The sequence below is a fragment of the Mycetocola sp. TRD_SC_2 genome (genome assembly GCF_055361225.1).
In genome coordinates this window covers 2,787,617-2,842,721 of record NZ_CM143954.1, presented here as the reverse complement: position 1 = coordinate 2,842,721, position 55,105 = coordinate 2,787,617, and the positions used below count along the sequence as shown (strand labels likewise).

At 65.4% G+C, this 55,105-nt stretch carries 59 protein-coding genes and 1 pseudogene (2 of these 60 cut by a window edge); 42 read left to right on the top strand and 18 right to left on the bottom strand.

Features of this window, described 5'->3' with window-relative positions; translation table 11 throughout:
* On the top strand, window positions 1–542 hold the 3' portion of the coding sequence (locus tag ACWA1Q_RS13640) for a dihydrofolate reductase family protein (protein WP_463758105.1). Its footprint begins 10 nt before the window's first position; only the last 542 of its 552 coding nucleotides appear in the window; its start codon lies off the left edge, out of view; its stop codon occupies window positions 540–542.
* Window positions 543–620: 78 nt separating this feature from the next.
* Here ACWA1Q_RS13640 and ACWA1Q_RS13635 read toward each other — a convergent pair whose 3' ends face one another.
* From ACWA1Q_RS13635 to ACWA1Q_RS13625, 3 genes are all read right to left on the bottom strand, one after another.
* Window positions 621–2,135 (bottom strand): DHA2 family efflux MFS transporter permease subunit, encoded by a 1,515-nt coding sequence (locus ACWA1Q_RS13635; RefSeq protein WP_463758103.1) that lies wholly within the window; start codon window positions 2,133–2,135, stop codon window positions 621–623.
* Window positions 2,136–2,380: 245 nt separating this feature from the next.
* Window positions 2,381–3,250, bottom strand: coding sequence for an NAD(P)H-hydrate dehydratase (locus tag ACWA1Q_RS13630; RefSeq protein WP_463758101.1), 870 nt, complete (start codon window positions 3,248–3,250; stop codon window positions 2,381–2,383).
* On the bottom strand, window positions 3,234–3,974 hold the full coding sequence (locus ACWA1Q_RS13625; protein ID WP_463758100.1) for a histidine phosphatase family protein: 741 nt from the start codon (window positions 3,972–3,974) through the stop codon (window positions 3,234–3,236). The genes ACWA1Q_RS13630 and ACWA1Q_RS13625 overlap by 17 nt, the downstream gene beginning before the upstream one ends.
* A 124-nt stretch (window positions 3,975–4,098) precedes the next feature.
* On the opposite strand from ACWA1Q_RS13625, the gene ACWA1Q_RS13620 reads away from it, so the two are divergent.
* From ACWA1Q_RS13620 to ACWA1Q_RS13610, 3 genes are all read left to right on the top strand, one after another.
* Window positions 4,099–5,328 (top strand): exonuclease SbcCD subunit D, encoded by a 1,230-nt coding sequence (locus tag ACWA1Q_RS13620; RefSeq protein ID WP_463758098.1) that lies wholly within the window; start codon window positions 4,099–4,101, stop codon window positions 5,326–5,328.
* Entirely contained in the window at window positions 5,325–8,315 is a 2,991-nt protein-coding gene (locus ACWA1Q_RS13615; protein WP_463758096.1) for an AAA family ATPase, read from the top strand. Before ACWA1Q_RS13620 ends, ACWA1Q_RS13615 begins: the two co-directional genes overlap by 4 nt.
* Window positions 8,316–8,383: 68 nt before the next feature.
* Window positions 8,384–8,566: a PspC domain-containing protein gene (locus ACWA1Q_RS13610; protein ID WP_463758095.1), complete on the top strand. Its 183-nt coding sequence runs from the start codon at window positions 8,384–8,386 to the stop codon at window positions 8,564–8,566.
* Between the two features lie 67 nt (window positions 8,567–8,633).
* Here the strand turns inward: ACWA1Q_RS13610 and ACWA1Q_RS13605 are convergent, their stop codons facing one another.
* Entirely contained in the window at window positions 8,634–9,113 is a 480-nt protein-coding gene (locus tag ACWA1Q_RS13605) for a hypothetical protein (protein WP_463758094.1), read from the bottom strand.
* Window positions 9,114–9,497: 384 nt separating this feature from the next.
* Between ACWA1Q_RS13605 and ACWA1Q_RS13600 the strand changes: the two genes are divergently transcribed.
* Window positions 9,498–9,974 carry a hypothetical protein gene (locus ACWA1Q_RS13600; RefSeq protein ID WP_463758092.1) on the top strand — a complete coding sequence of 159 codons (477 nt, stop codon included), beginning with the start codon at window positions 9,498–9,500 and terminating at the stop codon, window positions 9,972–9,974.
* 4 nt (window positions 9,975–9,978) lie between these two features.
* Here ACWA1Q_RS13600 and ACWA1Q_RS13595 read toward each other — a convergent pair whose 3' ends face one another.
* Together ACWA1Q_RS13595 and ACWA1Q_RS13590 are read right to left on the bottom strand one after the other, a co-directional pair.
* Window positions 9,979–10,263 (bottom strand): acylphosphatase, encoded by a 285-nt coding sequence (locus ACWA1Q_RS13595; RefSeq protein ID WP_463758090.1) that lies wholly within the window; start codon window positions 10,261–10,263, stop codon window positions 9,979–9,981.
* Window positions 10,264–10,266: 3 nt separating this feature from the next.
* Entirely contained in the window at window positions 10,267–10,557 is a 291-nt protein-coding gene (locus ACWA1Q_RS13590; protein WP_463758088.1) for a hypothetical protein, read from the bottom strand.
* Window positions 10,558–10,695: 138 nt separating this feature from the next.
* On the opposite strand from ACWA1Q_RS13590, the gene ACWA1Q_RS13585 reads away from it, so the two are divergent.
* Entirely contained in the window at window positions 10,696–11,175 is a 480-nt protein-coding gene (locus ACWA1Q_RS13585) for a Pvc16 family protein (RefSeq protein WP_463758086.1), read from the top strand.
* Window positions 11,176–11,182: 7 nt separating this feature from the next.
* Here ACWA1Q_RS13585 and ACWA1Q_RS13580 read toward each other — a convergent pair whose 3' ends face one another.
* Complete coding sequence (locus ACWA1Q_RS13580) at window positions 11,183–12,688, bottom strand: SulP family inorganic anion transporter (RefSeq protein WP_463758085.1); 1,506 nt, start codon at window positions 12,686–12,688, stop codon at window positions 11,183–11,185.
* A gap of 53 nt (window positions 12,689–12,741) precedes the next feature.
* On the opposite strand from ACWA1Q_RS13580, the gene ACWA1Q_RS13575 reads away from it, so the two are divergent.
* The 15 genes and pseudogenes from ACWA1Q_RS13575 (at window position 12,742) to ACWA1Q_RS13505 (ending at window position 26,822) form a co-directional block, all read left to right on the top strand.
* Window positions 12,742–13,071 (top strand): hypothetical protein, encoded by a 330-nt coding sequence (locus ACWA1Q_RS13575; protein WP_463758083.1) that lies wholly within the window; start codon window positions 12,742–12,744, stop codon window positions 13,069–13,071.
* A 77-nt stretch (window positions 13,072–13,148) separates the two neighbouring features.
* Window positions 13,149–15,626 (top strand): helix-turn-helix transcriptional regulator, encoded by a 2,478-nt coding sequence (locus ACWA1Q_RS13570; protein ID WP_463758082.1) that lies wholly within the window; start codon window positions 13,149–13,151, stop codon window positions 15,624–15,626.
* 237 nt (window positions 15,627–15,863) lie between these two features.
* A complete protein-coding gene (locus ACWA1Q_RS13565; RefSeq protein ID WP_463758080.1) occupies window positions 15,864–17,312 on the top strand; it encodes a CCA tRNA nucleotidyltransferase in 1,449 nt (482 codons plus the stop codon).
* Window positions 17,309–18,373: a hypothetical protein gene (locus ACWA1Q_RS13560; protein ID WP_463758079.1), complete on the top strand. Its 1,065-nt coding sequence runs from the start codon at window positions 17,309–17,311 to the stop codon at window positions 18,371–18,373. The genes ACWA1Q_RS13565 and ACWA1Q_RS13560 overlap by 4 nt, the downstream gene beginning before the upstream one ends.
* A gap of 9 nt (window positions 18,374–18,382) precedes the next feature.
* Window positions 18,383–19,606, top strand: coding sequence for a trans-sulfuration enzyme family protein (locus tag ACWA1Q_RS13555; protein ID WP_463758077.1), 1,224 nt, complete (start codon window positions 18,383–18,385; stop codon window positions 19,604–19,606).
* 146 nt (window positions 19,607–19,752) lie between these two features.
* Entirely contained in the window at window positions 19,753–20,070 is a 318-nt protein-coding gene (locus tag ACWA1Q_RS13550; protein WP_463758076.1) for a hypothetical protein, read from the top strand.
* A 140-nt stretch (window positions 20,071–20,210) separates the two neighbouring features.
* The gene (locus tag ACWA1Q_RS13545; protein ID WP_463758074.1) at window positions 20,211–20,546 is read left to right on the top strand and encodes a hypothetical protein; all 336 of its coding nucleotides are present in this window, start codon (window positions 20,211–20,213) and stop codon (window positions 20,544–20,546) included.
* 98 nt (window positions 20,547–20,644) lie between these two features.
* Window positions 20,645–21,967: an ABC transporter substrate-binding protein gene (locus tag ACWA1Q_RS13540; protein ID WP_463758073.1), complete on the top strand. Its 1,323-nt coding sequence runs from the start codon at window positions 20,645–20,647 to the stop codon at window positions 21,965–21,967.
* 212 nt (window positions 21,968–22,179) lie between these two features.
* Window positions 22,180–22,521: pseudogene (rpsF, locus tag ACWA1Q_RS13535) on the top strand (30S ribosomal protein S6); the annotation flags it as partial.
* A gap of 101 nt (window positions 22,522–22,622) precedes the next feature.
* Window positions 22,623–23,147 carry a single-stranded DNA-binding protein gene (locus ACWA1Q_RS13530; RefSeq protein WP_121671937.1) on the top strand — a complete coding sequence of 175 codons (525 nt, stop codon included), beginning with the start codon at window positions 22,623–22,625 and terminating at the stop codon, window positions 23,145–23,147.
* A gap of 62 nt (window positions 23,148–23,209) precedes the next feature.
* Window positions 23,210–23,473: a 30S ribosomal protein S18 gene (gene rpsR, locus ACWA1Q_RS13525; RefSeq protein WP_090711605.1), complete on the top strand. Its 264-nt coding sequence runs from the start codon at window positions 23,210–23,212 to the stop codon at window positions 23,471–23,473.
* 11 nt (window positions 23,474–23,484) lie between these two features.
* A complete protein-coding gene (gene rplI / locus ACWA1Q_RS13520; RefSeq protein ID WP_463758071.1) occupies window positions 23,485–23,937 on the top strand; it encodes a 50S ribosomal protein L9 in 453 nt (150 codons plus the stop codon).
* 500 nt (window positions 23,938–24,437) lie between these two features.
* A complete protein-coding gene (gene dnaB / locus ACWA1Q_RS13515; protein WP_463758070.1) occupies window positions 24,438–25,820 on the top strand; it encodes a replicative DNA helicase in 1,383 nt (460 codons plus the stop codon).
* Window positions 25,821–25,920: 100 nt separating this feature from the next.
* Entirely contained in the window at window positions 25,921–26,580 is a 660-nt protein-coding gene (locus ACWA1Q_RS13510) for a hypothetical protein (protein WP_463758068.1), read from the top strand.
* Window positions 26,577–26,822, top strand: coding sequence for a hypothetical protein (locus ACWA1Q_RS13505; RefSeq protein ID WP_463758066.1), 246 nt, complete (start codon window positions 26,577–26,579; stop codon window positions 26,820–26,822). Before ACWA1Q_RS13510 ends, ACWA1Q_RS13505 begins: the two co-directional genes overlap by 4 nt.
* A gap of 12 nt (window positions 26,823–26,834) precedes the next feature.
* Here the strand turns inward: ACWA1Q_RS13505 and ACWA1Q_RS13500 are convergent, their stop codons facing one another.
* From ACWA1Q_RS13500 to ACWA1Q_RS13490, 3 genes are all read right to left on the bottom strand, one after another.
* Window positions 26,835–27,029 carry a DUF1918 domain-containing protein gene (locus ACWA1Q_RS13500; RefSeq protein WP_463758065.1) on the bottom strand — a complete coding sequence of 65 codons (195 nt, stop codon included), beginning with the start codon at window positions 27,027–27,029 and terminating at the stop codon, window positions 26,835–26,837.
* 82 nt (window positions 27,030–27,111) lie between these two features.
* Window positions 27,112–28,494 carry an adenylosuccinate lyase gene (purB, locus tag ACWA1Q_RS13495; RefSeq protein ID WP_463758063.1) on the bottom strand — a complete coding sequence of 461 codons (1,383 nt, stop codon included), beginning with the start codon at window positions 28,492–28,494 and terminating at the stop codon, window positions 27,112–27,114.
* Window positions 28,491–28,937 carry a low molecular weight protein-tyrosine-phosphatase gene (locus tag ACWA1Q_RS13490; protein WP_463758062.1) on the bottom strand — a complete coding sequence of 149 codons (447 nt, stop codon included), beginning with the start codon at window positions 28,935–28,937 and terminating at the stop codon, window positions 28,491–28,493. The genes purB and ACWA1Q_RS13490 overlap by 4 nt, the downstream gene beginning before the upstream one ends.
* Window positions 28,938–29,208: 271 nt before the next feature.
* On the opposite strand from ACWA1Q_RS13490, the gene ACWA1Q_RS13485 reads away from it, so the two are divergent.
* Complete coding sequence (locus ACWA1Q_RS13485; protein WP_463758060.1) at window positions 29,209–29,580, top strand: hypothetical protein; 372 nt, start codon at window positions 29,209–29,211, stop codon at window positions 29,578–29,580.
* Window positions 29,570–30,979: a hypothetical protein gene (locus ACWA1Q_RS13480; RefSeq protein ID WP_463758058.1), complete on the top strand. Its 1,410-nt coding sequence runs from the start codon at window positions 29,570–29,572 to the stop codon at window positions 30,977–30,979. The genes ACWA1Q_RS13485 and ACWA1Q_RS13480 overlap by 11 nt, the downstream gene beginning before the upstream one ends.
* Window positions 30,980–30,985: 6 nt before the next feature.
* On the opposite strand, the gene ACWA1Q_RS13475 is transcribed toward ACWA1Q_RS13480, so the two are convergent.
* The gene (locus tag ACWA1Q_RS13475) at window positions 30,986–31,393 is read right to left on the bottom strand and encodes a phage holin family protein (RefSeq protein ID WP_463758057.1); all 408 of its coding nucleotides are present in this window, start codon (window positions 31,391–31,393) and stop codon (window positions 30,986–30,988) included.
* A gap of 118 nt (window positions 31,394–31,511) precedes the next feature.
* On the opposite strand from ACWA1Q_RS13475, the gene ACWA1Q_RS13470 reads away from it, so the two are divergent.
* From ACWA1Q_RS13470 to ACWA1Q_RS13455, 4 genes are read left to right on the top strand one after another with little or no spacing between them, the layout of a single operon-like run.
* Window positions 31,512–32,642, top strand: a complete 1,131-nt coding sequence (locus ACWA1Q_RS13470; protein ID WP_463758055.1) for a histidinol-phosphate transaminase — start codon at window positions 31,512–31,514, stop codon at window positions 32,640–32,642.
* A 4-nt stretch (window positions 32,643–32,646) separates the two neighbouring features.
* The gene (locus ACWA1Q_RS13465; RefSeq protein WP_463758054.1) at window positions 32,647–33,786 is read left to right on the top strand and encodes a thiamine pyrophosphate-dependent dehydrogenase E1 component subunit alpha; all 1,140 of its coding nucleotides are present in this window, start codon (window positions 32,647–32,649) and stop codon (window positions 33,784–33,786) included.
* A 29-nt stretch (window positions 33,787–33,815) separates the two neighbouring features.
* Complete coding sequence (locus tag ACWA1Q_RS13460) at window positions 33,816–34,781, top strand: alpha-ketoacid dehydrogenase subunit beta (RefSeq protein WP_463760872.1); 966 nt, start codon at window positions 33,816–33,818, stop codon at window positions 34,779–34,781.
* A 27-nt stretch (window positions 34,782–34,808) separates the two neighbouring features.
* The gene (locus ACWA1Q_RS13455; protein ID WP_463758052.1) at window positions 34,809–36,140 is read left to right on the top strand and encodes a dihydrolipoamide acetyltransferase family protein; all 1,332 of its coding nucleotides are present in this window, start codon (window positions 34,809–34,811) and stop codon (window positions 36,138–36,140) included.
* 24 nt (window positions 36,141–36,164) lie between these two features.
* Here the strand turns inward: ACWA1Q_RS13455 and ACWA1Q_RS13450 are convergent, their stop codons facing one another.
* Window positions 36,165–36,758 carry a hypothetical protein gene (locus ACWA1Q_RS13450; protein WP_463758051.1) on the bottom strand — a complete coding sequence of 198 codons (594 nt, stop codon included), beginning with the start codon at window positions 36,756–36,758 and terminating at the stop codon, window positions 36,165–36,167.
* A 419-nt stretch (window positions 36,759–37,177) separates the two neighbouring features.
* On the opposite strand from ACWA1Q_RS13450, the gene ACWA1Q_RS13445 reads away from it, so the two are divergent.
* The 12 genes from ACWA1Q_RS13445 to ACWA1Q_RS13390 all read left to right on the top strand — a co-directional run bounded on the left by ACWA1Q_RS13445 (window position 37,178) and on the right by ACWA1Q_RS13390 (window position 47,316).
* A complete protein-coding gene (locus tag ACWA1Q_RS13445) occupies window positions 37,178–38,521 on the top strand; it encodes a quaternary amine ABC transporter ATP-binding protein (RefSeq protein WP_463758050.1) in 1,344 nt (447 codons plus the stop codon).
* Complete coding sequence (locus ACWA1Q_RS13440; RefSeq protein ID WP_463758048.1) at window positions 38,521–39,435, top strand: ABC transporter permease; 915 nt, start codon at window positions 38,521–38,523, stop codon at window positions 39,433–39,435. Before ACWA1Q_RS13445 ends, ACWA1Q_RS13440 begins: the two co-directional genes overlap by 1 nt.
* 78 nt (window positions 39,436–39,513) lie before the next feature.
* Window positions 39,514–40,410 carry a glycine betaine ABC transporter substrate-binding protein gene (locus tag ACWA1Q_RS13435; protein ID WP_463758047.1) on the top strand — a complete coding sequence of 299 codons (897 nt, stop codon included), beginning with the start codon at window positions 39,514–39,516 and terminating at the stop codon, window positions 40,408–40,410.
* A gap of 169 nt (window positions 40,411–40,579) precedes the next feature.
* Window positions 40,580–41,623, top strand: a complete 1,044-nt coding sequence (locus ACWA1Q_RS13430; RefSeq protein ID WP_463758045.1) for a metal ABC transporter solute-binding protein, Zn/Mn family — start codon at window positions 40,580–40,582, stop codon at window positions 41,621–41,623.
* Window positions 41,620–42,456: a metal ABC transporter ATP-binding protein gene (locus ACWA1Q_RS13425; RefSeq protein WP_463758043.1), complete on the top strand. Its 837-nt coding sequence runs from the start codon at window positions 41,620–41,622 to the stop codon at window positions 42,454–42,456. Before ACWA1Q_RS13430 ends, ACWA1Q_RS13425 begins: the two co-directional genes overlap by 4 nt.
* Window positions 42,456–43,337, top strand: coding sequence for a metal ABC transporter permease (locus ACWA1Q_RS13420; protein WP_463758041.1), 882 nt, complete (start codon window positions 42,456–42,458; stop codon window positions 43,335–43,337). Before ACWA1Q_RS13425 ends, ACWA1Q_RS13420 begins: the two co-directional genes overlap by 1 nt.
* Before the next feature lie 21 nt (window positions 43,338–43,358).
* A complete protein-coding gene (locus tag ACWA1Q_RS13415; protein WP_463758039.1) occupies window positions 43,359–43,757 on the top strand; it encodes a Fur family transcriptional regulator in 399 nt (132 codons plus the stop codon).
* A gap of 170 nt (window positions 43,758–43,927) precedes the next feature.
* Entirely contained in the window at window positions 43,928–44,164 is a 237-nt protein-coding gene (rpmB, locus tag ACWA1Q_RS13410; RefSeq protein ID WP_108392276.1) for a 50S ribosomal protein L28, read from the top strand.
* The gene (gene rpmG / locus ACWA1Q_RS13405) at window positions 44,164–44,331 is read left to right on the top strand and encodes a 50S ribosomal protein L33 (protein WP_091182394.1); all 168 of its coding nucleotides are present in this window, start codon (window positions 44,164–44,166) and stop codon (window positions 44,329–44,331) included. Before rpmB ends, rpmG begins: the two co-directional genes overlap by 1 nt.
* A gap of 3 nt (window positions 44,332–44,334) precedes the next feature.
* On the top strand, window positions 44,335–44,640 hold the full coding sequence (gene rpsN, locus ACWA1Q_RS13400) for a 30S ribosomal protein S14 (RefSeq protein WP_463758038.1): 306 nt from the start codon (window positions 44,335–44,337) through the stop codon (window positions 44,638–44,640).
* Window positions 44,641–44,947: 307 nt separating this feature from the next.
* Entirely contained in the window at window positions 44,948–45,235 is a 288-nt protein-coding gene (locus tag ACWA1Q_RS13395) for an HU family DNA-binding protein (RefSeq protein WP_121671915.1), read from the top strand.
* Window positions 45,236–45,351: 116 nt separating this feature from the next.
* Window positions 45,352–47,316: a bifunctional copper resistance protein CopD/cytochrome c oxidase assembly protein gene (locus ACWA1Q_RS13390; RefSeq protein ID WP_463758036.1), complete on the top strand. Its 1,965-nt coding sequence runs from the start codon at window positions 45,352–45,354 to the stop codon at window positions 47,314–47,316.
* On the opposite strand, the gene ACWA1Q_RS13385 is transcribed toward ACWA1Q_RS13390, so the two are convergent.
* The gene (locus ACWA1Q_RS13385; protein WP_463758035.1) at window positions 47,313–48,446 is read right to left on the bottom strand and encodes a hypothetical protein; all 1,134 of its coding nucleotides are present in this window, start codon (window positions 48,444–48,446) and stop codon (window positions 47,313–47,315) included. The genes ACWA1Q_RS13390 and ACWA1Q_RS13385 overlap by 4 nt on opposite strands.
* 135 nt (window positions 48,447–48,581) lie before the next feature.
* Between ACWA1Q_RS13385 and ACWA1Q_RS13380 the strand changes: the two genes are divergently transcribed.
* The gene (locus tag ACWA1Q_RS13380) at window positions 48,582–49,898 is read left to right on the top strand and encodes an ATP-dependent DNA helicase (protein WP_463758033.1); all 1,317 of its coding nucleotides are present in this window, start codon (window positions 48,582–48,584) and stop codon (window positions 49,896–49,898) included.
* Window positions 49,899–49,965: 67 nt separating this feature from the next.
* Here the strand turns inward: ACWA1Q_RS13380 and ACWA1Q_RS13375 are convergent, their stop codons facing one another.
* The 5 genes from ACWA1Q_RS13375 to ACWA1Q_RS13355 form a co-directional block, all read right to left on the bottom strand.
* Window positions 49,966–51,657: a long-chain-fatty-acid--CoA ligase gene (locus tag ACWA1Q_RS13375; RefSeq protein WP_463758032.1), complete on the bottom strand. Its 1,692-nt coding sequence runs from the start codon at window positions 51,655–51,657 to the stop codon at window positions 49,966–49,968.
* A gap of 59 nt (window positions 51,658–51,716) precedes the next feature.
* Window positions 51,717–52,370 carry a biliverdin-producing heme oxygenase gene (locus ACWA1Q_RS13370; RefSeq protein ID WP_463758030.1) on the bottom strand — a complete coding sequence of 218 codons (654 nt, stop codon included), beginning with the start codon at window positions 52,368–52,370 and terminating at the stop codon, window positions 51,717–51,719.
* A 58-nt stretch (window positions 52,371–52,428) separates the two neighbouring features.
* A complete protein-coding gene (locus tag ACWA1Q_RS13365; protein WP_463758028.1) occupies window positions 52,429–52,974 on the bottom strand; it encodes a hypothetical protein in 546 nt (181 codons plus the stop codon).
* 36 nt (window positions 52,975–53,010) lie between these two features.
* The gene (locus ACWA1Q_RS13360; RefSeq protein WP_463758026.1) at window positions 53,011–53,424 is read right to left on the bottom strand and encodes a DUF4383 domain-containing protein; all 414 of its coding nucleotides are present in this window, start codon (window positions 53,422–53,424) and stop codon (window positions 53,011–53,013) included.
* A gap of 94 nt (window positions 53,425–53,518) precedes the next feature.
* Entirely contained in the window at window positions 53,519–53,824 is a 306-nt protein-coding gene (locus tag ACWA1Q_RS13355) for a DUF2470 domain-containing protein (protein WP_463758024.1), read from the bottom strand.
* Window positions 53,825–53,948: 124 nt separating this feature from the next.
* On the opposite strand from ACWA1Q_RS13355, the gene ACWA1Q_RS13350 reads away from it, so the two are divergent.
* On the top strand, window positions 53,949–54,926 hold the full coding sequence (locus tag ACWA1Q_RS13350; RefSeq protein ID WP_463758023.1) for a TIGR03885 family FMN-dependent LLM class oxidoreductase: 978 nt from the start codon (window positions 53,949–53,951) through the stop codon (window positions 54,924–54,926).
* Window positions 54,923–55,105, top strand: partial view of an alpha-amylase family protein gene (locus ACWA1Q_RS13345; protein ID WP_463758022.1) — the start only. Its footprint extends 1,488 nt past the window's final position; the window shows 183 of its 1,671 coding nt (coding positions 1–183); it begins with the start codon at window positions 54,923–54,925; its stop codon lies off the right edge, out of view. The genes ACWA1Q_RS13350 and ACWA1Q_RS13345 overlap by 4 nt, the downstream gene beginning before the upstream one ends.

Genomic DNA, 55,105 nt, shown 5'->3' with positions numbered 1-55,105 from the left:
AATCCGCTCTGCCCCGGCTCCGGGCATCCGCTTTCCTCGCGATGAGCCTCGACGGGTTCATCGCCCGCTCCGACGGTGGCCTCGACTGGCTGCTCAACGCCGGCTCCGGCCTCGGCGACACCGGGTACGACGACTTCTTCGCCTCTGTGGACTCGATGCTGCTCGGCCGGCGCACCTACGACATCGTCGCTGGCTTCGATGAGTATCCGTACGGTGGCAAACGGGTGCTCGTGCTGAGCAGCGCACTCGAATCCACCGACTGGCCAGATGCTTCCGTGCACGCGTCGCTCGACGAAGCTCTCGACACCCTCCGCGCCGAAAAGCGCCAGCACGTCTACGTCGACGGAGGCACGGTTGTGCAGCAGTTCCTCCGCGCGGGGCTCCTCGACTCGCTCACGGTGAGCATCGCGCCGGTGCTCATCGGCTCGGGTGTCCCACTGTTCGGCGACGTCGACCGTGACATCCGGCTCGAGCTCACCGGAACCCGCGACCTCGGTTCCGGGTTCACCCAGGCGACGTACCGGCCGCTGCCAGCGACCTGACACGAGAAAAACGGATGCCGCCTGCGCGAACTCGCGCAAGCGGCATCCGTTCTGGCTATCTCAGCCGTTCGGCCCACATCAGTGAGCGGCGGGCATTCCCTCGGGCGTATCGGCCGGCTTCTTCACGAAGATCGACCCGGCGACGGCCAGCAGCGAGATGATCGCGCCGGCGAGGAACGCCGACTGCACGCCACCGGCGGCAGCAGCGGTGTCAGAAGCACCCTCGCTCGCGAGCACGACACTCGTCGACGACATGATCGTGATGAACAGGGCGGTGCCGGCGGCGCCGGCGACCTGCTGCACGGTTCCGACCGTCGCTGACGCGTGGGCGTACAGGGGAGGGCTCACGGAGCCCAGCGCCGAGGTGAAGAGCGGGGTGAACAGGAATGCCAGGCCGAGGCTCAGCAGAAGGTGTGCACCGAGCAGGTAGGTCGACGTCGTCGATTCGTTGATCATGGTGAGCGCCCAGAGGGCGGAGCTGACGACCATGGATCCCGGAATGAGGAGCGGCTTCGGGCCGAACCGGTCGTAGAGGCGGCCGACGAACGGCGCCAGCAGACCCATCAGAAGACCACCGGGCAGAAGCAAAAGTCCGGTTTCGAGCGGCTCGAAGCCGAGCACCTGCTGCATGTAGATCGGCAACAGAATGATCGTGCCGAACAGCGCGGCCATGCTGACCACCATGACGACGATCGACACGGTGAAATTGGCGGAGCGGAAGGTGCGCAGGTCGAGCAGCGCGAGACCACGGCGCTGCAGTCGCAGCTGACGCCAGACGAAGCTGCCGAGACCGATCACGCCGACGCCGAGGGCGATCCACATCGGCATGGTGGCTGCGGCCTGCTCGGCGGCGCTCGCGCCCTCTGCTCCGCTCTCACCGATGCGGCTGAGCCCGTAGATGAGCCCGCCGAACCCGAAAGCCGAGAGGATCACCGAGGTGACGTCGAGCGGCACGCGCTTCGGCTCGGTCACGTTCTCGACCTTGCGGAAGCCGATGAACAGCATCACGAGGGCGATCGGCAGCACGAGCCAGAACATCCAGCGCCAGCTCAGCGCGTTGAGGATGAGGCCGGAGACGGTCGGGCCGATCGCAGGGGCGACCGAGATGACGATGGAGACGTTGCCCATGGTGCGGCCGCGCTGCGCGACCGGGATGAGCGTCATGATCGTGGTCATCAGGAGCGGAACCATGATCGCGGTACCCGACGCCTGAATGACCCGGGCGACCAGCAGCACCTCGAAGATCGGCGAGAGCGCCGCGAGAAGCGTTCCAGCCGAGAACAGGCTCATCGCCGTGAGGAAGATTGGCCGGGTATGGAATCGCTGCAGCAGGAACCCGGTGATCGGGATGACGATCGCCATCGTGAGCAGGAACGCGGTCGTCAGCCACTGTGCGGCACGGGCGTCGATGTTGAGGTCGAGCATGAGTTCGCGGATCGCGACGCTCATGATCGTTTCGTTGAGGATGACGACGAAGGTCGCGGAGAGAAGCAGCCAGATCACCCGGCGGTTGCGCGCCGTGTGGTCGGGTGCGGCCGGGCGGGACGCGGTCACGCGCTCCGAGAGGTCGAGGTCAGCGGCGGAGTCGTTCACACAGGTTCCAATGGTCGGGGCCGAACAGAAAATCAGGACGTACTCGCCCAGCGGATGCCGAGGGCGGCTCACGTGGCGCAGTCGCGTCGCACGGTGCGGTTTCACCAACACGGCACGAGAAACACCCGCTGCGAAGGAGCGCAACGAGCGGCGTGGAGTCGCTATTCCACGTCGGCGGAGAAAAGTACGAGAAGAGTGAGCTTACGGCAGCGAACCTGACCGTGGCTGACCGAAGAAGCCTGAGCTCAGGCGCCGATCTCGACGAGCACCCGCGGCAGCTCATCGAGCAGCTCGCTCGCGAGGAACCCGAGCGGACCCACCGGAACCGCGAGCCGGTCACCGGCGGCAGCATGGGCATGGGTGGCCCAGACCGCAGCCTGCTCAGGTGAGGCACCTCGGGCGCACAACCCGGTGATTGCGCCGGCGAGCACGTCGCCGCTGCCGGATGTCGCCAGCCCGCCCCCGCCCGTACCAGTGCGCCAGATCCGGCCGTCGGGGTGGGCGATGACGTCGTAACACGTCACGACTGCCGAATAGCGTTCGGCGATTTCGGCGATCCCTTCCACGAGATCGTCGAGGTCGCGCTCAAGCAATCGCGCTGCCTCCTCCTTGTTTGGGGTGAGCACGAGACGCCCACCGAAGGCATCGACGAGTTCGGGCAGTTTCGGCAGTACTCCGAGCGCGAAGGCGTCGAGGACGATGACCGTTTCCGTGCCGATCAGCCCGATGGCGACCGACAGCATCCGTTCCAGTTCATCCGGGTCGTCGAGGCCGGGGCCGATGAGCACGGCATCCGAGCGGGAGAGATCGCGTTCCACGGCGTCGATGCCCGAACCGCTTACCGCACCGTCGGTAGTCTCATCGAGTGGCACGACACCACACTCCGGAACCGCGACGGCGACAGCTGTCGCCACGGAGGCGGCGACGGCGAGAGTGAGCCGGCCGGCGCCGACCCGGAGCGCTGCAAGACCTGACAGCATCACCGCTCCCGGTGAGCGCTGAGCGCCGCCGACGACGAGGACCTGTCCGCGGCCGTACTTCGAATCCCCGGCTTCGGGCAGCGGCCAGTCACGCAGGAAATTCGGGGTGACCTGATGTTCAGTTGGGGCGGACATCGGTGTCTCCTCCGTGCTCGGTGACTGGAGCACCGACCGCCTGGAGGTGGTCATCGTGAGAGAACACCTCGAGCGTCCAGAAACGGTCGCCCGGTTTGCGGGTGAGCCGGGTGACGGATGCATTGAGTACCGTGTTGCCCGAAGCGAAAGCGAGCAGTTCCTGCTCCGACCACCCGAGGCACAGGTAGAGGAACACGAGCACGACGGCATCGTGCGCAGCGACGAGAACGGGACCGGAAGCATCCCGGGAGTCAACGTCGCGGAGGAAGGAGCGGATGCGAAGCGCAACGTCCGTCCACGCTTCCCCGCCCGGCGGACGGTAATAGAACTTGCCGAGCCAGCGTCGGCGAGATGCTTCGTCCGGGTATCGCCGGTCGACTCCGGTCGACGTCAGAGTGTCGAGGACGCCGAGTTCGCGGTCACGGAGCCGTTCGTCGACGAGAAACGCCCGGTCCAGTCCGCTGTTTTCCAGCGCGACGGCGATCGTCTGCTGGGCTCGAAGATAGGGGGAACTCCAGATCGCCGCAGGAACGGTGCCCCCGGCGTTCGCGGCGAGCCAGGCGCCGAGGGCCTCGGCCTGCCGGATTCCCGTCGGCGACAGGGGCACGTCGGCGTCGCGCGCTTCGACGGCGATGACATCGAGTCCTGCCCTCTGCGCTTTCGTTGCGGCGACATTCGCCGTGGACTCTCCATGCCTCACCAGCCACAGTTCCGTTGATGTCATGGGCCAAGGCTAAACGAGCCCTCCCGCCGAGAACTGGTTCCGGGCGGGGGCTTGATTTTCTCGCTCCCGCGACACGTCGGACGCCGGGCACGGGGATGTCGGTGGGCCGGGTTAGCGTGAAGACATGAGAATCCTGCACACCTCCGACTGGCACATCGGTCGCACGTTCCACGGTCATTCGACCCTGTCGAACCTGCGCACCGTGCTTGCTGCGCTCGCCGCCGAGGTGCGGCAGCGTTCGGTCGACGTCGTGGTTGTTGCCGGCGATATCTTCGACTCCGCCACCCCGGCCGCTGAGGCGTACACCGTGCTCGAAGAAGCGGTCGTCGCGATTCGCGAGGCGGGGGCATCGGTTGTTCTCACGAGCGGTAACCACGACTCCGCGACCCGGCTTGGCTTCATGTCACAGTTCTCGGGTCTTGCCGGCGTGCACATCGTCACGCGGCAAGAGCTCCACGACCAGCCGATCGTCCTCACCGACGAGTCAGGCCCAGTGCATTTCTACGGCATCCCCTACCTCGAGCCGTCGATGCTTCGTCACCACTACCCCGAGGCCACGCTGCGCAGCCACGAACAGGTGCTCGCATTCGTGATGGAACGGGTCCGTGCCGACATCGCACGTCGCGGCGGCCGGTCGGTCGTTCTCTCCCATTGCTTCGCGGTGAACATTGCTGCTGCCGGTGTCGACGCGACCGAGCTCGGCGCGAGCGACGTCGAGCGCGACATCACAGCGGGCGGCATTGACTACGTGCCGCTCTCCGTCTTCGACGGTCCCGACTATGTCGCTCTCGGCCACATCCACGGCCGCTCCGCGCTCAGCGAACGGGTGCGGTACTCGGGCGCTCCAGTGCACTATTCATTCTCCGAGGCGTCGAAACCGCGCGGTGCCTGGCTCGTCGAGCTCGACGCGACCGGCCTCGCCTCGGTCGACTGGGTCGACCTCCCGATTCCGCGCGCTCTTAAGATGGTCACCGGTTCGCTCGACGATCTGCTGGCGGATGTGACGCTTGCCCCGTTCGAGAACCACTGGCTCTCCGCGGTGCTGACCGACACCGTTCGCCCTCTCGACGGCATGCGCCGGCTCCAGGCTCGCTTTCCGTACTGCGTCACCCTCGAACACCGCCCTGCCGTCACAGCCGAGTCTTCCGCGCACCGCTATGCCGACCGGGTTCGGGGGCAGAGCGACGCGGAGATCGTCGCTGGGTTCCTCTCCCACGTGCGCAACGGCGTCGGGCCGACCGAGGCCGAACAGGCGATCCTCGCCGATGTCCTCAGCACGGTGGAACGCGCCGACAACGATGAGCCGGTCGACGAAGCAGCGCCGGTCTCAGACCGCGACAAGGTCGACGCATGAAGATCCAGCGGCTAAAAGTCGCCGGCTTCGGGCCGTACAAAGACGAGCAGGTCATCGACTTCGAGCGTTTCGACGACGACGGCATCTTCCTCATCACAGGCAAGACCGGTGCGGGCAAATCGAGCCTGCTCGACGCGATCTGTTTCGCCCTCTACGGCAGCGCGCCCCGATACGACGGCACCCAGCCAAAACTCCGCAGCGACTATTGCGAACCCGCCGACCCGACGTTCGTCGAGCTCGAGTTCACCGTTCACGGCGTCGCATACCGGGTCCACCGAACTCCGGAGTACCAGAGGCCCAAGAAGAACGGATCCGGCCTCACGCCCGAGAAGGCGCGAGCCGAACTGTTCCGCAACAGCGATGGTGAGTGGGAGGGCATCGCTGCCCGGCCAGTCGACGTCGCTCGCGAACTCGACGGCATCCTGGGCCTCACGAAAGACCAGTTTTTGCAGGTGATCCTGCTGGCTCAGAACCGCTTCCAGGAGTTCCTGCTCGCGAAGAACGACGAACGGCAGGCCGTACTTCGCACCCTGTTCGGCACGTCACGGTTCGAGCAGGTGGAACTCACATTGACCGAGCGCCGTAAAGCGCTCGGCGCTTCACTCGAGTCAACGGCGGGGAGCATGCGGGCCTCAGCGGAGCATGCCGCAGGCCTCGCCCAGTGTGAGGTTCCGGCCGAACCGAGTCTCGGATGGTTCGAACAGATTCTCGCGGAACTGCGTGAAGCCCAGGCCGCGGCCGACCAGGGCGCCACCGTCGCCGACGCCGAACACACCGCAGCCGATGCTGAGCATCGCGCGCTGCAGCGGACGCGAACGAACCAGCTCCGCCGCGACAGCGCTCGCGACATCCTCCAGACGTTCGAGGCGCACGCCGACGCGATCGATACCGATCGGCGAACACTGGAGCGCGCACAGAAAGCGGCGTCCGTTTGGGCTCACGTTGCAGCTGTCAGGGGCGCCCAGCAGGCCCGAACCCGGGCCGTAGAACTGGAAGAGGAGCGACGGGCCGCCTTCGCGGCCGCCGTCGACAACGCTGTCGACGTTGCTGCCGAACTCCCGGTCGCGAGCGACCCGGACGCTGAAGCCCTGGAACGGATCATCGACGACCTCGCTCGCCGGCTCGGTTCCCTCGACGACGTCCTCCGCGACGAGAAGACACTGTCAGACCTCGCCGCCCGGGTCCGTTCGAGCGAGAAACACCGCGGTGCCTGCGCGACCGCCGTCGACGATGCCGGCGCACTGGTGGCCGCACTGCCGCAACAACTCGACGAACTGGCCGACACTCTTACCGCCGCCCGGGTGACCGCTGCAGGTGCAGCCTCGGCCAAAGATCGTGTCGCGCGGCTTGACGCTTCACGGGTGGCAGCCAGGCGTGCCGTCACCCTTGAGCGGCGGCTCCTCGAAGCACGATTCGCCGAGAAGGACGCCAGCGCGATCTTCACCGAAGCCACGCGTGCACAGGATGAGCTTTTCGCCCGGCGCCTCGACGGCTACGCGGCCGAACTGGCCCGCGACCTCACCGACGGCGCTCCGTGCGCGGTCTGCGGTTCGGTCGACCATCCGAGAGCTGCTGTGAGTGATGGCGAGCCGGTCTCCGAAGCCGACATCGAGACGGCGAGGGAGAACGTGGCTGCCCGGAGGGCCGACCTCGATGCCGCTACCTCCGCCGCTTCCGCTCTCTTCGCCCAGCTGGCCGAGGCGACTGCCGCAGCCGGCAACCGGTCGATCGACGAGATCGAGAGCGAACTCCTCGACGCGACGACCGCACTGGTCGAAGCAGAAGCGGCAGTCGCCGTTGTCGCCGATGGCGAGACCAAACAGGCACGGTTGCGCGTGTCTCTCACCGACGCCACGACGCACCTTGATCAGCTGCGCGCGGACCTCTCTGCAGCCACAGACGAACTGACCACTGCCAAGAACGCCCTCGACGCCGTCAGCCGGCGGGTCGAGGCCGCCCGAGCGGGTTTCGACTCGGTTCGCGAGCGAGCGGCAGTTCTCCAGCTATGCCTCGATGCCGCGAGGGCCCTCGATGATGCGATTGCCGACCGGCGGGTTCGCGATGACGCTCTCGTCTCCGCTCGCGAGGTTCTCGTCAGCCAGATGACCGAGAACGGATTCGAGAACGAGGCCGGGGTCGAGGAGTCTCGACGAAGCTCGGCCGAGATCGCTGCGATCGACACCCGAATTCGCGAACATGACCAGTCCGTTACGTCCGCACGCTCGACGCTCGCCGAACCGGAACTCGCTGGCCTCCCGGCCGATCTCCTCAACCTCGAGCCTGCCGCGGTCGCCCTCACCGCCGCAGCCGCCGCGCGGGACGCGGCGCTGCAGGTGTCGGGTTTGCTCGGTGACCGGGTGCGCCAGCTCGAAACGATCGTCGGGCGGGTGCGTGCCGAGCAGGAGGCGTCCGCCCTTCTGCGCGAAGAATACGACCGGGTCCGCGCGCTCGCGAACGCGGTTCAGGGTAACGAACCAAACACCAAACGGATGCGGCTCGAGACCTACGTACTCGCCGGGCAGCTCGAGGAGATCGTGATCGCCGCCAATGCACGACTGCGCACGATGACGAGCGGGCGGTACACCCTGCAGCACGACGACAGTGTGCAGTACCGGAACGTGAAATCCGGTCTCGGACTCGCCATTCTCGATGAGCACACCGGTCGTGCGCGGGCGACCCACTCTCTCTCCGGCGGGGAGACCTTCCTCGCCTCCCTCGCCCTTGCCCTCGGGCTCGCCGAAGTCGTCACCAACCAGGCCGGCGGGATCAGCCTCGACACTCTGTTCATCGACGAGGGCTTCGGCTCCCTGGATCGAGGGACCCTCGACATCGCGATGTCGACCCTCGACAGCCTTCGTTCCGGCGGCCGAACCATCGGTCTCATCAGCCATGTCGAGGCGATGAAGGAGCAGATTCACGCGAAGCTGCGAATCAGTGTGACCGATGCCGGCCACAGCCGTGTCGACACGAGCCTCGAACTCGTCTGACAACCGGATGCTGGAATTGGGGGGAAACCCCGATTGTGTCCGAGTTCGGCTGGTGTCAGTCTGAGCGCATGAAACTATACCGACCACGACGCGGCAGGGTCTTCGCGGGCGTCTGCCTCGCTGTTGCGAATCGCTTCAACCTCTCGCCCACTCTTGTCCGTGTCCTGACGGTTCTCAGCTGCATTCTGCCCGGGCCGCAAATCATCATCTACATCGTTCTCTGGATTCTCATTCCGGGAGAAAAACACTAACGAACGACAATCGTCCCGGGGAGCACGCTCCCCGGGACGATGACACTGCCGGATATCCGGCGGCGACTCAGCGCCGGGCGATCCGGATGATGAGGCCAACCACGGCGACAACGGCGACAACGGCAACCGCAATGACCGTTCCCGGTCGTTCCTCATACTTGTGCTGCAGGTCGGCGACAGCCGCAGTCGTCGCTTCCCGAGCCGCGTCGATCGCGTCGCGCGACGCCGCGGATGCCTTGTCGGCGATGTCGGAGGCCTGGGTCGAGAACTCCTGGGTCGACTCGGATGCGCCGGCCGTCGCCTTCTCCAGTTTTTCCGTCGCGTCTGCCGCGTGAGAAGCCACCTGAGCGCTCACACCCGCGGCAGCGTCGCCCACGTCCCCGGCCTTGTCGGCGAGGGGGGCCGACGCGCCAGCACCGGCATCGATGGCGTCGTGCGCCTTGTCCTTCAATTCGTCGGGCACGCCGGGTGCCGTGTTCACGGCCTCGTGCGCGTTTTCCGCCGCGGCGGAAATGTTCTCGTCGGCACGTTCATTGGGATCAGTCATCATGTTCCTTCCGGTCGTACATTGTGCGCCACAGAATCGTGGCGGTCGTGAGGCCCGCGCTCGGGATCAGGAGTGCGCCCGGCGGAAGGAGCGGCCGCTTCGCCTCGTTTGTCGCGCGAAGTGGCGTCGTATCTTGCCAACCCGGGGGCTCGCCCAAAACTCGGACACGCTTTTCGCTTTCTCATCGTCTCGCGCCTGGCGGGCTCGTGCCCGTGCGCCCAACGCATAGGCGCCGAACGCGATCGCTGCGATGACCAGGAATCGGCCCATCTTGTGCTCCTTCGTTTCCGTCGAGGCGTACCCCATCATTTCGCACATGTGGTCACGGACACAGGGGGTTGCGAAGTGGGCGCAGGGATTTCAGCGCCGCAGTAGCATGGGCCGGTGCCGTACCTTTCGAAGTCTTCCCGTGCCGCCCTCGAGCGAGTCCGTGCCGGTGACGCGGCACACGAGACGGATGCTCTCGAGCGGCTCCGCGACATCCGCTCGCTCCTCGACGAACTCGAGAAAGACCCGGCTCCCCTCGCCGCCGTTCGTGAAGCTCGCGACAACGGTGTCGGCTGGGAGGAGATCGCCGCGGCCGCTGGGCTGAAGCCAGCGGCGGCGAAGTGGCGTTGGCAGGGCACCGATGCCGAAATCGCCGAACGTCACGAGGCTGGCCGCAAGCGGGCCGCGCGACCGAGCAGCGTTCCCACCGACCTTCCCGGGTTGTCCGTGGCCGAGGCCGCCGCCCGATTCGGTGTGAGCGCACAAGCCATCTACCTCCGGATCACCCGCGGAAGCCTCCGGGCCGAAACCGTTGAACTGGCCGACGGGCGATCATACAAACGGGTGTTCCCGGACGATAGCCCAGCCGGCTGAGGGGTCATTCGGCGTCGGGCAACATCCGGAACGTCGACGCTCCTTCCGCGTCGCGCTCGGACGCCTCGACGGCGTCGACGACGGCCCCGCCGGGCCCGCGGTGGAGGGCATCGATCATGCCCTCCACCGCGGCGACGGGCCCTTCGAGTTCTGCCTCGACGGTTCCGTCCGGACGGTTTCTTATCCAGCCCGAGATGCCGGCCTGTTCGGCCTCACCCCGCGCCCAGTACCGGAATCCGACGCCCTGGACGCGACCGCGCACCCAGACGTGCCTGCGGATGCGTCCCACCGCTCAGTCCTGGACGGGAACCGTCGTATCGACGGCATCCGTGCCCTTCTCGCTGTACGTTCCGGCCTGGCCGGAAGCGGCAGTGCCGCCCTCGTCGTCGGCGCCGTCAACTGACGTGTCAGAGCCTGATTGCCCCGAGTTCGCCGTCGTTCCGTCGTTGGGTGCGTCCTCGAGCGAGGACTGATCCGCCGTGCCTTCGTTTTTGGCCTCTTCGTAGCTGCCGTCGCGCTGTCCCTGGTCGGGCAGTGGAGGCAGTGTCTCGTTGCCGTTTTCGGTCGGGTGCTGCTGTTCCATGAGAATTCCTTTCGTCGTCCTGACTGCCGACGATACGCAGACCGGCTGAAACGCCGCGACGCCTTTCGCCATGCTGCGGTTCGGAGTAGCGTTCGATCGACAAACGGATGTGCCCCGCCACGGACCACGGAGATCGACATGCCCAGCCTTGATACCTACGGGCAAGCGATCGCAGCGACCACGCTTGCTGTGCAGGAATTGCTCGCCGCTGCCCCCACCAATCTGCAGGTCACCGCCCGAACGCTGGACGCTGCGCGGAGCGATGTGTCCGGGGCATCCCTCAACGTGTTCCTCTACCGCGACGACTTCACCGGATACCGTGACGGTAATGAGCCACCCGGTGTCCACCATTACATCGCCGAACTGTTTTACCTCGTCAGCGCCGGTGCGGGCGACACATCAGATGCGGATGCCGTCAGCCACCGTGCATACGGAACCGCACGTGCGCGCGTGCAGCAGACGCCGGTGCTCACCGTCGGATTCGGAGACAGAACGATTCAGGTGCAGCTTCGAGCGCAGACGCTCGGCACGGCAGAGCTCACATCGCTGTGGCTGGCCTCCGGGGCGCCGTTCCGGCTGTCGTTCGGTCTCACCGCGACCTTCACCGTGAGCGGATAGTACTCCGCTACTCGAGTTTTCCGGTGAGACGACCGTGAAGCACGGTCGAGCGTTCGTCCAGCCCGACAAATTCCACCGCAGCGCCGTGAGCGGTGTATTTCGACTGGATCGAGTCGAGCACGGCGACCGTCGATGCGTCCCAGATCTGTGACGCGCTGAAGTCCACGACCACGCGGGCCGGGTCGACACCGTAGGAGAACTGCTCGACGAGATCGTTGCTCGAACCGAAGAACAACGGACCGCTCACGGTGTACCGAACCGAGGAGCCGTCGGCGGCGGGTTCGCGATCCACCCGGATGACGTGAGCCACCCGCCTGGCGAACAGAACGATGGCGAGGACGACGCCAGCTGCGACACCGACGGCGAGGTTGTGGGTGATCACGACGACGCCGACGGTGGTGAGCATGACGAGAGTCTCGGGGACCGGCATCCGCTTGAGGGTCGACGGGGTGACGCTGTGCCAGTTCACCGTAGTGATGGCGACGATCATCATGACTGCAGCGAGGGCGACCATCGGGATCTGCTCCATGACGTCGCTGAGCACGGTGACAAGAAGGAGGAGGAAGATCCCAGCGACGAACGTTGAGATGCGGGTGCGCGCCCTGCCGAGTTTCACGTTGACGACGGTCTGGCCGATCATCGCGCAGCCGGCGATACCGCCGTAGAAGCCGGCGAGGATGTTCGCGATTCCGAGGGCCCACGATTCGCGGCCCTTCGCCGAGCGGGTGTCGGTGATGTCGTCGACGAGCTTCGCCGTGAGCAGTGTCTCCATCAGGCCGACGAACGCCACGCTCAGGGCGGTCGGAAGGATGATCTGCAGCGTGTCGAGGTTGAGCGGAACAAGCAGGGGAGTGATCCCGGGCAGACCGCCGGCGATGTCTCCCTCGTCGCCGACGGTGGGAACGGAGAGGTGGGCGATCATCGTGATCGCCGTTGCAACGACGATGGCGACGAGCGGGGCCGGCACTGCTGTCGTGAACCGGGGCAGGATCAGCACGATCAGCACAGTCAGGATGAAGAGTGGGTAGACCAGCCACGGCACGCCGAGGAGGTGCGGCACCTGCGCGGTGAAGATGAGGATGCCAAGCGCATTGACGAACCCGATCATTACCGAGCGCGGGATGAATCGCATCAGCCGGGCGAGCCCGGTCACTCCGAAGATGACCTGGATGATCCCGGCGAGGATCACGGCGGGCAGCAGATACTCGACACCCTGCTCCTTGACGAGCGGCGCAACAACGAGGGCGACGGCACCGGCCGCTGCGGTAATCATCGCCGGGCGGCCGCCGAGGATCGACATCGAGATCGCCAGAACGACGGATGCCACGAGGCTCACCTTGGGATCCACCCCGGCGATCACCGAGAACGAGATGACCTCGGGGATCAGGGCGAGAGTCGTGACGACACCGGCGAGCACTTCGACGCTGAACGCCCGCGGGTTGCGGAGTGTTTGCCACACGGTGGGGGCGAGGGGAGTGTCCGCACGGGAGGGATTCGAAGAGGAAGATGCCACCGTGCAACCCTAAACGGTGGCAGGAGCCCGCGCGCTCGTCCTACGCTTGCCGGATGCCTTCCTTCCGCGTCACGGTCACGATCGGCGGCCTGCGACCCGGGGTCGCACCGGAGTCCGTTCTGCCGTTCGCTGCTGACGCCGCTGCCCGGAGCGCCGTGGTCGAGGCATCCGATCTGGCCATCGTCCGGGGTGCTCCTCGCATCGTTGTCCGGTACGCCGCCGACGACGTCGGCCAGGGCTGGCGGGTGGGTGCCGACGTCGTCAAGGCGCTCGCCGCGTTCGTCCATGCCGGCGCCTGGACAGTGACGGTGCGCGACGGAGGTCGCTGGTATGCGGTGCACGCGCCAGGGCCGGATTCAGCCGATCAAGAGCGTCAGTTCTGACCGCCGCTTAGCCCACGCGGACCTCCCCGTAAAAGGGATAGCGGCCGCACGGGCCGCTCTCTACGCTGAATACTCCCATGACAGCTACCCGACTGCCTCCGGATGCTGCCGTCCCGCCGACCCTGATCGGCCGTGATCGGCAGCTCGCCGGCGTTGCCCGCGCCGTTGCGCGCGTGCGCGAAGGCCGCGCGCAATTCGTGCTTATTGAAGGAGAAGCGGGATTCGGCAAGTCGGCGTTGCTTGAGGCCGCGGTCCGCACTGTTCCGCATTGGCCGCTGCGATCCGCCACGGCGGATGAGAACGAAACCGATCTACCGTATGGCGTGCTCAACCAGCTGCTTCGGGGTATCGACGAGCAGGATGCCCTCGACCCGGTGCTCCGCGGCGGCATCTCTCCCGATGTTCCGACCCTCGTCGCCGGAGCGGCGCTGCTGAACCTCATCGACAGCAGCGAGGGCGCGACCTGCGTGACGATCGACGACGCGCAGTGGCTCGACCAGCGATCAGCAGAGGCCCTCTGGTTCGCCGGCCGGCGGTCTTTCCGGGACCGATTGCTCGTCATCATCGCTGCACGCCCGGACGACACCCCATTCCTTGAACGGATGCGTTTGCTCGTCGCCGACGAACATCGTGGCATCCGCCTGCCGGTCGGTGGGTTCAAGGCCGATTCGATCGCTGAAATCGTCGCCCGCCGGACCGGCCGTGCAGCACCGCGCCGGCTCGTGACGAAGCTCGTCGCCGCGACCGACGGCAATGCCCTTCACGTGCAGACGCTGCTCAACCAGGTTGTTTCGGCGGGCGATCCGCTCGCCGCTCTCGACCGGATGCTGCTCGGGACGCCGCCAGCTGCGCCTGGCTATCGCGCGCTCACCCTCGACACACTTCAGGGCGTGTCAGAAGCGGCACGCGCGGTTGTCGAGATCGTGGCGGTTCTCAACGACACCGCCACAATCACGGACATCGCTGCGGTGGCTGATAAGTACGGCGGCTACTCGATCACCGCCCACGACATCGATGAGGCCGTGGGGACAGGGCTCGTCTCGGTGGCTGTAGACGGTTCTGCCGTGGTCATGCAGCACGAAAGGGTGCGGGCCGTTGTCGTATCGGACCTGGCCCTTACGGCGCGCCAGGCGCTCAACGCGGCAGCCGGGCAGGTGATCACGGGTCACCGTGGACTCGCGCACCGGGCTCACGCAGCAGCAGGACCCGATGACAAGCTTGCTGACGATCTGAATGTGGCAGCCCGGCTCGCCGCAGCGACCCATCAGGCGGATCGGGCCGTTCGTTACGCACTCTGGTCCGCGCTGCTCAGCAGCGACCCGTCGGTTCGGGAAGAACGCATTATCGACGCGGGCGTGCACGCAATAGCCGCTCGCCGGCCGGACCTTCTTCTCACCGCCCGGTCAGACTTCGAGAACCTCAGCTCCGGACCCGAACGGGAAGTTCTGCTCGGAAATATCGCCCTGGCAGCGGGGGATTTTGTCACGGCCAAGACGCACCTCACCCTGGCCGCTCAAGCCGGCCCAGACGTGAATTGCCGTGCTCGAACGATGAAAGCGGTCGCCCACCAGACTCTCGCAGCGACCGCCCTCCTCCTCGACGACTTCCCCGCGACGATTCGCTCCTCGACCGCTGTTCTCGAGGAGTTACCCGCCCTGCGCGAGCACGCCCACCAGCCCTCGATCGTGACAATCGATCTCGACGAGCTTGAGTCCAACGCCGTGTCGTGGCGGGCGCTCGCCGCCTGGCAATCGGGGTTGCCCGATACCGATCAGGAGCGCGTTGCCGAACTCATTGCAGAAGGCAGGCGGAGTGGATTCCGGCCCCAACACACGGTTCTGCTGCTGACCCACGGGTTTCTGCTCAGGCAACAGGGCGACCTGAAGGCGGCGATCCGCGACCTTGAGGACGGAATCGCGCTCGCCGATGTTGCGCGACCGGATATGTCACCGTTCGGACGGATTAACCTCTCCCTAGCACTCTTCCGCGACGGACGCTGGGACGCTGCCGCCGCTGCCGCCACGGCAGCCGCCTCCATCGCGGATGACGTGGAGCACCCGTGGGCGCGAGCATCCGCCTATGCCGTTGCGGGCCTCGTCCCTGCAGCGCGGGGTGACCACGGTCGAGCCAGGGAGTGGCTCGGTAAAGCAGCGGCCGTCCCGCCTAAGCAGCACGCGAGCGGCTACCGGTTTCTCGCTGACTTCGTCAGGGCGGTGGATGCGAAGGCAACCGGTCAGGCCGCCACCGCGGTGTTCCTTGCGCGCCGTGCGTTGTCCGCATCAGGTGTCCACAGCTATATCGAGCGATCGTGGTGGCAGCAGCTCCTCGGTGAAGCACTCGCGCCCGCCGCGACACACGCGCCGGATCCGCTCGCCGTACTCAGCAGCCGTGAACGCGAGGTCGCCCACCTCGCCGCCGAGGGACTGACGAACCGTGAGGTCGCCAACAAGCTGTTCGTGTCGGTCAAGGGCGTCGAATATCACATGGGCAACGTGCTGGCGAAGCTCGGTCTGTCGTCGCGTCGCGGAATTCGCCGGCTGATCGAGGGGAACTAGGGAGATTCCCTAGTGTGCCCTGAGCACCCAGACGCCAGACTTAGAGTGCGGATCATGCTGCGCATTGTCCCTGCGGGGCAGCTTGGACAGGGTGTCGCATGACCCGCACAACACCCTGTTTCCCTCAGCAGGAGGATTTTCCGGCACGTCGTTCCTCGACCGGTCGACACGGCGTGCCGGATATCCACTACCGCCAGCTCCGCGGCGCGCGTGCGAGCGCCCGCTACGATTGAGCCCATGGTGAGCATGGCAGAGTCGTTGGTGCGCCTGTCGGAACTCGCCGCCTCCCCGGTCGTCTCGAAGGTGGCATCCGCTTTCGCCGACGCCGGTTTCGAACTCGCCCTCGTCGGCGGCCCGGTGCGGGACGCGATGCTCGGTCGGCTCACGAGCGACCTCGACTTCACGACCAACGCATCTCCCGACGAGATTCTGCGCGTCGTCACCCCGATCTCGGAGACCCAGTGGGACATCGGGCGCGATTTCGGCACCATCGGAGCGCGTGTTCGAGCTGGGACGTCCACCGACACCGTTGAGGTCACGACCTATCGGGCGGATGCCTACGACGGCGTCACGCGCAAACCGGTCGTCGCGTTCGGCGACAGCCTCGAACCCGACCTCAAGAGGCGAGACTTCACCGTCAACGCGATGGCGTTGCGCATCCCCGAGGTCCGGCTGGTCGACCCGTTCGGCGGGGTCGAAGACCTCCTGGCACAGACACTGAGGACTCCAAGCAGCCCCGAGGTGAGCTTCGGGGACGACCCGTTGCGAATGATGCGGGCGGCCAGGTTCGCCAGCCAGCTCGGCTTCGTCGTGGACGACGAAACGCAAGCCGCGATGACAGCGATGGCCGACAGCATCCGCATCGTCTCAGTGGAACGCACGCAGGGGGAACTCTCGAAGCTCCTTCTCACCGACAACCCGCGCGTCGGGATCGAACTGCTCGTCGAGTCGGGCCTGGCGGAGATCGTGCTGCCCGAAGTCCCGGCCCTGCGGCTCGAAATCGACGAACACCACCACCACAAAGACGTCTACCAGCACTCGCTCACCGTGCTCGAACAGGCGATCGGGTACGAGAAGTCCCGCCACCCCGGTGAGGCGCCCGACCTCATCCTGCGCCTCGCCGCCCTGCTGCACGACATCGGCAAGCCGGCAACCCGACGGCTGGAACCCGGTGGAGCCGTCAGCTTCTACCACCACGACGTGGTCGGTTCGAAGCTTGCGAAGAAGCGACTGACCGCGCTTCGGTACGACAACGACACCATTCGGGATGTTTCGCGATTGATCGAACTGCACCTGCGCTTCTTCGGCTATACCGAGGGTGCGTGGACGGATTCCGCCGTCCGCCGGTACGTGCGTGACGCCGGACACCTGCTCGAGCGGCTGCACATGCTCACGAGGGCCGACGTCACGACCCGCAACCGGCGCAAAGCCGACCGACTGGGTTTCGCCTATGACGACCTCGAAGCACGAATCGCCGAACTGCGCGAGCAGGAAGAGATGGAGGCGGTGCGACCCGACCTCGACGGCAACGCCATCCAGCGCGTGTTGGGGATCAAACCCGGCCGTGAGGTCGGGGAGGCCTACCGCTGGCTCCTCGAACTGCGGCTCGATGAGGGCCCGCTCGGCGAAGAGGAGGCGGAACGCCGCCTGCATGCCTGGTGGGTCGCGCGAAACTCCGGCGAGTGATTCCCGAGCCGGGGCTCAACCTCGAACCGTTGTCCACTTCGGTGACACGGGACGAACTCCGGATATTCCGGCACACGCTGCCCGGCGCCGAAATGCCCACGCTCGACCCCGCATCGCCCGGTCCCCGCGCCTGGTTGACCACCGCTCTCGTTGCGCTGTTCGCGGTGCCGTTCGCGGTCGTCCCGTGCATCATGCTGCTGACGATGGAGTTCGGTTTCCGCTCCGTGATCGTCGCGCTCGTGGGCGCTGTGATCACATTCGGCAACATCCTCATCCTCAGTCGTTTCCGCTGGCCGCGGTTCGGCGCCCGGTTATGGCGGGATCGCCTGCGACTGTTCCGCTTCGCTGAGCGCAACGGTGCACGCTTCACCGCGTCGATGGACACCGCCGTGAGCCCCGGGATGATCTTCGGTCGTGGGGAACGTCGCCGCAGCTTCGACGTCGTCGAGTTCGCCCGCCCGCGACGGTGGCGGGTTGGGAACCTCAGCTACCAGAAGGTCCTCCCAAAAGGCGGCGCGGAACAGCACCTGTGGGGCTTCGTCGAGCTGACGCTGCCGCGCCGGTTCCCGCACATCGTCCTCGACTCGCTTGCGAACAACGGCATCCGCGGCCGGGAACTCGAGAACCCGTACGCGGGCCAGGGAGCGATCGACCTCGAGGGCGACTTCAGCGACCACTTCCGGCTGACCTGTCCTCCCGGGTACGAGCGTGACGCGTTGTACTTGCTGACGCCGGACCTCATGGCCGTGCTCATCGACGAGGGCGCGGACTTCGATATCGAGATCGTCGATGACGTTCTTTACCTGTATCGCCCCCGCCCGTTCGCTCTCGCCGACCCGGAGGAGTGGGCAAGGATCCAGAGGATCCTCGACACTGTGGGCGCCGGAACCGCGAAACGGACGGTCAACTACCGCGACGAGCGCGTCGGGAACCGCGGGTGGGACGTGATCGCGCCCGAGGGCAGTCGCTTGCCTCAGCCGCGTTTGCTGCTCACGGGCCTTCTCGTCGCTGCGGTGTTCGTTTCGTTCATAATCCTCGGAGCTCTGTTCGGCGGGCAATAGCCTGAGAGCATGACTGCTCCCCGTCCGAACAAGCACGACCCCGCCACCCTGTCCTTCGCCAGTCAGGCGGTGCACGCGGGCAACGAGATCGACGCGGGTTCCGGCGCGATTCGAACACCGATCGTGATGGCGAACTCGTATGCCCTACCGGAGGACGCCTCAACGATCAGCTGGTCGGGAACGGATGTTCCGCTGTACACGCGCAACTCCGGCACCAACCAACTGGGCCTTCAAGCCAAGCTCGCGGCACTCGAACACGGTGAGGACGCCGTCGTTCTCGCCAGCGGAGTCGCCGCATTGCACGCCGTGTTCTTCACCGTGCTCAAGTCCGGGGACCATGTCGTCGTCGGAGACGTCACCTATGAAGCGATCTACCGGCTGTTCGCCGAGCTCCTCCCGGAGAAGTACGGCATCACTGCCACATTCGTCGACGCTGCGGATCCGGACGCAGTCCGGGCAGCCATTCGCCCGGAAACCGCGCTCGTTCACGTCGAAGTGATCGGCAACCCGACGACGAAGGTTACAGACATCGCCGCCATCGCAGCACTGACGCGGGAAGCCGGCGTGCTGCTCAGCGTCGACTCGACGTTCACGCCTCCGCCGTTGTTCCGCCCGCTCGAGCACGGCGCCGACCTCGTCGTGCACTCGCTGACGAAATACATCAACGGGCACGGCGACGCCATGGGCGGTGCCGTCATCGGCAGCCGCGAGCTCATCACCCGCATCAAGGCGGATGCCATGGTCGACGTTGGCGGGGTCATCTCCCCGTTCAACGCGTGGCTGATCATGCGTGGCTCGGTCACTCTGCCGCTGCGTCTTCGTCAGCATCAGGCGACCGCGCAGCGCGTCGCTGAATTCCTGGCGGCCGACGACAGGATCGCGTTCGTCGCCTACCCGGGCCTGGCGGAGCATCCGCAGCACGACGTCGCCGCCCGCCAGTTCGCCGGCCAGGGATTCGGGGCGATGCTCGCGTTCGCCGTTGATGGCGACGCGGCCATGCAGGACCGGTTCGTCTCGAACCTCCGGGTGATCACCTCGGCGGTGTCACTCGGGCACGACGAATCGTTGATCGTCCACGTCGCCGGTGGGGCGGATGCCGGCCCCCGGGTGGCCTTCTACCCCGAGGAGTTCCGCACGTGGGGTCACCTCCGGTTCTCGATCGGCCTGGAAGATGCCGACGACATTCTGGGGGACCTGCACGCAGCGCTCGACGCGACCTTCGGCGCTTCCTGACGTTCGGTAAACGCTCCACCCCTGGCGGATGACGCTCGCATTATTTTCCGGCGACGGTTCCGTCAACCCCCTGACACAAAGTCCGTATTGACCCTAGTTTGGGTGTCTGGGGCGCCACGTGGTTGTGGCAGGAAGGCGGGGAACCGATGAAGACGTCAGATCGACGCACGCAGAAGATCGATGCGACATGGAACCTCCACGTGCATTTCGAATCAGGCAAGGTCGACACCGACGTCGAGGTGTCGCTTGACCACTTGAAAAACGACGTCGAACGAGTTGTGGTGAACGGCCGACAGATCGGTTACGTGCATCACGTCGACCCTGTCTATGTCGCACTCAGCGGGCCGGACCTTGCCCGCGCTGTCGAGGTGTCGCAGAAGCTCACCCTCGACCAGAGCATCCGGGATCTGCTCAACACCGTCCCGGTCGAGGTCATCGACCCGAGTTTGGCGCTGCGCGCCTAAAAAACGTCATGGTCGGCGGATACCGGGGGCACGGCATCCGCCGACCATGTCGGCTCTGTGCCTGAGGCCCTCTGCCTGCCCGAAACCCGCAGCCGCCGCAAGGCCTTGATGCCCCTGCGCGTACGGCGTAGCGTCGCGGCATGACGAACAACACGAACAACGACGATTACGTCGAGCCAGTTGTGCCCGCTGACGAGCACGGTGCCCGTGAGCCCGTCGTTCGCCCGACCGGTGGCGACGAGCACAAGAACGCCGATTACACGACCACCGGCGACCCGATCGATTCGCCGCAGCACCTCGCCGAAGAGGACCGCCAGCACGCCACTACGGGCAGACCTCTCAGCGGTGCGGACGACGCCGAAGGGGACGCGGAATACACAACACCCGGCAACCCGATCACCTCCCCGCAACACGAGGCCGAAGAGGAAATCCCGCACGCGACGCCGGGCAACAACTCCGCCATTCCCCAGGACTGAGCTCGCGGCATCCGTTTACTTTTCAGGGTCGGATCAGGGTCATTCAGGTCATAACTGCTAGCCTCCAACTCGGTACAACAGGCGACAGAAAGACCCGAATGGCTCAGCGACTGACGAAATTAGCGACGATTGTCGCGGCATCCGCCCTCGTTCTCACCGGATGCGCACCCGAACCGGCGACGCCCACTGAGGTGACGACCGTGTCATTCCGGTTGTGGGACGAAACCGTCGCTGAGGCGTACGAAGAGTCGTTCGATGCATTCGAAGAGGACAACCCCGACATCAACGTCGAGGTCAACGTCGTCGAGTGGGGCGACTACTGGACCGAGCTGCGTACTGACGTCGCCAGCAAGACCATGGACGACCTCTTCTGGCTGAACAACTCATACTTCGGCGCGTACGCTGACGCCGGCAAGCTCGTCAACGTCGACCAGGTGTTCGGAGAGGATTCCGCCAGCGAGTGGGAGGGCAGTGTCGTCGGCCAGTTCACCCGAGACGACGTGCTCTGGGGCGTACCTCAGCTCTATGACGCCGGTGTCGCCGTCTACTACAACACCGAGCTGCTCGAGAAGGCCGGATTCACCCCCGAAGACCTCGAGGATCTGACCTGGTCACCCGACGCCGAGAAGGACACATTCCTGCCGGCGGCGAAGGCACTCACGCTCGACGCGGCAGGCATATCCGCGGCATCCGCAGACTTCGACGGCACCGCGGTGCAGTACGGAACAAACCTCGCCTACGACACGCAGGCGATCATGCTCCCGTTCATCGGCTCGAACGGTGGAAAATTCCAGGCGGGCGAGAAGTTCGCGTTCACCGATCCCAAGTCGATCGAGGCTTTCCAGTACCTCGTGACGGCGATCAATTCCGCGAAGGTCGCACCAGCAGCATCCGAGACCAACACCAACAGCGACTTCAGTCGTGACGCCTTCATCGCGGGCAAGATGGCGATGTTCCAGTCCGGCCTCTACAACCTGAAGAACGTTGCTGATGATGCCGAGTTCGAGTGGGGCGTCGCTCCCATGCCGAGCGGTCCTTCTGGCCGCGTGTCGGTCACGAACGGGGTCGTCGTCGCCGGAAACGCCGAATCGGAGAAGCAGGCTGCGATCGAGAAGGTGCTCACCTGGCTCGGTTCCGCGGAGGGCGTCAAGCCTCTCGCGGCGTCAGGGTCCGCGGTTCCCGCCGTGACCGACGCACAGAAGTCCTACTTCGACTACTGGAAGAAGGAGGGCGTCTCCGTCGAGCCGTTCTTCGACGTCATCGATGGCGAAAAGCCGATCCCGTCGCCGAAGGGCGCCAACTACGGCAAGGCGTTCGAGGAGTTCGACCCGATTTTCCAGGACATCTTCTCGGGCACGATCGACCCCGCTGTCGGGCTCAAGCAGGCCGAGGGCGCGGCGAACGCGGCAATCGCGGGCTGACGGGGGGCGTTCTCACTTCGGGTGAACCCCGAGAGCGGATGCCAGGGCTTTGGTAGCCAGCACGGCTCACTTTCCGGTAAGCTACTCAGGTTGCCCGTGTGTGCGCACTCTGCTCCCGCACGTTGCAACGATGCTATTACCCTCCTGCCGCAGATCGTCTGCGGCCGTTCGAGTCCGAAGGAGGTGGGTTAGTGACGCATCAGTATGAACTCATGGTTATCCTCGACCCCGAGATTGACGAGCGCACCGTTGCTCCCAGTCTCGATAAGTTCCTTAATGTCATCCGCAACGATGGTGGAACCATCGACAAGGTTGACATCTGGGGCCGTCGTCGACTGGCTTACGAAATCAACAAGAAGACCGAAGGCATCTACGCTGTGGTCGACTTCACCGCGACGAGCGAAGCAACGGTCGAGCTCGACCGCCAGCTGAAGCTGTCGGAAGCCGTCATGCGCACCAAGGTGCTGCGGGCCGAAGAAGCTATCGCTCTCGTCGAGTCCGAAGGCAAGCGCGCCGAGGAGAAGGCAGCCCGCAAGGCTGCTGCCACCAAGGCAAAGGCCGACGCCAAGCCGGCAGCGGCTGAGACGAAGGCAGTTGCCGACGCCGCTCCCGCCGAAGCCGACGCGAAGCCCGCCGAAAAGGACGCCTAGTCCTCATGGCCGGCGAGACCGTCATTACCGTGGTGGGCAACCTCACGTCAGACCCCGAACTGCGTTACACGCAGAACGGACTGGCCGTTGCCAACTTCACCATCGCATCCACTCCGCGCAATTACGACCGCGCAACGAGTGAATGGAAAGATGGCGAAGCACTGTTCCTGCGCGCGAGCGTTTGGCGTGAATTCGCCGAGCATGTCGCCGGATCGCTCACCAAGGGTAGCCGTGTCATCGCTACCGGGCGTCTGAAGCAGCGTTCGTACGAAACGAAGGAAGGCGAGAAGCGCACCTCGATCGAACTCGAAGTTGACGAGATCGGTCCATCGCTTCGTTACGCCACCGCACAGGTCACCCGTGCGCAGTCCTCTGGTGGAGGCGGCGGCCGTGGCCCCGCAGCCGTCCAGCAGGACGAGCCATGGGCGGCCAGCGCTCCGACGGCCGCTCCGGCCGGCGGCGCAATGGCATCGGGTTCTGGCGACAGCTGGAACACACCCGGTTCCTACGGCGACGACACCCCCTTCTAACATCTTCTCCGCCAGGGCGGGGGCTTCGGCTCCCGCTCCGGCAATACACCTAAGGAATTCAAATGGCTGGAAAGTCTAGCGGCGCAAGCCGCAAGCCTGTCCGCGGTGGTAAGGGCGGCAAGCCGCTCGCTCCCGCGAAGGCAATCCGCGTTGGGGTCATCGACTACAAGGATGTCCCCACCCTCCGCAAGTTCATCTCCGAGCGTGGAAAGATCCGCGCGCGCCGCATCACCGGCGTTTCGGTTCAGGAGCAGCGTCTCATCGCACGTGCAGTCAAGAACGCACGCGAGATGGCACTGCTTCCCTACGCCGGCTCCGGCAGGTAAGGAACTCCGATATGTCAAAACTCATCCTCACCCACGAGGTCACCGGTCTCGGTGCACCTGGCGACATCATCGAGGTCAAGAACGGTTACGCACGTAACTACCTGATCCCGCAGGGCTTCGGCGTTGCGTGGAGCCGCGGTGCTGAGAAGCAGGTCGAGCAGATCAAGGCCGCGCGCGCAGCGCGCGAGCTTGCGACCCTCGAAGAGGCTCAGGCGCTCAAGGCTGCTCTCGAGAGCACCAAGGTCAAGCTCGCCGTCAAGGCTGGCGCTGAAGGCCGCCTGTTCGGTTCGGTCAAGACGGTGCACGTGGCGGATGCCGTCGCTGCTGCCGGTCTCGGACAGATCGACAAGCGCAAGGTCGAAATCTCTACTCCGATCAAGTCGGTCGGTCAGCACGAGGCGACTGTTCGCCTTCGCGATGACCTGAGCGCGGTTATCACCCTCCAGGTGGTTGCTGCCAAGTAGGCATCTTTACACTCTGTAGCGACGGGCTCCGGCCCGTCGCTACAGGTCGTTAAGCGGAAGCGCCTACTGCTCCGGTTGACCCCCGGTTGGCCGATTCGTACACCCATTGCGAGCGCCGCGTCAAGTTTTTTGTACACAGGCAAACACGCGGTTACGCAAGGTTCAACACGGAGTCTAAACAGTTTTATACCCACAGGGCGTGGAACCGATAACGCCTGGTCAGCGCGTAAAAATGTAGCACAATTTCTTTTTTCTCCACAGAGTTTCCCACAGGTTGTGCACACGGCTTACGGCGTTTCCTGCAATCTATGCACAGTGTTATCCACAGGGCTGTTTGTGCAAGGACCATCGGGCTCATAGTGTGGGGCAGCGCAGGTTCCCACCGGCGTGCGCAGCCGAAATCGAAGGCCCCGTGTCGGTGGTCGGGTATTGGCTGTATTTCAGCAAAGACGGTTATGCGCCGGCCGGTTCGCCGGTCCCAGCCGCACTAGGAGGAACGCGTGTCGATCGCCCATCTTGGTCTCTCAGACCAGCAACCCGCCGGTGAAAACCGTAGCGAGTACCGGGCCGACCGCACCCCGCCCCACGACATGCTCGCCGAGCAGTCGGCCCTCGGCGGAATGCTCCTGTCGAAGGATGCCGTCGCCGATGTCGTTGAATCGGTGCGCGGTGTCGACTTCTACATTCCCAAGCACGAGATCATCTTCGACGCGATCCTCTCGCTGTACTCGCACGGTGAGCCTACAGACGTCATCACCGTCACCGACGAGCTCATCAAGACAGGCGAGCTGTCCCGTGCCGGCGGAGCCGACTACCTCCACACCCTGACCCGCCTGGTGCCGACCGCGGCCAACGCCGGGTTCTACGCGTCCATCGTCGCCGAGCGCGCACTCCTGCGGCGGCTTGTCGAAGCAGGAACCCGCATCGTGCAGATGGGCTACGCCGGTGAGGGTGAGGTCCTCGACCTCGTCAACACGGCACAGGCCGAGATCTACGGTGTCACGGGCTCGACCACTGCCGAAGACTACGTTCCCCTGAACGAAGCCGTCGGAACGGCCTTCGAGGAGATCGAAGCGGCAAACGGGACCGACGGGAAGATGGTCGGCGTGCCGACCGGATTCTCGGAGATGGACGACCTCACCAACGGATTCCACGGTGGGCAGCTCATCATCGTCGCTGCCCGACCGGCGCTTGGTAAGTCGACGCTCGCTCTCGACTTCGCGCGAGCGGCATCCATCGGAAACGACCAGCCGTCGATCTTCTTCTCTCTCGAAATGGGCCGCAGCGAGATCGCCATGCGTCTGCTCGCGGCCGAGGCCTCCGTGCCGCTGCAGAGCATGCGCAAGGGAACCGTCGACCAGCGCGACTGGAACAAACTCGCCGCCGTTCGCGGGCGCATCAATGATGCTCCGCTCTACATCGACGACAGCCCCAACATGACGCTCGTTGAGATCCGGGCGAAGTGCCGTCGGCTCAAGCAGCGCGTCGGGCTCAAGCTCGTCGTGATCGACTATCTGCAGCTGATGACCTCGGGCAAGCGCGTCGAAAGCCGCCAGCAGGAAGTATCGGAGTTCTCGCGTGCTCTCAAGCTGCTCGCGAAGGAGCTTCAGGTTCCGGTCATTGCCCTGTCGCAGCTGAACCGTGGACCGGAGCAGCGCGCAGACAAGATGCCCGCGATCAGCGACCTTCGAGAGTCGGGCTCGCTCGAGCAGGACGCCGACATGGTGATCCTGCTCCACCGCGAAAGCGCGTACGAGAAAGACAACCCGCGCGCGGGAGAAGCAGACCTCATCGTCGCGAAGCACCGTAACGGTCCCACCCGAACGGTGACCGTGGCCTTCCATGGCCACTACTCGCGCTTCGCGGACCTCGCGCCGGCCTGATCATCGCCCCACGCTCGACATCGAGGCACCGGGCAGGAGCAAGTTCTACGCGGCGTAGACTGGACAGGTTCCACTGCCTCCACAGAAAGCGACGTTCCCCGTGGCCACAACCGCTCCCGTCATTCCCGACGGCATTGCGCAGTCGCGCTCACGGTACTGGCTCGTCTCGGTCCTCCGTGCGCTGGTCGCCGCGGTCGCCGGCATGGTGATCACGTTCTCGTCTGACCACTCGGCGTCGCTCGGCCTCACCGTCTTCGGCGGGTTCGCCGTCGTCACGGCCCTCGTGCAGATCGCCGGCACTCGCGTGCTCGACGCGGATAGCGTGACGCGACGGAGCTTCATCGCCCAGGGCATCCTGAGCCTCGTCGCTGGAGCGGTGGCACTCGTCCTCGCCCCGATCGGTGGCCAGCCCGCCTTCTTCGCGGTCGTCCTTCTTTGGGCCCTGCTCACGGGCGCGCTCGAACTGTACAGCGGGTTCCGCCTGCGCGGCCGTTCCGCCCTCGCGCGCGACTGGATGACCATCGGCGGCGTCACCGTGCTCCTCGCCGTCGCCTTCCTGCTCGTGCCGCAGAGCCTCGACCAGCACTTCACCGGCCCGGATGGAGTCGATCGGAGTCTCACCGCATCGATCGTCTCGGTCGGAACCTTCGGCGCCTACGCCGCTATCGTCGCCGTCCTGCTCGCGATCGGAGGGTTCTCACTCAAGTGGGGCACCGATGCGAGTGGGCGAGTGGCCCCCGAAACGGAGTCGCACTCATGAGTCAATCCCAACCCAGCCGCCGCGACATTCTGAAGCCGATCGAACTGCTCGTGTTCGCGGTCGTCGCCGGCACGTTCACCGGCCTGATCGTCCTCATGTCGACCCGCGACATCGTTCTCGCGGCGATCTTCTTCGGCATCGCCTTCATCGTCACGCTCGTCGGTATCGCGATGTTCGCGCTCAGTGTGAAGCCCGGTGACCTGGAGAAGAAAGACCTCGACGAACAGGACCACGGGCACTAACAGCCCAACAGGTCAACCGGCGGTCGACGAGTGTTCGATCACGCAATCCCGTCCCGGGTAGACGAGGCTTTCGTAACCGTCGTCGAATCTGACCAGATACGGCGGTTGTCCTTCGTCGCCCCGAACCTCGAGAATCTGACCGTGACGGTCGGGCGCACCGACCGTCTGCCCGCGGATAATGATCCGCTCACCTGCAGTTGTGCGCATGATCTCCTCCCTGAAAAACAGGGTACGCGCGGCATCCGGGAGAAGAAAGACCCCGGATGCCGCGCGCGGCGCAGCACGGAAGCTACGGCAGGCGGTTCACCAGTTCGTCGGACAGGCCGACGTAGCTCGCGGGGGTGAGCTCGAGCAGCCGGCTCTTCGCGTCGTCGCCGATGTCGAGCTTTTCAACGAAAGCGACGAGGTCGTCGCGTCCGATCCGCTTGCCGCGGGTGAGCTCCTTGAGCATCGCGTACGGGTCAGAGATCGAGGAACGGCCGGCGACAACCTCGGCACGGATCACGGTCTGGATCGCTTCGCCGAGGATCTCCCAGTTGGAGTCGAGATCGGCGGCGAGTGCGTCGCGGTCGAGGTCGATCTCGCCGAGTCCCCGGGTGAGGTTGTCGAGCGCCAGCAGGGAGTGGCCGAAGCCGACCCCGATGTTGCGCTGGGTGGTCGAGTCGGTGAGGTCACGCTGCAACCGCGAGGTGACGAGCGTGGCAGCGAGGGAATCGAGGACGGCACTCGACAACTCGAGGTTCGCCTCCGCGTTCTCGAACCGGATCGGGTTGATCTTGTGTGGCATCGTCGACGAACCCGTCGCGCCGGCCTGCGGAATCTGGCGGAAGTACCCCATCGAGATGTAGGTCCACACGTCTGTGGCCAGGTTGTGCAGCACACGGTTCGCGTGCGACACGCGGTTGTAGAGCTCCGCCTGCCAGTCGTGCGACTCGATCTGGGTGGTCAGCGGGTTCCAGACCAGTCCGAGCGACTCGACGAACTCGCGCGAAATTGTGGTCCAGTCGGCCGTCGGGTCGGCGACGACGTGCGCGGCGAACGTGCCGGTCGCACCGGAGAACTTGCCGAGGTACTCGGTGCCTTCGACCTGGGCGAGGATGCGCTCGAGCCGCCAGGCGACAACCGCGAGTTCGCGACCCATGGTCGTCGGGGTGGCGGGCTGTCCGTGCGTGCGTGACAGCATGGCATCCGCCCGGTGTTCGACAGCGAGGTTCCCCAGAACGTCGATGACGCCGCGCAGCTTCGGCAGCCAGACCTCACGTACCGCTGCCGAGACGGTCAGCGCGTAGGAGAGGTTGTTGATGTCTTCGCTCGTGCACGCGAAGTGGGTGAGCTCGGCGATCGAATCGAGGCCGAGGGATGCCAGCCGGTCACGCACGAGATACTCCACGGCTTTGACGTCGTGGCGGGTGACCGCCTCCTTCTCGGCGAGCCAGTCGATGTCGGCCTGGCCGAACTCGAGGTACAGCCCGCGGAGCGACTCGGTCTGCTCAGGGGTCAGCGGGGAGGAACCGAACATGCTGTGGGAGGTGAGGTACAGCAGCCATTCGACCTCGACCTGCACCCGTGCCCGGTTGAGGCCCGCCTCGCTGAGGTACTCGCCGAGACCGCTGACCGCAGACTGGTAACGACCGTCGAGCGGGCTGAGTGGCTGGGCGGGTAGTGCTGTCATCGAATGGCTCCCTGTCGAATTGCCGGTTCAAGCTGTCGAAAAAGTTGACGGCTCGCCCTCTCAATCATGCCCAATACTCGGTCAAACATCTCATCGTGGCCGTAGTAGGGGTCGGGAACGTCGGCGAGGGAGCTCTGTTCGTCGTCGAAACTGAGCAGGAGCGTCACCTTGCCGCGGTCGGTTTCGGTGGGCGCCCAGGCCCGGAGGATGCGGTCGTGGCCACTGTCCAGGGCGACAACGAGGTCGAGGCTGTCGAACCAGTCCGGGTTGAACTGCCGCGCCCGGTGCCTGCTGCCGTCGTACCCGCTGCGCGCGAGGGCGGTGAGGGTTCTCGAGTCGGCCTGCTCGCCGACATGCCAGTCACCGGTGCCAGCTGACGAGGTTTCCACATACCGCGAGAGGCCGGCCTTCCTCACCATCGTCTGGAAGACAACTTCTGCCATCGGGGATCTGCAGATGTTGCCCGCGCACACGAAGCACACTCGGAAGGGCTGGACCTCGGTAGGGACCGGGTCGGAAATCATCCCCCCATTCTGTACTGCTGGGTCCGCTCCCGGCAGCCCCCCGTTAACGCGCTTGTGGGTTCAGTCCCTCACACCCGGCCGCCTTGGGTCGGATTCACACCGAGGGTGACCGCAGGGTTCTGCGCGTGCTGGACGCCCGGACCATGGATGTGGAGCCGCAAGTGCCGGCTCGGGACTGCGGGAGGAACGGATGATCGGCAACACAGGAGGGATCGTTGGGGAGGCGCCGAGCGACGTGTCCCTTGCGCGGGTACTGGAGATTCTCAGTGAGCAACGCCGCCGTATCGTCGAGTTGCTCGACCGGACCACCGACGCCCAGCGCGGACTGCGGGATTCCGCCTCATCGCTCTCCTGGTTTGCACCGTCACGACTGCTGTATGACCGGCGCGTGACCGCCCTGCAGCGCGCGCTCGCCCGGGCGGCAGCGGCGCTTCAGGCAGCTCTCGCCGAGTGTGACCGGGCGCACGATCATGCCCACGCCGTATCCTCCTCGCTCGTACCCGCTCTCGCTTCGAGGGATTACGTCGGGTATCCCGCCGGAAAGCAGAACCATGTCCGATGACATCGACGTGAGCAGCGGGTCAGGGATCAGCGTCGAGACCGACGAACTGTTTCTCGTTGCCGCAACGCTCGTCGCTTTCGCCGGCGATGCGCGCACCTGGTCACATGAGGCCGCGATCGCCCGGTGCGTCACCCAGTGGTCCGCTGAAGCTGCACCCTTCGGGTTCGCCGAAGCGGACCTGACCCGCGCTGCCGCCATCCTGCAGGACCTCGCCGCAGAGTCCGAGGAACTCCGGCTCCTCATCGAACGGGCGGCGGACCGTTATGCAGCGGGGGAGCAGCGCCTGACGGATGCCTGGACCGGCCTCGCCGCCCTCGGCTCCTTTTTCGCAGGCGCTTACGTCCGTAACCTGATTCTTGGCAGCCTTCCGCTCGCGCCGGCTGCCGTTGTCGCCCTGCTGCTGTCCCAGCATCCAGAGGTCCGTCGTCTTGCTGCCGTCGTGGGACAACCGGTGATGGAGGCGCTCGCCGAACACGCCGATGTGCTCGGCACCCCTGAGTTCGTCGCTGTCGTTCGCACACTGGTGTCGTCCGCCGACGATTTCGCGATGGGCCTCGTCGGGGTGCCGTTGCAAACCGCGCGGTTCCTCGGCGATGAGGGCGCAGGCATCGTCGGCCTCAGTTCGATGGCCGGATCGCTCCTGATTCTGGCCGGACGAAATGCCTACACCCATGCCCCACTCACGATGAGCCGCTCGTCGGTCGGCGCTGTAGCGGCACCGGTCAACCTCGCAGACGCAGCCAGCCGGATCCCCACGAGCGGGTCAGGCAAGCCACAAGTGAGGGTGGAGCGTTATCCGTCCGAGAACGGCACAGATTCATATGCGGTGTACATCGCGGGCACGAGCGACTTCTCCACCGGAGGGAGCGAACCCTTTGACATGTCGAGCAACCTGGCGGGAATCTCCGGCGGAGACACCGCCGCGCAGCAGGCGACGGTCGAGGCGATGGAAGACGCGGGTATCGAACCGGGTGACCCGGTCAGCTTCTTCGGTCACTCCCAGGGCGGTCTCGTGGCCGCGCGAATCGCGGCATCCGAGGTGTACTCCACCGAGAGCGTCGTGACCTTCGGATCCCCGACCGGGCAGATCCCGATGAACGATTCGATCGCCCATGTCGCCGTGGAACACGCCGAGGACGTCACACCCGCGCTCGGCGGGAACCCGGCAGACGGGCGAGAACGCGTGGTCGTGACCCGCTCGCTGTACGACAAATCCGGCCCACCTCTCGGCGCCACCTTCGGCAGCGCCCACCACATGGCGAGCTACGCCGAAACGGCGGCGCTCATCGATGACTCCACCGACCCGCGCCTGGATCCCCTGCGAAACACCCTCGCCGGTTTCGGTGCAGCGGGCGGGACCGCCACCCTGTACCGCTCCGAACGGGTCCGGGACCCGTAGTGAGGGTCAGCGACGGCGGCGGCGCTCCTTGAGCTGCGGCCGCAGCAGCATGGCGAAGATCGCGTTGAGGATGCTGATCACGAGGGCACCGAGCACCGCCCACCAGAAGCCGTCGGTCTCGAGCCCGAAGCCGAACGGCGACATGATCCACTCCACCAGGAGAAGAAGGATGCCGTTCACGATGAACGAGATGAGACCGAGGGTGAGAATGTAGAGCGGGAACGCCACGATCCGGATGAGGGTTCCGATGACCCCATTGACGATCGCGAAGATGAAAGCGATGAGCAGGTAGGTCAGGACCACCGCGAGGGTGTCACCCGGCGGGTAGGGGGTCACGTTCACCCCGGCGACGAGGAAGGTCGTCAGCCAGATGGCGACGGCGTTGAGCACGATGCGGAGCAGGAATCTGGCCATCGCACCATGATGGCAGCCCCGTCAGGCAGGCGCGAGGGCCCGGCCTCGTCAGGCGGCGTGTGCTAGCAACTGTGCCAGCATGCCGATCCCGGAAATCGGTGCTGTCTAGACTCGGTGCGTGACGTTTACCCCAGCAAGTGCCGACGAACCCTCCGTCGTGCCCGCGGTCAAGCTCCGCCCGGAAATTCTCGCCAGCCCGCCGTACCGGCAAGGCAGACCAGCGGCCGCCGATGCATTCAAGCTCTCCAGCAACGAGAACCCGTTCCCGCCGCTGCCCGGCGTCCTCGACGCCGTCGTCGGCTCCGGCGCTTTCAACCGGTATCCGGATGCTTCGGCTCTCGCCCTGCGCGAGGTCCTCGCCGCCCGCAATGACGTCACGCCGGAGAATATTCACGTCGGCTCCGGCTCGGTCGCGCTCCTCAGCCAGTTCATCGCCGCAGCGGCTGGCCCCGGCGACACCGTCGTCTACCCCTGGCGCTCCTTCGAAGCCTATCCCGGCCTCGTCACCGTCGCCGGAGCGACGAGCGTGCAAGTGCCCAACCGTGCCGATGGGTCCCATGACCTCGACGCGCTCGCCGCCGCCGTTGACGCCACCACCCGTGTTGTGATCGTGTGCTCGCCGAACAACCCGACCTCGACCACGGTCAGTGCCGCAGCGTTCGAGAAGTTCCTCTCCCAGGTGCCGTCCGATGTGCTCGTCCTCCTCGACGAGGCATACGCCGAGTTCGTCACCGATGCCGACGCCGTCCAGGGGCTCCGGCTGACCGGCCGGTACCCGAACCTCGTCGTGCTTCACACGTTCTCCAAGGCATACGGCCTCGCAGGTCTCCGCGTCGGCTGGGCGATCGGACCCGTGGAGATTCTCGACGCCGCCCGTGCCGCCGCCATCCCGCTCTCGGTGACCCAGCCGGCACAGGCCGCAGCTCTCGCGTCGCTCGAGCGCGAGGACGAACTCCTTCGCCGGGTTGCCGAAATCGCCGACCGTCGCGACCGGCTCCACGCCGCGCTTACAGCGCAAGGCTGGTTCGTGCCCGCCGCGCAGGGCAACTTTGTCTGGCTCGCCACGGGAGATGCGACGGATGCCGTCAACGACACCCTTCTCGCCGGCGGTATCGTCGCCAGGGCGTTCCCGAACTCCGGAATTCGGGTGAGCATCGGCGAGGAAGAATCTGTGGAGAAACTCCTACCGATCACGCAACGAATTGTGGACGTGCTACCAGTGGGGCATCCGGCAAGGCGGTTAGGTTAGAGCAATGGCAGAAAGCGAGAACACCTCACCGGCGACTGCCGTGCAGATTCTGTCGACAGACGGAACTGTCGCACCGACGGCAACCGCAGAACCGTACCTCGAGTATCTCGACCGCCTGACCGACGCTGATCACGAGCAGTTCTACCGTGACATGGTGCTCGCGCGGGCCTTCGACACCGAAGCCGCCAACCTTCAGCGCCAGGGCCAGCTCGCCCTGTGGCCTCCGTGCCACGGGCAGGAGGGCGCCCAGGTCGGATCCGGTCGCGCCGCCCGCAGCCAGGACCACATCTTCCCGTCGTACCGCGAGCACGCAGTCGGCCTCGTCCGCGGCGTCGACCTTCTCGGCATCATCGAGGTCATGCGCGGAACCACCCACTCGGGTTGGGACGTCTCCGACCCGTCGAACGGCAACTTCCGCCCGTACACGCTCGTGATCGGAGCTCAGACGCTTCACGCCACCGGCTTCGCCATGGGAGTGAAGTTTGACGGTGCTACAGCGACGGGCAACCCCGACACCGACCAGGCCGTCATGGTCTACTTCGGTGACGGTGCCACCAGCCAGGGTGACGTCAACGAGGCCATGGTCTTCGCCGCCAGCTACCAGACACCCGAAGTCTTCTTCCTGCAGAACAACCACTGGGCGATCAGCGTGCCGGTCACCACCCAGTCGCGGACCCCGCTGTTCCAGCGCGGAAGCGGCTTCGGCATCCCGAGCGTGCAGATCGACGGCAACGACGTTCTCGCCAGCTACGCGGTCACCGCCAAGCACCTCGACGACGCCAGGTCCGGGGGAGGCCCGCAACTGATCGAAGCACTCACCTATCGGATCGGCGCCCACACGACGAGCGACGACCCCACGAAGTACCGCACCCAGGAGCTGACCGACTCGTGGGTCGCGCGCGATCCGATCGTCCGGTTCGAAGCGTTCCTGCGCGGTCAGGGTGCCGCAGACTCTCTCTTCGACTCCGTCGCAGCCGAGGCCCGCGATTACGCGTCGGATGTCCGTAAGCGCACCCACGCGATCGCGGACCCCGAGATCGGCCTGATGTTCGACGGCGTCTATTCTGACGACCACCCGCTCATGGCCGAGCAGAAACAGTGGCTCGAGCAGTACGAAGCATCACTGGACGGAGGTGCCGCGTGAGCGACAGCATCGACAAAACGCTCCAGACCATGCCGATGGCGAAGGCTCTCAACGCCGGCCTGCGGCAGGCGATGGCGAACGATCCCAAAGTCCTGCTCATGGGTGAGGACATCGGAAAACTCGGTGGTGTGTTCCGCATCACCGAGGGGCTCCAGGCCGAGTTCGGAGAGAACCGGGTGCTCGACACCCCGCTCGCCGAGTCGGGCATCATCGGCACAGCGGTCGGCCTCGCGATGCGCGGCTACCGCCCCGTGTGCGAGATCCAGTTCGACGGTTTCATCTACCCCGGCTTCAACCAAATCACGTCGCAACTGGCGAAGCTCACGAACCGCAACGAGGGTTCGCTGCAGATGCCCGTCGTGATCCGGGTGCCGTACGGCGGACACATCGGTGCCGTCGAGCACCACCAGGAAAGCCCCGAAGCGTACTTCGCCCACACGGCGGGATTGCGCTCGGTCAGCCCGTCGACCCCGAACGACGCCTACTGGATGATCCAGGAAGCGATCGCCTCCAATGACCCGGTGATGTTCTTCGAACCGAAGAGCCGGTACTGGCCCAAGGGTGAAGTCGACCTCTCCGGGTCAGCAGCGCCCCTTCACGCGAGCCGCATCGTGCGGTTGGGAACTGATGCCACGCTCGTCGCCCACGGCGCGATGGTGAGTGTCCTGCTCCAGGCCGCTGAACTCGCGGCCGCCGACGGCATCAGCCTCGAGGTCGTCGACCTCCGGTCGATCTCGCCGATCGACTACGGGCCCCTGCTCGAGAGCGTTCGCAAAACGGGCCGTCTCGTCGTCGCGCAGGAAGCATCGGGGAACGTCTCGGTCGGTTCCGAGATCGCGGCGACCGTTGCCGAGCGGGCGTTCTATTCACTCGAAGCGCCGGTCCTCCGGGTCTCCGGGTTCGACGTGCCCTTCCCCCCAGCCAAACTCGAGAAGCTCTTCCTGCCCGACGCCGACCGTGTTCTCGAAGCGGTCGACCGGGCACTTGCCTACTAGCGTTCCCAACGCTGAAAGAGAGAAACCATGAGCGAGTTCCAGTTTTTGATGCCGGACGCGGGTGAAGGACTCACCGAAGCCGAGGTCGTGTCGTGGCGCGTCGCCCCCGGTGACACGGTTGAGCTCAACCAGGTGCTTCTCGAAATCGAGACGGCGAAGTCCCTCGTCGAACTGCCGTCGCCCTACGAGGGCACGGTCTCCGCGATTCTCGTCGAGGAGGGAACGACGGTCGACGTCGGTACCCCCATCATCACCATCAGCGCCGCCGCCGATGAGACCGAGCCCGGCGCTCCGGCCACCGCTGCCGTCGGTCCGAGCGCGGTCGACACCGAAACGGCTGAGACCGTCGCCGACACCCGCAGCTCGATCGACGAAGAGAAGTCGGGGGCAGTGCTCGTCGGCTACGGCAACGCCGGAGCCGTCACCTCACGCCGCCGCCGCGCACGAACGGATGCCGCTCCGCCCGCCGCGCAGCCGGCATCCGCCCCGGTTCCTTCCGGTCCCGTCATCGCCAAACCGCCGATTCGCAAGCTCGCGAAGGACCTCGGCGTCGACCTGCGCCTCGTCGCCGGCACGGGCATCGGGGGAGAGGTCACCCGCGACGACGTGGTGCGCGAAGCCGGCCAGGCCAGCGTGTTCCGCAACATCGAAACGCCAGAGTGGGCCGAGACCCGCGAGGACCGGATCCCGGTCAAGGGCGTGCGCAAACAGATCGCCAACGCGATGGTGGAGTCGGCCTTCAAGGCTCCGCACGTGTCGCTCTTCGTCGACGTCGACGCCACCCGCACGATGGAATTCATCAAGCGGCTCAAGAACTCGACCGACTTCGCCGGCGTGAAGGTATCGCCGCTCCTCATCATGGCGAAGGCCATGATCTGGGCGGTACGCCGAAACCCCACGGTGAACGCCACCTGGACCGACGAAGAGATCATCGTGCGGCACTACGTCAACTTCGGGGTAGCCGCGGCAACTCCGCGCGGCCTGATCGTTCCGAACGTGAAGGAAGCACAATCTATGAGCCTGCTCCAGCTGGCGCAGTCGCTCGAGCAGCTGACTCTCACCGCGCGCGACGGCAAGACTCCACCCGCCGACCAGCAGGGCGGCACGATCACCGTCACGAACATCGGCGTGTTCGGCATGGACACCGGAACACCGATCCTCAATCCGGGTGAAGTCGCGATCGTCGCCCTCGGCACCATCAAGCAGAAGCCGTGGGTCGTCGACGGCGAGGTGCGCCCGCGCTTCGTCACGACGCTCGGTGCGTCGTTCGACCACCGTGTCGTCGACGGTGACGTGGCATCCCGGTTCCTCGCCGACGTTGCGTCGATCATCGAGGAGCCTGCGCTGCTCCTCGACTAGGAGCAGCGGGACCGGGAGCGGCGGCTAGAAGTCGAACCCGCCACCGAAGTCTCCGCCTCCGAAGTCGCCTCCGCTTCCGCCAAAGTCACTTCCGCCGAAGTCTCCGCCGCTGCCGCCGAACTCGGAAGCCCCGGCGTCACCGCCGTAGTCGCCCCCGGCATCCGCTCCTGCTTCGCTGCCCATCTCACCGCCGAACATGCCGGGCATGAAGGCACCCATGAGCGACGTGGCGATGAAGTAACCGGCGACGGTTCCGAGCAGTGAGCCGCCGACCATGCTCCCGAAACTCGGGCCGGTCATCGTGCGTTCCATCGTTCCTGGCTGCCGCAACTCGGAACGTGTCGCCGCCTGCGCGAGGGAGTGGGGGTCATCCCCGCGGGGGGCGTCCCCGGCGGGAGCATCTGCGCTCAACTGTTGAAACAACAACCTCCGCTGCTGGGGCGTCAGGCGCTGGAATGCTTCTTCGTGCGCCTGCTCGATCGCCTCGGGTGGCGCCGTGCGGAGCAGATAGCGGTAGCGCTCCACAGCGATCTCATCGTCGCTGCGTGGCTGCGGAACATATTGCGTACGCTCCGGCTCGGGCTGTTGCGTGCCGAAAAGCCTGTCGAAAAAGCCCATGATCTGCTCCCTTGGGTTTCGCGGAAATCGCACTCAGTCTACGAGCGGATGCCGTGAGCGCGCCCTGAGAAGCGGCGCGATTCGCTCTCCCTGTCTGGTGCCCGAATCGGCTTAGCGACCCGTCTCTGTTAGGGTCGGTAGCGGCCAAGACGGCCCAAACACTAGTCCGCGACCGGATGTGACACAGCAATGTCGCTCATCCGGGCGTATGGTCTTGTGACGTTGGCGGCGGCCCCATGGCCGTGCCGGCACAACCTCGATTCGCTCCGATGCCTTAGTCGTCGCAGCTTGATGGCGGGGTTCGTGCAGTCGTCCCTGACCCGGTCGTAATTACGAGAATGCCGCGTGGCACATCGTTTCCCCTGCACCGGGACAGTCGTTTTCTGCGACAACGAGAACTGCGCGCGCACGGAGAAAACGTGACCGACACTGCCCTCGAGGTAAGAAACGTCTACAAAGTATTCGGCAAGAAGCCGCGCGAGGTCGTCAAGCGCCTGCAGGCCGGCGCCGCCAGGAACGAACTCACCGCACTCGGAACCGCCGCTGTGATCGACGCCTCGTTCGAGGTCAAAAAGGGCGAGATCTTCGTCGTCATGGGTCTCAGTGGCTCGGGCAAGTCCACTCTGATCCGCATGCTCAACGGACTGTGGGAGCCGACCGCAGGAACCGTCACGGTGTCTGGGTCCCCGATCAGCGGCATCCCCGCCAAGGCGCTTCGAGACGTGCGCCGTAAGAAGATCTCGATGGTGTTCCAGCACTTCGCGCTTCTCCCGCACCGCACCGTGCTCGATAACGCGGCCTACGGACTGGAAGTCCAGGGTGTTCCGCTCGCCGAGCGCCGTGAACGCGCACAGAATATCGTCAACCGGGTCGGGCTCTCCGGCTGGGAAGACAAGATGCCGAGCGAACTGTCCGGCGGCATGCAGCAGCGTGTCGGGCTGGCCCGCGCACTCGCATCGGACACCGACATCCTGCTCATGGACGAGGCGTTCTCCGCCCTCGACCCGCTGATCCGCCGAGAGATGCAGGAACAGCTCGTTGACCTGCAGCATGAGCTCGGCAAGACCATCATCTTCATCACCCACGACCTCAACGAAGCCATGTTCCTCGGTGACCGCATCGCGGTCATGCGTGACGGCCGCATCGTTCAGGTCGGCACCCCGGACGAGATCCTCACCGACCCGGCGAACGACTACGTCGCCCAGTTCGTGCAGGACGTCGACCGGGCACGCGTGCTCACCGCGGCAGGCGTGATGGAACCGGCGCGCTCCGTCGTCTCCGGATCTGCCGGCCCTCGCGCCGCCCTCCGTACGATGCGCGACACGCAGGCATCCTCGGCGTTCGTCGTCGGCAACGGCCGCAAGCTCCTCGGTGTCGTGCACGATGTCGACGTGCTCAAGCAGGTCAAGGCCGGCAACGCCGACCTCATGGCCGTCGTCCGTAACGACCCGGCGACCGTCGGACCTGAGCAGTACCTCGTCGACCTCTTCGAGCCCGCTGCCGAGAGCCACCTGCCCGTTGCCGTCGTCGACGACAAGGGCCGCCTGCTCGGGGCGATACCCCGCGTGACGCTCCTCGCAGCACTCGCCAACGTTCCAACCACCACGGGCGAGAACTACGTCGTTGAATCCACGGCGACGGTGGCCGTCGACGTGATCACCCAGACCCTCCGCGAAACCGCCGGTATGACCGATGAAGTCGAGATGACGCGCCCCGCGTATGCCGACGATGTCGAGACCGCGAAAGAAGGAAGCTTCAACTGATGGACATCCGCATTCCGCTCGGTACCTGGGTCGAAGACTTCGTCGACTGGCTCACCGACTGGGCACAGCCTTTTTTCGACGTTCTCCGCAGCATCTTCCTCGGCGCATACGACCTCATCAACCTCGTCTTCCAGGCACCGCCGTTCTGGGTGATCATCCTCGCGGTTGCCGCTCTTGCCTTCCTGGCCAAGGGATGGAAACTCGCCCTCGGCGTGGTCCTCGGGTTCACCCTGATCATCGTGGTCAACCAGTGGGAGAACGCGATGGACACCCTGTCGCTCGTTCTCGTCGCCAGCCTCATTGCCGTGATCATCAGCGTGCCCCTCGGCATTCTGGCGGCGGGCTCCGACACAGCCTCGAGAATCCTCAAGCCGATCCTCGACTTCCTGCAGACAATGCCTGCCCTCGTCTACCTCATCCCCGCGCTGATCCTGTTCCGCGTCGGCGTCGTTCCGGGAATCGTGGCGACGATCGTCTTCGCCATGGCGCCCGGCGTTCGGCTGACCGAACTCGGCATCCGTGGTGTCGATAAGGAAGTTGTCGAAGCCGGCCACGCCTTCGGTTCATCACCGTTCCGCATCCTCCGTCAGATCCAGCTTCCGCTCGCGCTTCCGAGCATCATGGCCGGTGTCAACCAGGTCATCATGCTGTCGCTCTCGATGGTCGTCATCGCCGGAATGGTCGGCGCGGGCGGACTCGGCGGCGAGGTCGTCGCGAGCCTCAACCGTCTCGACATCGGACTCGGCTTCGAAGCCGGACTCTCCGTCGTGATCCTGGCGATCGTGCTCGACCGCCTCACAGCATCCCTCGGAGTCCGCAGGAAGCGGACGAAAAAGACGGGTGCCAAAGCGCCGGCCGCTGACGAGACCACCGTTTCGCACAAAGACGAGCAGCTCGTCGCCGCAAGCGCCTGATTTTCCCACAAAACTTCGGTCGTCGGGTCCCTGAACCCGCCAACCGTTGAGTCCAATCGACAGCAACGAGAGGAACACATGAAGAAGCACAACAAGATCGCAATCGCAGCACTCGCAACCGCAGGCCTGATCGGCCTCGCCGGCTGCGCCAGCCCGGAGGCAAGCTCAGGCTCCGCCGACGGCGGAGAGAAGACCGACCTCACCCTCGCCGTCTTCAACGGCTGGGACGAAGGAGTCGCCACCAGCTGGCTCTGGAAGACCATTCTCGAGGACGAGGGCTACTCGGTCGAGCTCGAATATGCCGACCCAGCACCCGTCTTCGAGGGCCTCAAGTCCGGTGACTACGACTTCACCACCGACGTCTGGATGCCCAAAACCCACGCGGCTTACCTCGAGACCTACGGCGAAGACATCGTCGAGCTCGGCGCCTGGAACGACGCATCCAAGCTCACGCTCGCCGTGAATGAAGACGCTCCGATCGACTCGATCGAAGAGCTGGCTGAGAACGCCGACCTCTTCGGAAACCAGATCGTCGGTATCGAACCCGGCGCCGGCCTCACCGCCGCGATGGAGAACGACGTCATTCCCGGCTACGGCCTCGATGGCATGGACTTCGTCACGTCGTCGACCGCAGCGATGCTCACCGAGCTCAAGAGCGCGACCGACAAGGGCGAGAACGTCGTCGTCACCCTGTGGGAGCCGCACCGCGCGTACGCCCAGTTCCCGCTCAAGAACCTTGAGGACCCCGAGGGTCACTTCGGCGCGACCGAGAGCCTCTACAGCTACGGAAGCACCGACTTTGCCGAGTCCTCCCCGAAGGCTGCCGGCTACCTCGAGAACTTCGAGATGGACAGCGAAACCCTGATGTCGCTCGTTCAGGCGATGTTCATCGACTACGAGGGTGACGATTACGCCCCCGTCGTCGAGCAGTGGATCGAAGACAACCAGGATTACGTCGACGGACTCACCTCCTAGGCTTCCTGCTTCACCCGAAACCCGGCTCTCTTCGCGAGGGCCGGGTTTCGTCGTTCGCGAGTTGCCCGGTTTCGCGGGTTATCCGGCTCGTGCACCCGCGGGAGTGGGCAACTCGCGCGTTCCGGACGCTCGGATTGATAACCGTTATCATTACGGGTAACGTAAACCTGTGAACAAACGACTCCGCGCCCTCGTACTCCTGCCCGCCGCAGCCCTCGTTCTGAGTGGATGCTCCACCGCAGCGGCGGATGCACCCGCCGAGCCGACCGGCATCCGGGTGGTGTCTTCGACCAACGTGTACGGGAGCATTGCCTCGGCGATCGGCGGGGAGCACGTCGATGTGACGAGCATCATCAACTCCTCCGCCCAGGACCCGCACAGTTACGAGGCGAGCGCCCAGGATCAGCTCACCATCTCGAAGGCCGACGTGGTCATCGAGAACGGCGGCGGATACGACCCGTTCCTCGACTCCCTCGTTGAGGCAGCCGGCTCGGACGACCTCGAAATGGTGAACGTCGTCGACCTGTCCGGGCGGGCCGCTGAGGACGAGCGCGCCGAAGATGAGCACGCCGAAGATGAGCACGCTGAAGACGAGCACGCCGAAGATGAGCACGCCGAAGAGCACGCTGATGAGCACGCCGAAGACGACCATGGTCACGCTGACGGCGACGACCACGGGCACATCGAGGGGCTGAACGAGCACGTCTGGTACGACCTTGCTGCGGCCGACGCGCTTGGCAGCTCGCTCGCGCACGTGTTCTCGCACCTCGACGAGGAGAACGCCGAAGTCTTCGAGAAGAACTACAGCGCCTTTTCCGATGAGCTCGCCGCCCTCGCCGCCTCAACGGACGAACTCAAGTCGGAGTTCGACGGAACCAGCGTCGCGGTGACGGAACCCGTCCCGCTCTACCTGCTCGAGGCATCCGGTCTGGTCAACGTGATGCCTGACGCATTCACCGAAGCCATCGAAGAGGGAAGCGACGTGTCACCGGCGAGCCTCAGGGACGCTCTGGCCATCTTCGAAACCGGAGACGTGGCCCTGCTCGCCTACAATGAGCAGACGAGCAGCCCGCAGACCGAACAGGTCAGGGATGCTGCCGAGAAGGACGGCGTTCCCGTCGTTTCCTTCGCGGAGACGCTTCCCGACGGTGAGGACTATGTGAGCTGGATGACCGAGAACATCGCCGCGATCGCGGCCGCCCTTCGCTCGTGACGGGAGTCCCCACCGACCACAGGCATCCGAGCAATCCGATCCTCAGCCTGAGGGACGCGGCGCTCGGATTCGGTGATCGTGTGCTTTGGGACAACCTCACCCTCGACGTCTGTGCCGGCGAGTTCCTCGCCGTTCTCGGCCCGAACGGCTCCGGCAAGACAAGTCTTCTCAAGACGATCCTTGGCCAGCAGGCCCTTGATGCGGGGACGATCCGGTTCGACGGACACGCCGTACGCCGCGGTGACCGGCGGATCGGCTACATCCCGCAGCAGAGGCTCATTCCGGGCGGGACACCCATGCGCGGGCGCGATCTCGTCGCGCTCGGTGTGAACGGGCACCGGTTCGGCCTCCCGGTCAGCCGCGGCTCGGAGAAGCGACAGGTCGACGCTCTGCTCGAGTCCGTCGGAGCATCCGACTACGCTGACGAGCCGGTCGGCAACCTCTCCGGGGGTGAACAACAACGGCTGCGGGTGGGTCAGGCCCTCGCTGGGGACCCACGGATGCTGCTCTGTGACGAACCGCTGCTCAGCCTCGATCTTCAGCATCAGCGGGGCGTTTCCGAACTGATCGACCGTCGTCGGCGCGAACACGGCACGCCTGTGGTGTTCGTGACCCACGACGTGAACCCGGTGCTCGGCATGGTCGACCGCATCCTCTACCTCGCCGGTGGCCAGTTCCGCGAAGGAACGCCGGATGAGGTGCTCCAAAGCGACGTGCTCACCCAGCTCTACGGCACCCCGATCGATGTTCTCCGCACCGGCGGCCGCGTGGTCGTCGTAGGGATTCCCGACAGCGAAACCCACCACCATCACCACGGTCACGGGGAGAACTGATGTCTTCCTGGAAACTCGCGAACGCCGTCGACGACGGAATCTGGTCGCGCCTGTTCAACTTCGAGAACTACGGCGAACTCCTCGGGCTCGTGCAGAACTCGATCCTCGCCGGAGCAATTCTCGGGATCGTCGGAGGCCTCATCGGTGTCTTCGTCATGCAACGGGACATGGCGTTCGCCGTGCACGGCATCAGTGAACTGTCGTTCGCCGGGGCGGCTGCTGCGCTTCTGTTCGGCTTCAATGTTGTCGCCGGTTCCCTGGTGGGGGCGCTGGCCGCGGCCATAGCGATCGGCCTCCTCGGATCGAAAGCGCGGGACCGTAACTCGATCATCGGGGTGCTCATGCCATTCGGGCTGGGACTCGGCATTCTCTTTCTCGCGCTGTATCCCGGTCGCAGCGCCAACAAATTCGGCCTGCTCACCGGTCAGATCATCTCGGTCGACGACCCCCAGCTGACCTGGCTGAGCATCATCAGCCTCGTCGTTCTCGTGGGGCTCCTGCTGATCTGGCGCCCGCTGAGCTTCGACAGCCTCGACGCGGATGTCGCTGCCGCGCGCGGCGTGCCAACGAGATTCGTGTCACTCGCCTTCATGGTGCTGCTCGGACTCATCATCGCTGTGTCGGTTCAGATCATCGGCGCCCTCCTCGTTCTCGCCCTCGTCGTCACGCCGGCGGCCGCCGCCCTTCGTCTCTCCGCCTCACCGATCGTCGTTCCGGTGATCGCGATGCTCTTCGGTTTCGTCTCCGCCGTCGGCGGCATCCTTCTCGCCATCGGTGGTTCTCTGCCGATCAGCCCGTACATCACGACGATCTCGTTCCTCCTGTACCTCACCGCCCGAATCGTCGGGCTCCGGACCAGGCCCCGAGCCGGGCTACGCTAGAGCTGAGCGAGGCGGTGGAACATGGCAGTGAAGAGGAACACCTGGCAGCGTGAAGCTGTGCGGGAGGCACTCGACTCCCGCGACGGTTTCGTCAGTGCACAGGGCCTGCACCAGGGGCTTCGCGATGCCGGATCCCACATCGGACTCGCAACGGTCTATCGCACTCTCGCCGACCTCGCGAACGTCGGCGAAGCGGACTCCCTGCAGTCTCCTGAGGGTGAAAGCCTGTACCGGGCCTGCGCGTCGACGGGTCACCACCACCACCTGATCTGCCGTAACTGCGGGCTCACGGTCGAGATCGCTGCGACCGAGGTCGAGGTCTGGGCGAAGAAGACGGCATCCGACCACGGTTTCACCGATGCCCGCCACGTCGTCGACATTTTCGGTCTCTGCCCGGCGTGCACCGCGGCATCCGCCTGATCCCGTTCGCGGATGAGCGGATATTCCTGTACGCTAGACCCTTGGCTGAGTGGGCACCTCCCACTCGGATCGCACAAACAATCCCCCTGTAGTGAAATGCGGGTGGTTTGCGTGTGCCGACAAGAGATCTTGGGCAGGGCGAGAGTCCTGCGGTACTGAAGGAGAGAACCATGGCAGCAACCTGCCAGGTGACCGGAGCCATTCCCGGCTTCGGACACAACATTTCGCACTCGCACCGGCGCACCAAGCGTCGCTTCGACCCGAACGTGCAGAAGAAGACGTACTTCGTACCGTCACTTCGCCGTAACGTCACGCTCACGCTGAGCGCCAAGGGCATCAAGGTTATCGATGCTCGCGGAATCGAGTCCGTCGTCAAGGACCTCCTGGCGCGTGGGGAGAAGATCTAATGGCTAAGGCACAGGACGTACGTCCGATCATCAAGCTTCGTTCGACGGCAGGAACCGGTTACACCTACGTGACCAAGAAGAACCGTCGCAACAACCCAGACCGTCTCGTACTCAAGAAGTACGACCCCGTAGTGCGCAAGCACGTTGAATTCCGAGAGGAGCGCTAAGCCATGGCTAAGAAAAGCATGATCGCGAAGAACAACCAGCGCAAAGTTATCGTTGAGCGTTACGCGGCAAAGCGCCTCGAGCTGAAGAAGGCCCTCGTGGACCCGAACGGCACCGACGAGTCGCGTGAAGCTGCTCGCCTCGGCCTGCAGAAGCTTCCCCGCAACGCCTCACCGGTGCGCCTGCGCAACCGTGACGCTGTTGACGGACGCCCCCGCGGCCACCTCTCGAAGTTCGGCATCTCGCGTGTCCGCTTCCGTGACATGGCTCACCGCGGCGAACTGCCCGGCATCACCAAGTCGAGCTGGTAACACCAGATTCTCCGTTCCCAACGGGTGTCTGCCTTCGGGCAGGCACCCGTTGGGTCGTTAACGAGCGTGTTCCGCGAAAAGACGCGGAATTTCGCTCTCGGCGTGATTCTTCACCCGAAATGGGTGCAAACAGCGCCAGATGCTGTGACACGCCGGAGAAAATGAGGCCACATGGCCCGTACTTCCGCGAGATCATGCGGAACTCTGGTACATTCAAGGCGGTCAGACAGACCGGCCCGAGTGCACCATCGGCTCGGGCACGTAATGAAACAGGCTGTAGAAAGCAAAGTCCGAGGAGGACAACTCAATGGCTGATAAGTCGCTTAACAAGACCGAGCTCGTTGCAAAGATCGCATCAGAGACGAACCAGAGCCAGGCGACCGTAGGCGGCGTCCTCGACTCGCTGTTCGCCGTTCTCGCTGACTCCGTCAGCAACGACGTCAAGGTCACCATTCCTGGATGGCTCGCTGTCGAGCGCACCGCACGCGCAGCACGCACCGGTCGCAACCCGCAGACCGGCGCCGAGATCCAGATTCCTGCCGGTCACTCGGTCAAGGTTTCGGCTGGATCGAAGCTCAAGGCTGCCGCAAAGTAGTCGACTTCGAAGGGGGATGCCACGCACTGCGTGGCATCCCCCTTTGTCGTTAACGCGCCGGTCGACCATCAGCCGTCCCGGAGGTTGGCGGGCACGGCGCACCGTAGGCTGGAGTGGTGCTTCGAGTAACCCGGATCGTCGGCCCTGCCCTCCTCGTCGCCGTCGCCCTCCTGGTTCTTCTGATCGGACTGGCCTACGGCGGGGGAGCCAACGAACGACCCATCGGTGACCCCGGCGCCGTCGTTCGATTCGGGCTGCCGATCGCCAAACTCTTCGTCAACCTTGGCGCGGCCGTCACCCTCGGCGCTCTCGCTCTCGCGTTGTTCGCCCTCTCTCCTAAGAAGAACGAGTACCATCGCGCCCTCGACATCGCGGCATCCGGGGCAGCCGTGTACACGGTCGCTGCGGGCGCCACCGGCTTTTTCACGTTCCTCAACGTCACGGGAACCGCAATCACGTTCGACGACCAGTTCGGGGCGAAACTCGGCCTGTTCTTCAGCGACGTCGAACTCGGGCAGGCGTGGCTGGCAACGACCCTGATCGCGGCAACCCTCACCGTGCTGTGCTTCGCTGTGCGTGGCCAGATCCTCATGGTCTTCGTCGGAGTGCTCGCACTCATCTCCTTCGTTCCCATGGCCCAGCAGGGGCACGCAGCGGGGACCGCAGGGCACGACGCCGCCGTCACCTCCCTCGGTCTGCACGTCGTCTTCGCCGCTATCTGGCTCGGTGGTCTCGTCACCATCGTCCTGATCCGGAGCACCCTCGAGTCCGGCCGTCTCGTTGCCGTGATCGCTCGGTACTCCAGCCTCGCGCTCGTGGCGTTCATCGTCGTCGCGGTGTCGGGGTACGCGAGCGCTGAGCTCCGGATCGGATCACTCGACCGTCTCCTCACCCCGTACGGCGTGCTCGTGCTCGGAAAGGTCGCCGTGCTGATCGCGATCGGTCTCTTCGGCGCCGCCCAGCGCAATTGGTTGATCAGAAAGATGCAGGCGTCGCAGAAGGCGATCAGCGGCTACTTCTGGTGGATCGTCGTCGCCGAACTCGGGTTCATGGGCATCGCGTCGGGCCTCGCCGCAGCGCTTGCGCGCACAGCGACACCGGTGCCCGAGGAACTCGCCGCCGCACCCACCGCCGCGGAACTGCTGACCGGTGAGCCGCTGCCGCCTGAACTCACCTTCGCCCGTTACTTCACGAGCTGGGACATCGACCTGATCTGGCTGCTCATCACGGCCTTCGGCATCTTCTTCTACCTTGCCGGGGTCGTGCGGCTGAGGCGCCGGGGCGACCGCTGGCCGATCCACCGCACCATCTTCTGGGTGACCGGCCTCGTCGTGCTCTTCTACCTGACGAACGGCGGCATCGCGGCGTACCAGGACTACCTGTTCAGCGTGCACATGCTCGGCCACATGGGCCTCACCATGGTCGTCCCCGTGCTGCTCGTGCCCGGTGCACCGGTGACACTCGCCATGCGCGCGATCGAGAAGCGCGAAGACGGCTCTCGCGGCCCCCGCGAGTGGATCCTCTGCGCCGTCCACTCGAAGTTCGGCACCGTGCTCGCGAACCCGCTCGTCGCTGCCCTGCTCTTCGCCGGGTCGCTCTGGATCTTCTACTACTCGCCCCTGCTGCGCTGGGCGATGACCGACCACATCGGGCACGAGTGGATGATCGTGCACTTCGTTCTCACCGGCTATCTGTTCGTGCAGTCGCTCATCGGGGTCGACCCGGTTCCGTACCGGCTGTCGTACCCGTTGCGGCTGCTGCTCCTGCTCGCGACCATGGCCGCGCACGCGTTCTTCGGCCTCGCCATCATGTCGAACGTCGGGCTGTTCCTCGCTGACTGGTTCGGTGCGATGGGCCGTACGTGGGGTCCGACGCCGATGGTCGACCAGCAGATCGGTGGAGGTATCGCCTGGAGCCTCGGTGAACTGCCGACGATCGCTCTCGCAATCACCGTCGCCATTCAGTGGAGCCGGACCGACACCCGCGAGCAAAAGCGGCACGACCGCAACGCCGACAGGACGGACGACGCCGAACTCAAGGAGTACAACGAACAGCTCGCCCGGATGGCGGCACGCGACTAGCGTCCGGAATCGCCGTCTTCGGAGATGGTGACCTCGACACTGCCATCAGACATGATGTACGCGTTTCCGACCATGGAGAACGGCACATCTTCGTCGTAACGGGTGATTGTCCCGTCGAAGAGGGACTGGACGTCTGCACGCAGATGCGCGTCACCGTCGACCGTCGGGATCACCCAGGAGTCGGTGCCGGGCTCGAGCGTGATCTCCGGGTAGTCCTCGAACGACCAGGTCGGGTCGCCCTGGATGCGGTCATCGACGACGATCCCGAACGGGCATCCGGTCGGCTGCAGCACCTTCTGCTCGGTACAGGCATCGAGTTTGGCGTTGACGGCCTCCTGCACGGCGGTCACGAGGTCTTCTGTCGCTTCCGCTGTGACGGCAGCCTCATGGACCCGGCTGGGCACGTCGATGAGTACTGACTCGGGCTCCGAGATGACGAAATCGCTCGTCGACTCGAACACATACTCGCCGGGGGTGAAGACCTGCACGTTGACGATGTTGTCGAACGAAGGTGCTGTATCGCCGGTGATCGACCGGGTGTCGAGGTCGAAGCCGTTCGCTGTGAAGACGGTCGCGTGATCGATGGCGAGGTTCACGACGGCGAGCGGGCTCTGCTCGAACGTCCAGGTCGGGATCAGGGGGAACCTGGTGCCCTCACGTCTCACCAGGAAGGTCGACTCGCCGTAGGTACCGTTGCTCTCATACGACCAGGTCACCGCGTGCACGCCGTCGCCCTCGTCAACATCTTCAAGCTGCGTCAGTTCGGTGATCTCGGGGAGCACTGCCTTACGTAACAAGGCGTTGCTGCTGGTTTCGGGCAGTCCGGCAGCCTTGAGTTCCGGTTTGTCGAGCGCGACGCCGGGAATGCGCAGCGCGGACGCGGCATCCTTCTCCTGAAGTTTGCTGAGGTAGTTCCCAACGAAAGCCCCGGCTCCGTACACGTCACGATTCAGGGCGCCAAGCGCGGCGAAGGCGGCGGCGATGAGCATCGTGCCGACGACCGCCCACGTGATGGCGGCCCTCGTGCGCTCCGGCATCGATTGCTTCAGCTCCGGCGCCGGCGGTTCTTCCTGAGCCGACGGTGCGCTTTGCTGGTGGTGCATCGGGGCGGGGGCGGGGGGCTGACTCACGCAGCTATCCTACGGCGGACGGGACGGTTACCCCATCCGGGCAGCAGGAGAACGCGGATGGCGCTCCACAGCCCGTACGCCTCTCGTGGCTGCGGCGAATACGATGGATAGTTCAGCGAACATCCGAAGGTACACGTGACGAACCCCCAGCCGGCCATCGAGCTCTCCCCGGAGCAGCAGTCCGTCTTCGACCGGATCGAGGGCACCCGGGAACACGTTTTCGTCACCGGGCGCGCCGGAACCGGCAAGTCGACACTGCTCAACCACCTGGCCTGGCAGACCGAGAAGCAGATTGTGATCTGCGCGCCGACAGGCGTTGCCGCTCTCAACGTGGGCGGGCAGACCATTCACTCGCTGTTCCGGCTCCCGATCGGGCTCATCGCCGATCACGACATCGACCAGAACGACCAGGTCCGTAAGCTCCTCAACACCATCGACACTCTCGTCATCGACGAGGTGTCGATGGTCAACGCCGACCTCATGGATGCCATCGACCGCAGCCTCCGTCAGGCGCGGCAGCGCAGGCACGAACCGTTCGGCGGCGTTCAGGTGGTGCTGTTCGGAGACCCGTATCAGCTGGCGCCGGTGCCGGGACAGGGCGAAGAGCGCAACTACATCGCGGATACCTACCGCTCGTTCTGGTTCTTCGACGCCCGGGTGTGGCAGGAGACGACGCTCAACATCATCGAGCTCACCGAGATTCACCGGCAGTCGGATGCCGACTTCAAGTACATGCTCAACGCGGTGCGGCACGGGCAGGTCACCGCGCAGATCGCCGGAGCACTCAACACCATGGGGGCACGGACTCCGCCGGATGACGGCACGATCACCCTCGCCACCCGCAACGACATCGTCAACCGCATCAACGCGGCAGCCCTGGCGAAGCTGCCGGGCCGCGCGCTCAAGGCCGCCGCCGAGGTCAGCGGTGATTTCGGCAAGTCGGCGTATCCGGCAGATGAGACCCTCGAACTCAAGGTCGGTGCCCAGGTGATGTTCCTGCGCAACGACACCGGCGGCGGTGGCGAGGGCCAGCGCTGGGTCAACGGCACGATCGGCCGCGTCACCAAGATCGACACCAACGTGTACGTGGACCTCGACGGCGACATCGTCGAAGTCGAGCCCGTGGTGTGGGAGAAGTACCGCTACAGCTACATCGCGGCAACGAAGCAGCTCAAAAAGGACATCGTCGCGGAGTTCACCCAGTTCCCGCTCCGGCTCGCCTGGGCGGTCACCATCCACAAGTCGCAGGGAAAAACCTATGACAGCGCGATCGTCGACCTCGGTTCCCGCGCGTTCAGCCCCGGCCAGACCTACGTCGCGCTCAGCCGGCTGACCTCTCTCGAGGGGCTGTATCTGACCCGGCCGCTGCGACCCAGCGACATCCTCGTCGACCCGGATGTCGAGCGATTCATGCGGTTCGACCGCCCCGAGCCCCTCGCACCCGGCGCCTGACCGAAATGACAGTAGTGGCCCGAAAACTCGAGGTTTTCGGGCCACTGCTGGCATCTCGATCGAACCGTCAGCTCGAGAGCATCCGTTCCTTCACGTCCTTGCGGAGAACCTTGCCGATGAGCGAACGGGGCAGGTCGTCGACCTGGACGATGCGCTTCGGGATCTTGTAGGCGGTGAGTCCCTTGCGGCAGAAGTCGCGCAGGGCGTTCTGGTCGAAGCTCGCGCCGTCGTTCATCACGACGGCAGCGGCGACATCCTCGCCACCGCTTTCGCGGGGCATCCCGACCACGGCGGCCTCCCGCACATCCGGGTGTCCCATCAGCGCGAGTTCGACCTCGGTCGGTGAGACGTTGAAGCCGCCCGTGACAATGAGTTCCTTGAGCCGGTCGACGACGGTGACGAACCCGTCATCCGAGACCTCGACGATGTCACCGGTGCGAAGCCAGCCATCACCGATCAGCGCGGCGGCGGTTTCGGCTGGGCGCTTCCAGTAGCCGGAGAACACCTGGGGTCCTCGCACGAGCAACTCGCCCGCTTCACCCAGCCCGCGATCGACGGTCGGGTCCTCCGGGTCCACGACGCGGATCTCGGTGCTCGGGAACGGCACGCCGACGGTCGACGGACGACGTGAGGGGCCCATCGGGTTGCCGAGTGCGACGGGAGAGGTCTCGGTCATCCCGTAGCCCTCGACGAGGAGACCGCCGGTCGCCGTCTCCCACCGTTCGACGATCGACACGGGGAGACTCATCGCACCTGAAATCGCGAAACGGATGCCGGAGAGGTCGACTTTCCGGTGTTCAGCCGTGCGCGCGAGCGCCTCATAGATCGGCGGGACGGCGGGCAGGAAGGTGGCGGGGGTCTTCGCGAACGCCGACAGCACGAGGTCGACGTCGAACTTGGGGAACAGCACGACCGCTGCCCCGATGCTCATGGCGAAGGTGAGGCAGAGCGTCATGCCGTAAGCGTGGAACAGGGGAAGTACCGCGTAGAAGACCTCGGACCCCTCGGAGAGGCCGGGTACCCACGCGCGACCCTGGGCGGCGTTGGCCAGCAGGTTCGTGTGGCTGAGCATGACGCCCTTGGGAGTGCCGGTTGTTCCGCTGGTGTATTGCAGCAGGGCCAGGTCGCTGCCCTCCGGGCGCGGATGCTTGCGGCGCAGGCTTCCGTGCGACAGGAGCGACGACCACGACGACGTGCCGCGAACCGGTGAACCCGTCGTCAGCGCCTGGCGTGAAGCCCGCGCCTTGGGGATGGGGAGATGGAGCGCGACGCGGGTACCGAACGGCATCGCGCGGGTCACGTCGACCGAGATGACGGCGTCGATCGGAAGGTCGGACGGGAAGTCCGTGATGGTCCCCGCGACCTTGTCCCAGGCGATGACGACCCTGGCGCCGTGGTCCTCGAACTGGTGCCGGAGTTCACGTGCTGTGTAGAGCGGGTTGTGTTCGACGATCACGGCGCCGAGGCGGAGAACCGCGTAGAAGGCGACGACGTGTTGCGGGCAGTTCGGCAGCACGATGGCGACGCGGTCCCCCTTCTCTACCCCGAGGCGGCGCAGGCCCTCCGCGGCGCGGCTGATCTGGTCGCCCAGCTCGGCGTAACTCGTCGTCTCACCAAAGAATTGCAGCGCGGTGTGTCGCCGGAACCTCGAAACGGCCTCCTCCACCATGTCGACGAGTGACCCGGTCGGCGGGTCGATTTCGTGCGGGACTCCCGGCGCATAGGCGCTGAGCCAGGGTTTGGTGGCGAACGGGTTCACACTTCTCCTCTGTGAATAGGGCGCGACGGATGCCGGGGCAGCCGCCTCTGGTGTACGTGTCAGGCGACCGACTGGGCCTTGGCCACAGCCAGATCGCGGAACAGGTCGGTGTTGAAACGATAGGCGACGAGAACCTCGTCGATGACACGCGCGCGTTCCTCGTCGTCCCACGGCACGGCATCCAGCTGCTCGCGATAGGTGTCCTTGAATTCACGCGGTTTGGCGATGTCGCCGAAGAGGTAGAAGCCGACGCCGTTCGTGTCGAAGCCGAACTGGCGCTGCATGATGGTGCGGATGATCTGACCGCCGGACAGGTCGCCGAGGTAGCGCGTGTAGTGGTGGGCGACGAAACCGCCCGCCCACGTCGCGCCGACCTCGTCGATGCGTGCGACGTATGCCGCGGTTGTCGGGAGCGGGGTGATCTGCTCGCGCCAGATGTCACCGATGAGGAAACGGAGATCCTCTTCGATGGCGGGCAGACGGGTGAGTTTGTCCGAGATGAACGGCCGGGCGACGGGGTCTGTGCGCATCCGCTCGGCTGCGCGTTCGATCGCTTCGTAGATGAAGAAATGCTGGGCGACGAGGGCGATGTAGTCGTCGCGGGTGCCCTTGCCGGTCATCAGGTCGCCCATGAAGTCGGCGCCTTCGCTCTCGGAATGACTCGCTCGCGTTCGTTCACGCAATTCCTGCGAGAACGGGATGATGTTCGACATCGCACTCCGACATTGGCGGTTAGGGTGACCTTAGCTTAGCGAGGTTCCCCGAGGGCAACTAGTGTCCGGAGTGCGGTCCGGGGGCGTCCTTGACCGTGTTGGTGCCGTGTTCGCCGTGGGGCACGGCTTCGGTTCCCGCCTGTGTTCCGGCCAGAGCGGGGGTGACGAGGCCCGCAACGAGCATGGCCCCGAGGGTCATGCCGAGCAGGTATCTGCCGGGTCGGGGAGCGGATGCCGCCGGTCGCGGCGATCCCGCCCGTCGCCGCGAGATCGCGAGGCCGGCTCCGAGGAACAGGCTGAGTACGACCGACGCGGCCATCGGACCGAACGGCAGGAGCGCGGTCGCGCCTGATCCACCGAGGACGATGGCGACGGTGACGTCGAGGCCCCACAGGAGGAGCGGCGTGAGCGCCAGGGGGAGCGCGGCGTTGGGCAGGATCAGCCTGCCCGTTGCCAGGACCGCGACGCCCCAGGCGAGCTCGGCAATGCCGAACCCGACCAGGAGAATCGCGAGTAAGGGAGGAGAGCCCGCTCCGATCGCGAGATGGACGAGACCGACCCCCAGGCTCGTCAGGGCTATCACGCTTCGACTGACGTGGTTCACGGCGAACTCCCCTCCCGGTCTGAAATCAGCGGATCGCTAGGCGGCGACGCGGCTGGAGCGGACCGACTTGTCCGCCGCGAGGCCGACACCGAGCAGCACGATCGCGCTGCCGAGGTGCAGGAAGTGGTCCGCCGTGTTGAGCGCGAGGACGTTGAAGGCGGTGCCGACGAGGAAGAAGCCGACGATGCCGAGCAGCAGATATGCCGCACCGACAACCGTGTTGGTGGCGCGCGCCGCCGCGACATTCGAGAGACCGGCGATCAGGAGCGCAATACCGATCAGGAGGTGGGCGACGTTGTGCAGTGGGTTCACCGCGAACAACCCGAGCAGGAGGTTTCCTTCGGTCGCGAAAAAGCTCAGGCCGCCGGTCACGGCGAAGCCGAGCACCCCGACGAGGAGGTAGACGCCGCCGAAGGCGGTGGCGAGAAGTCGGTTGGGTGACGTGCGCATGGTTGCATCCTTCTGAGTGAGAGTGCGACCGGTGTCGCACATCATCAGATTCGGAAGCCTCACGCAAACGGTTTGGTCTTTCGCGCAGGTTTCTTCAGTGAGGGCGGGGTGGAACGCCGAGTTTCTCGCAGGCCCTGTCGTAGAGAACGACGACCTCACGACGGATGCCGCTGCGCTCGGCCACCGGGGAACTCCAGTCGATCCGCGCCTGGGTCTGCGTGCCGTCCGCGGCGGTGAGCGCCCACACGCCACCATCGCCGTCCAGGCCGGTCATCACAGCCGACGCTGCTGCCGGGTCGAGAAACGCCCGGACGATGAGCAGATTGTCGTCTGCGTGGTCCGAGTTCATGTGACGAAGAACAGCGTCGACGACCTCGGGGCTGAAGATGTGGGCGGGCATGGGATCCATTCGAGCGCAGTGCCGCGCCCGGGTCAACTCCGGATATCACGCGGACAGTCGACATGCGAGGGGTAGCCGCCCTGCGACGAGCTTCCCTAGGCTCGGTCGAAACCGAAAGGGATCCATGACAGTCTTCGGCTTCCACGCCTCCCATGAACAGGTCCACCCGAGCGCTCTGCTCGACGCCGTGATCCACGCGGAGGCCGCCGGTTTCCAGGCAGCCATGTGCTCGGATCATTTCGCCCCGTGGAGCGAGCGGCAGGGGCACTCCGCTTTCGCCTGGGCGTGGCTCGGTGCCGCGCTCCAGGCCACGAATCTTCGACTCGGTGTCGTCAACGCTCCCGGTCAGCGTTACCACCCGGCGATCATCGCGCAGGCGGCCGCGACCCTCTCCGCCATGTACCCGGACCGGTTCTGGGCAGCACTCGGCTCAGGCGAGGCGATGAATGAGCACATCACCGGTGACGCGTGGCCCCGCAAAGACGTGAGGAACGCCCGCCTGGCCGAGAGTGTCGACGTGATGCGACGGATGTTCGCCGGAGAAGAAGTGAGCACGGATGGTCTCGTCACCGTCGATCGGGCGAAGCTGTGGACCCGCCCTGCTACCCCGACTCCGCTGCTCGCCGCAGCCGTCAGCCCCGCAACGGCCGAGTGGGCCGCCGGCTGGGCAGACGGCCTCGCCACCGTGGCGCAAGCCCCCGACGACCTGAAACGAATGGTCGACGCCTATCGAGGGGCGGGCGGCGCCGGCCCCCTGGTTCTGCAGGTGCACCTCAGCTATGCGAAGACGGATGCTGAAGCGCTCGCGATCGCCCACGACCAGTGGCGCACGAATGTCTTCTCTCCGCCGGTCTGCTGGGATCTCGACACCCCCGAAGCGTTCGACGAAACAGCGAAGCATGTACAGCCGGACGACATGCACTCCACGGTCCTGGTCTCATCCGAGCCCGCCTGGCATGCGGAGAAGCTCGCGGCGTTCGCCGACCTGGGGTTCGACGAGATCTACCTGCACCATGTCGGTGTGGAGCAGACCGAGTTCCTCGATATGTTCGGTGATCAGGTTCTGCCGCAGCTGGCCGCGCGGACGGCGGCATCCGCATGAGGATGACCGACACGTCCGACCTGTGGTGGAAGACAGCCGTTGTCTACTGCCTCGACGTCGAGACCTTCATGGACTGGAACGACGATGGGATCGGCGACCTCGCCGGCCTCGCCCACCGGATGGATTATCTCGCCGAACTCGGGGTGACCTGCCTCTGGCTCATGCCGTTCTACCCGACA

Bases quoted from the DNA above. Each gene is read 5' to 3' on its own strand.
- ACWA1Q_RS13480 (WP_463758058.1), top strand. From the start codon at position 29,570: ATGTCCGATGACATCGACGTGAGCAGCGGGTCAGGGATCAGCGTCGAG.
- ACWA1Q_RS13500 (WP_463758065.1), bottom strand. From the start codon at position 27,029: ATGCGCACAACTGCAGGTGAGCGGATCATTATCCGCGGGCAGACGGTC.
- ACWA1Q_RS13475 (WP_463758057.1), bottom strand. From the start codon at position 31,393: ATGGCCAGATTCCTGCTCCGCATCGTGCTCAACGCCGTCGCCATCTGG.
- ACWA1Q_RS13455 (WP_463758052.1), top strand. From the start codon at position 34,809: ATGAGCGAGTTCCAGTTTTTGATGCCGGACGCGGGTGAAGGACTCACC.
- ACWA1Q_RS13575 (WP_463758083.1), top strand. From the start codon at position 12,742: ATGCCTTCCTTCCGCGTCACGGTCACGATCGGCGGCCTGCGACCCGGG.
- ACWA1Q_RS13485 (WP_463758060.1), top strand. From the start codon at position 29,209: ATGATCGGCAACACAGGAGGGATCGTTGGGGAGGCGCCGAGCGACGTG.
- ACWA1Q_RS13585 (WP_463758086.1), top strand. From the start codon at position 10,696: ATGCCCAGCCTTGATACCTACGGGCAAGCGATCGCAGCGACCACGCTT.
- ACWA1Q_RS13570 (WP_463758082.1), top strand. From the start codon at position 13,149: ATGACAGCTACCCGACTGCCTCCGGATGCTGCCGTCCCGCCGACCCTG.
- ACWA1Q_RS13450 (WP_463758051.1), bottom strand. From the start codon at position 36,758: ATGGGCTTTTTCGACAGGCTTTTCGGCACGCAACAGCCCGAGCCGGAG.
- rpsR (WP_090711605.1), top strand. From the start codon at position 23,210: ATGGCTGGAAAGTCTAGCGGCGCAAGCCGCAAGCCTGTCCGCGGTGGT.
- ACWA1Q_RS13610 (WP_463758095.1), top strand. From the start codon at position 8,384: ATGAAACTATACCGACCACGACGCGGCAGGGTCTTCGCGGGCGTCTGC.
- purB (WP_463758063.1), bottom strand. From the start codon at position 28,494: ATGACAGCACTACCCGCCCAGCCACTCAGCCCGCTCGACGGTCGTTAC.
- ACWA1Q_RS13350 (WP_463758023.1), top strand. From the start codon at position 53,949: ATGACAGTCTTCGGCTTCCACGCCTCCCATGAACAGGTCCACCCGAGC.
- ACWA1Q_RS13615 (WP_463758096.1), top strand. From the start codon at position 5,325: ATGAAGATCCAGCGGCTAAAAGTCGCCGGCTTCGGGCCGTACAAAGAC.
- ACWA1Q_RS13415 (WP_463758039.1), top strand. From the start codon at position 43,359: ATGGCAGTGAAGAGGAACACCTGGCAGCGTGAAGCTGTGCGGGAGGCA.
- ACWA1Q_RS13565 (WP_463758080.1), top strand. From the start codon at position 15,864: ATGGTGAGCATGGCAGAGTCGTTGGTGCGCCTGTCGGAACTCGCCGCC.
- ACWA1Q_RS13550 (WP_463758076.1), top strand. From the start codon at position 19,753: ATGAAGACGTCAGATCGACGCACGCAGAAGATCGATGCGACATGGAAC.
- ACWA1Q_RS13360 (WP_463758026.1), bottom strand. From the start codon at position 53,424: ATGCGCACGTCACCCAACCGACTTCTCGCCACCGCCTTCGGCGGCGTC.
- ACWA1Q_RS13440 (WP_463758048.1), top strand. From the start codon at position 38,521: ATGGACATCCGCATTCCGCTCGGTACCTGGGTCGAAGACTTCGTCGAC.
- ACWA1Q_RS13555 (WP_463758077.1), top strand. From the start codon at position 18,383: ATGACTGCTCCCCGTCCGAACAAGCACGACCCCGCCACCCTGTCCTTC.
- ACWA1Q_RS13465 (WP_463758054.1), top strand. From the start codon at position 32,647: ATGGCAGAAAGCGAGAACACCTCACCGGCGACTGCCGTGCAGATTCTG.
- ACWA1Q_RS13490 (WP_463758062.1), bottom strand. From the start codon at position 28,937: ATGGCAGAAGTTGTCTTCCAGACGATGGTGAGGAAGGCCGGCCTCTCG.
- ACWA1Q_RS13590 (WP_463758088.1), bottom strand. From the start codon at position 10,557: ATGGAACAGCAGCACCCGACCGAAAACGGCAACGAGACACTGCCTCCA.
- ACWA1Q_RS13370 (WP_463758030.1), bottom strand. From the start codon at position 52,370: ATGTCGAACATCATCCCGTTCTCGCAGGAATTGCGTGAACGAACGCGA.
- ACWA1Q_RS13605 (WP_463758094.1), bottom strand. From the start codon at position 9,113: ATGACTGATCCCAATGAACGTGCCGACGAGAACATTTCCGCCGCGGCG.
- ACWA1Q_RS13630 (WP_463758101.1), bottom strand. From the start codon at position 3,250: ATGTCCGCCCCAACTGAACATCAGGTCACCCCGAATTTCCTGCGTGAC.
- ACWA1Q_RS13620 (WP_463758098.1), top strand. From the start codon at position 4,099: ATGAGAATCCTGCACACCTCCGACTGGCACATCGGTCGCACGTTCCAC.
- rpmG (WP_091182394.1), top strand. From the start codon at position 44,164: ATGGCTAAGGCACAGGACGTACGTCCGATCATCAAGCTTCGTTCGACG.
- ACWA1Q_RS13545 (WP_463758074.1), top strand. From the start codon at position 20,211: ATGACGAACAACACGAACAACGACGATTACGTCGAGCCAGTTGTGCCC.
- rpmB (WP_108392276.1), top strand. From the start codon at position 43,928: ATGGCAGCAACCTGCCAGGTGACCGGAGCCATTCCCGGCTTCGGACAC.
- ACWA1Q_RS13435 (WP_463758047.1), top strand. From the start codon at position 39,514: ATGAAGAAGCACAACAAGATCGCAATCGCAGCACTCGCAACCGCAGGC.
- rplI (WP_463758071.1), top strand. From the start codon at position 23,485: ATGTCAAAACTCATCCTCACCCACGAGGTCACCGGTCTCGGTGCACCT.
- ACWA1Q_RS13420 (WP_463758041.1), top strand. From the start codon at position 42,456: ATGTCTTCCTGGAAACTCGCGAACGCCGTCGACGACGGAATCTGGTCG.
- ACWA1Q_RS13505 (WP_463758066.1), top strand. From the start codon at position 26,577: ATGAGTCAATCCCAACCCAGCCGCCGCGACATTCTGAAGCCGATCGAA.
- ACWA1Q_RS13460 (WP_463760872.1), top strand. From the start codon at position 33,816: ATGCCGATGGCGAAGGCTCTCAACGCCGGCCTGCGGCAGGCGATGGCG.
- ACWA1Q_RS13530 (WP_121671937.1), top strand. From the start codon at position 22,623: ATGGCCGGCGAGACCGTCATTACCGTGGTGGGCAACCTCACGTCAGAC.
- rpsN (WP_463758038.1), top strand. From the start codon at position 44,335: ATGGCTAAGAAAAGCATGATCGCGAAGAACAACCAGCGCAAAGTTATC.
- ACWA1Q_RS13625 (WP_463758100.1), bottom strand. From the start codon at position 3,974: ATGACATCAACGGAACTGTGGCTGGTGAGGCATGGAGAGTCCACGGCG.
- ACWA1Q_RS13395 (WP_121671915.1), top strand. From the start codon at position 44,948: ATGGCTGATAAGTCGCTTAACAAGACCGAGCTCGTTGCAAAGATCGCA.
- ACWA1Q_RS13540 (WP_463758073.1), top strand. From the start codon at position 20,645: ATGGCTCAGCGACTGACGAAATTAGCGACGATTGTCGCGGCATCCGCC.
- ACWA1Q_RS13355 (WP_463758024.1), bottom strand. From the start codon at position 53,824: ATGCCCGCCCACATCTTCAGCCCCGAGGTCGTCGACGCTGTTCTTCGT.